Raw genomic sequence first — 57,671 nt, 5'->3', positions numbered from 1 at the left:
TGACAGAGGCTGATCCAAGTGTTGGTGGATATATTCCAACACTCGAATGATGCGAGAAAAAGGCGGACGATCTGTGCCGATAGTGCTTACATTAGACATTTATTTTGAACATACCATTAGCTGTGCCGGCGGGTATTTTGCCACAAAAAAGACCATTAACGATACTTATTATCATTACCATGGTGCATCCTAGCAGATTTAACCGCTGTGGTGCCATTCACGTCACTGCATGGTATATACCCAATCAAAATAGAACGACGGTAATAAAACTTGAAGCTTATAGTTAGTTGTATCAGTATGATTAACTGTTTGAGAATACAAGCAGTTTAACGTTTAGCCGCGGGCTTGAACGCGACTGCTGAACGCTACAATATCGATGGCTAAATGGATGTAACTTCATCAGCTAAAAATGAATTAAAGCATCGGAGTGTGCAATGAGAATCCTATTACCAAGTTTGTTGTTTATGAGTTTAACCGGATGTTCAAGCTTGACACCTAGCCAAGAAAGCACATCCACTCATCCACCAACAGAATGTAAAGGAAGTGTCGCCTTACCAACAAATATCGCCGCCAATTTTGAAGCGATTGAAGATCAAGCTCTGTTAGAGAGTGCATTAGGCGAACCTGAACAAGGCAAGTTGTGCCAAGGTCAGGTTTACGAAAGCCGTCAGACTGCTGAAGTCGTGATATTTAGAGCGTGGAATAGTACCAATCCAAACAGCCAATTTGGCCAATGGTGGGCGTTTGATAAACCCAATGGGAAAGTATCGGCTTATCGCTCAAATTATGAAATATGCTACCAATGGTCGCCATTAGATAAACTCGTTCGTTGCACTCTTAAGCCGGGTACAAAAGTCGTTGTCGGCAACGGACAGAGTGCGAAATGCTCTGAGTATTTGACCTATGATGTTTCAGAGACACAGCAAATTTATATTTCTGATGCTGCTAATTTAGTGACAAACTGCAGCGAATATGACGCTATGCTGAGTTGGCAATAAGTAAGTAAAATACCTTTTTATCGTCCCACTACTCAGACCAATAAGCGTTGGGTAGTGAGACGAAGCCTTACTTACTCACCGGGCGCATCATCAATTTTTTTACGCATGAGCTCTAGTAACTGTCCTGTCATCATTACCACTGACATATGCAGCATGCTACGTTTTTTATCCGCCGCTTCGGTATGTTTATAAGCTAATTTTTGCAGCTCAGATTTCGCTTCTTTAATTTGTTCTTTTATTTGTTTTATTTGCGCTTCTCGAAACTGCTCTTCCCGAGACAAGCCGCTCGTGCTCTCGCTTTCTTGTCCGCGATTAAGCAGTAAATTTTTGGCTTGTTCAAGGGCTTGCTGCTTTTGTTGCTCAAGATGGTCTTTTTGCTGATTGGCGTAGCGCTCTTTCGCTTCATCTGACAGGGTAATTTTGTCACCCTGCGCGACTAAACCACCCGCTAGTTCACGTGTTGGCAGATCAGCTTTTGGCAGCGGCTCTTCCTGCTTAGTCAACGCCGTGCTTGCGCGAGTGTCATAACTCTTACTAGCATTAAGATTTATCGCCATCTCGTGCTATCCCATCTGTTGTGAGCCTATCATAGAGTATCGGCCAACCCGGCTAAAAGTTAAACTAAGTGGCGATAAATTGCCATTTAGCCATATCGTAAACAGCTCATCGAATGCGCTTTAATAAACCTTATTCAGGTCTGAAAGTAAGCTGATTATTGTTTGACTAAACCCAATTTCCTTGCCAATGGTTCAATTGCCCCGCCTTGAATAAAGACCGAGAACAACACGATAAAAAACACCATGTGCATCATTTCTATTGCACCAGGTACGCCTGCGGTTGCAGGGATCAGAGCAAAAACTATCGGAGTAGCCCCCTTTAAACCAATCGCCGAGATAAATATACGCTTTTTCCAACTGGCGTTAACAAAAGGCAAATAGCACAGCTGAACCGCAAGGGGTCTAGCAACAAATATGAGTAAAATTGCAGGTAGAACTGACAGCCAGAATACTTCAACGAGGTTTTGCGGGAATATTTGCAATCCTAATACAACAAACATTAACGACTGCGCCAACCAAGAGAGGCTGTTATAAAAATGTTTACTGATTTCATGGCCCCGCAATAATTCATTACCCACAATGACCCCAGCCACATATACCGCGACTAGCACATTGCCCCCCAACAATTCATTGCTATAAACAACAATAAGAAAGCAGGCCAAGATATAAACAGGGATCAATCCTACTTCGTCTAGTTCTATTTTGTTCAGTACCCAAACGGCTGATTTGCCAAGCGCAAAACCTAATCCCGCCCCGACCAGTACTTGCTGGGTTAACATTAAACCAATACTGGCAAAGCTAGGGCTAACGCCAGTGCTATTCACAATTAAGTCCGTTAATAGGATGACCATTAACAATGCCACGGGGTCGTTAGTTGCCGACTCAAATTCCAACACGGTATCAGTATTTTCTTTTAGCTTTAATTGCTTAGATTGAAGAATTGAAAATACTGCAGCCGCATCAGTTGAAGAAACCACTGCAGCAAATAATAAGCAAGTTAAGAGATCGAAATCGAGCAGATAATACAAGATCACTGCAAAAATTAATGTAGTGAACAACACCCCTAAACTCGACAAAGTGCCCCCCTCACGCCAAGCCACCCTAATACTTTTGGTTGACGTGTTTAGACCACCAACAAATACAATCACATTCAAAGCCATGCCGCCAATCAACGAGCTAAGCACTATGTTGTCATAAGTAAAGTCAAATTCGCCGTTACCAAAAGCTAAGCCCACTACCATAAAAATTAATAGCGAAGGGATCCCTAGGGTTTTGGATGGATGGTGCAATAAAATGCCGATGACCACCAGCAACGCAATTCCAATCATGCTCATTTCAAACGACAAGTGTCCTCCCCGCCATCTCAGCCTAAATAAAGGTCTAATTATCGGTTACTTTTCAATTCTTTTATACACTTCCTTAACGTAACCGTCTTGCTCAGCAAAACCAAGCATACGCAGTGGATAAGGGCCTTGCTGGGTCAGTGTGTCGCCGTCCAAGGAGAGAGAGAAGCTAATGGCTTTGCCCTCATAATTGGGGTAGCTACAAAATTCAACCCACTCGGTGTAGGTTTCGCCCTCTAAAGTAAAGCGTCCTCCACCTGTATCTAAGGTTTTACTCGCTGCTAAGCGCTCTTCATCGGTCACACTTGCGCTAAATGGAACGCGGTCGGCAGTTTTAGAATAAAAGTAAAAATGACCCGATTCCGTAAAATGTTTGATCATCTCACGGTTAGGATCAAAGCTATCCGTCATTTTATCGGCAATGGTCATTTCAGCAGCGATAAGTTGCCAACGGCCAATCAAATTTTCTTTGGTCAACATATTGGTTACTCCTTGATAGTCATGAGCCGTTATCATGTATTTGATTTATCTTTGAGTCGAGAACATTTGTCGCTATCACTGTGCCCTGTCGGTATTTTAGTTATACTCACTACAACATTTATGCCTAACGGTTCGCCTATGCCCGATTCAAAATCACTAACTAACCCTATTCCATTACCTCGGCCTGCTGAAATTATAACGCTACCTAGTTATAAAAATTGCCATGACCACCAATACACACAAGTGGTTATTGGCCTTAAAGGACAAGTAGAATTTGAAGTGGCTGGCCGTGGTAACATCGTTGGTCCAGGGCAAGGTTGTGTCGTAGTGGCATGCTCTGACCACGCATTTGGCGGCATTGCCTGCCAATCGGATATATTGGTTTTAAACTTGCCGACACCACAACGGCACGATCCCTTAATGCTACAAAAAATCAATCAATTAGCTCATTGTGACACTTATTTTCAGCTCGATGCGCAAATCCAAAAATTAATCCAAATGTTAGTGCAAGAAATGCAATCTAACCCTGATGACTTATTGCTCAGCCGCGCTTGTAACGATACCGTTATCGCTTTATTACAACGCCACATCAGTGCATTTCAAACTGGGAAAAAAGAGTCGCGCTTTGACTTAGAAACCCTTGACCGTTACATAAATCAACACCTTAGTCATAAAATTTCCATTGCTCAATTAGCGGGCAGTGTGTTCTTAGGTGAAAGCCAGTTTCATCTCATGTTTAAAGAACAAATGGGGATTACACCTCATCAATACGTATTGAACAAACGTATTAATTTAGCCAAAAAACTCATTAACCAAGGTCACTTAAATTTAAGCCAAATATCCGAACTGGTCGGTTTTTCAAGTCAAAGTTCTTTCACTCATCGCTTTACACGTGCTTTGGGTATCTCTCCTTCGCAGTATAAAAAACAATATAGCCCCAGCTAGCTAACAAATGTCAAAATATAATGTTAATTTTAAATTAGTGACTATGTTTAAATTTTGTTAATCAATGTACTTTCAGACAAATACACCGTAGTTTTTGACAAGTAATACTCTGCCACCCAAAATACACTGACAGCCATTGTAATTTTCTCGGCTTGTTTATTAAACGAGTCGATAGTGAAATCAAAGGAGAAGGCATGTTTACTGCCACGGATGTGTTAAAAGCAGCGTTTCATGAGCAACCTCTTGACCAACTTTGGTCGCTGATTTCGCCATTATATATGGTGGATGAAACCCAATGGCTAACTGAGCTGTTACCCTTAGCAACCCCTTCGGCCGCAGAAAAAGCGCAAATCGCCGATAAAACCAGCCAGCTCATCAAAGCTATTCGCGCCGATAAAAACGCAATCCAAATGATTGATGCTCTGCTACTGGAATACAGCTTAGACACCCAAGAAGGCATTTTACTCATGTGTTTGGCCGAGGCCTTAATGCGTATTCCCGACTCTACCACTGCCGATGCGTTGATTAAAGACAAACTTAGCGTTGCTGATTGGCAATCACATTTGGCCCATTCAGACTCGGTTTTTGTTAACGCTTCAACTTGGGGCTTAATGCTAACAGGCAAAGTCATTGGCCTTGGCAGCCCCGCGCCACAAAGTCCCACTCAAGCACTTAATAAATTGGTTAACAAACTGTCAGAGCCGGTGATCCGACAAGCCATGCATCAGGCCATGAAAGTAATGGGCCATCAATTTGTGCGTGGCCGCAACATTGATGAAGCGCAACAGAAAGGCCGCCCAATGCGCGACAAAGGCTTCACCTACTCATTTGATATGCTTGGAGAGGCAGCGTTAACCAGTGCAGACGCTAAGAAATACTATCAAGATTATTTAACCGCCATTGAAGCCGTTGGCAAAGAGCAATACGGTAGTAACACCAGCCCTGCACCATCGGTGTCCATAAAACTGTCGGCGCTGCATCCACGCTATGAAGTAGCAAATAAAGCTCGGGTATTAACTGAACTTTATAAAACCCTTAGCCAATTACTGCGCCGCGCCGTTGAGTGTGATGTTGCGATCACCATCGATGCCGAAGAAGCCGATCGGTTAGAGCTGTCACTGCAACTATTTGAAAAACTTTATCGCAGTGATGTAGTCAAGGGCTGGGGTAAATTTGGTTTAGTTATCCAAGCCTATTCCAAACGCGCCTTACCAGCTTTAGTTTGGCTTAACGCGTTAGCTAAAGAGCAAGGGGATTTGATCCCGTTGCGGTTAGTCAAAGGAGCATACTGGGACAGTGAAATAAAATGGTCACAACAAGCGGGCTATGCCAACTACCCCGTTTACACTCGCAAAGAAGCAACCGATGTAGCCTATTTAGCCTGTGCTCGATTTTTGTTAAGCGATCCCGTACGCGGTAATATTTTTCCACAATTTGCCAGCCATAACGCGCAAACCGTCAGCGCTATTGCGGTCATGGCCCAGCATAAAGATTTTGAATTTCAGCGTTTACACGGCATGGGCGAAGCACTTTATAACCACGTGATGGCGGCTTATCAGCAATCAGTGCGAATTTATGCTCCTGTTGGTAGCCATAAAGATTTACTGCCTTACTTAGTGCGCCGATTACTCGAAAACGGCGCCAATAGCTCTTTTGTTCACCGTTTAGTGGATGCGCGCTGTCCCATAGAGACGTTAACGCAACATCCGGTAGATATGCTGATGAGCTATGACAGCTTCAATAACACCCAGATCCCGTTACCCGGACAAGTGTTCCCTGAGCGCGTCAATTCACTGGGTATCAATGTCGATATTATCAGTGAAGCTCAGCCATTTGAGTCTCAAGTCCATCACTTACTCAGCAAGCAATGGACGGCAGGGCCAGTCATTAATGGTGTGGCACTGTTTGATGACTTATTCCAAGCCAATGACGTTCATATTGAAACCATTACCGCTCCTTATGATCGTCGCATTCAAGTCGGTAGCGTCGCCTTTGCCAGCCAAGCGCATGTGACCGCCGCCATCACCGGAGCAGAAGCCGCCTTTCCAGCTTGGCAGCAGACGCCAGTGACTGAAAAAGCAGCCATGTTGGAAAAACTGGCAGACTTATTGGAACAACATTTGGCAGAGTTTACTGCTCTGTGCCATCAAGAAGCCGGTAAAACCATTCACGACAGTATCGATGAAGTGCGCGAAGCCGTCGATTTTTGCCGTTACTACGCCAAACAAGCTCAGCAGCTAACACCGCAAACCTTAACAAGTTTTGATGGCGTTACCCGTACCAGCACCCGTCAAGGTCGCGGGGTATTTGTTTGTATTAGCCCATGGAACTTCCCTTTGGCTATCTTCCTTGGTCAAATCAGTGCGGCATTAGTAGCGGGTAATACCGTGGTTGCCAAACCCGCGGAACAAACCAGTTTAATTGCCGCGCGCGCTGTTGACTTAATGGCCGAGGCTGGCTTTCCTGCGGGCGTCATTCAATACCTACCGGGGCGCGGAACAGATATCGGTCATGCCCTTACTAGTCACCCCGCTATTGCTGGCGTGGCATTTACTGGCTCTACTCCAACCGCCCAGCGCATTAATATCACCCTTGCCAGTCGCACCGCGAAGCCAGTGCCATTTATTGCTGAAACGGGTGGCCAAAATGCCATGATCGTCGACAGTACCGCGCTACCAGAGCAAGTGGTACGTGATGTGATCCGCAGTGCATTTGCTTCCGCCGGTCAGCGCTGCTCCGCGCTGCGCGTACTATTTATACAACAAGACATTGCTGAGCGCGTCATTACGCTGATCAAAGGAGCCATGGAAGAGCTCAATGTTGGCCTGCCCTATTTACATCAAACTGACGTTGGTCCAGTAATTGATAGCAACGCCAAGCAAAAACTGCTAACTCACATTGAGCACATGAGCCAAACCCAGCGTAAAGTTGCCCAGCTACCACTAAGTAGGGCCTGCGCTGAAGGCGACTTTGTGCCACCAACGGCCTTTGAAATTGACGATATCAGTTGCTTAACCCAAGAGCATTTCGGTCCGATACTGCACATAGTGCGCTTTAAAGCCAGCGAGCTGGCTCAAGTGGTTGAACGGATCAATCAAACTGGCTTTGGTTTAACCATGGGGATACACAGCCGTAACGAAACCACCTACCGCTGGATTGAGCAACACGCGCGCGTTGGCAACTGCTACATCAACCGCGATCAAGTTGGCGCGGTGGTTGGCGTGCAGCCCTTCGGTGGACAAGGCTTATCAGGCACCGGACCAAAAGCAGGTGGGCCACATTATTTGTACCGCTTCACTGAGCAACACGTCACTGAGCAGGCGGTATCATCAGCCTCATTAACCGAGCAGACCATTAGCGCAACCAAGGCATAAGGAGCAATATCATGATCAATCACGTGACACGTTTTACCGATGCCCAGCAAGCTTGGGAGCAATGGAATTTAGCCCCATTTGACCATAAGTTGTCGCAACTACAGGCTTTTAGTGCAGCTTTACAGCAAGGTAACGCAACCTTGGCTAAGGTTTGTCAATTTCACCTTGAACAAGGTAAAAAATGGTTAGCCCAGCCTCATCGCTTAATCGGCCCAACGGGTGAAACCAATGAGCTATATACCGCTGGGCGCGGTGTTGCCCTGCTCATTTTAGACAATACCGACCATTACCAGCAAGCTCAGCAAAGTATGATGGCGATGCTCAGTGCTACCCTGTTGGCTGGCAATGCTGTACTGCTATGCAGTGACGATATTACATTTAATAACGCTGTTAACAATGCCATGCAGCAAGCTCAATTACCTGCGCATTTACTGCACATTATCGCTTTCGACGCCTATCCGGTTTTACTAGGTTGTGATATTCGCAGTGCGGGTTACATAGGATCATCACAGGTTGAATTAAGCCTCAACTTGCAACTGGCTAAGCGCGACGGTGTTATCGTCGGCTTAGTATCCGAAACGGATCTGCCAGCGATGTCCCTCGCTCACGATCCACTCTTGGCGCTACGCTTTATTACTGAGCGCACGCGCACTATCAACATAACCGCGGTGGGCGGCAATGCAACCTTGCTTGAGCTTGGTAGCGCTGCCCACTAGTTTTCTTGGTTACTCGGGCGTAATTAAACTGCCTGAGTAAATGCCCAAGTATGATTTTTAAAACAGAGGTTTACACCAAGCTGTTTGAAATTGAGTTCTTGGGGCACGGAAAGCAACTAACCATAATGAGGACTATCGAATGATAGAAAATAGTTTTGCAATCACGGCAACCTTTATCGCCTACCTGATAATGATGCTAGCCATAGGTGCAATAGCCTATATGCGCACATCAAACTCAAGTGATTACTTCTTAGGCGGCCGCAGTTTAGGCCCTTGGCCTGCCGCGCTCTCTGCTGGTGCGTCTGACATGAGTGGCTGGCTGTTATTGGGCTTACCCGGTTACGCCTATGCCGCCGGTGTTGAAGCATTTTGGCTAGCAGGTGGTCTGTTACTCGGCACATGGGCTAACTGGCTGGTGAATGCCAAGCGCTTGCGCACTTACAGTATTACGACTGACTCAATCACGTTGCCCGATTTCTTTTCGCGTCGCTTTAATGATACATCGAAGCTGATTCAAACCATTTCTGCTTTTTTCATATTGCTGTTTTTCTTGTTCTACACCAGTTCAGGCTTAGTAGCAGGTGGGAAATTGTTTGAAACCGTTTTCGGTTTAGATTACAGCATTGCCGTCATTATTGGCACGGCTTGCGTGGTGTCCTATACCTTGTTTGGTGGCTTTTTAGCCGTATCTTGGACCGATTTAGTGCAAGGCTTGTTGATGTCAGCAGCACTACTTATTGTCCCCATTGCTGCATTAGATGGGGGCTTTGGCCAACTATCCAATGACTTGTCCGCCATCAATCCAGAATTGCTCACTTTGTGGAATGACGTCAAAGGCGAACCTCTCAGTGCCATTGCTATCATCTCTTTGGCAGCTTGGGGCTTAGGTTATTTTGGTCAACCGCATATTTTGGCGCGTTTCCAAGCCACCCGCACTAACAAAGATCTTGTTGTGGCACGTCGTATTGCGGTGATTTGGACAGCCCTTTCAATGACTGGTGCGATGCTCGTGGGACTAGTGGGCTTGGTGTATGTTAATTCAGGCACCATTGAGCTAGCTGATGGCGAAAAAATATTCATGATACTGGTTAACGCCATGTTCCATCCGGTGATTGCAGGCATTTTACTCGCCGCAATTTTAGCGGCCATCATGAGTACCGCGGATTCACAATTACTGGTTTCTTCTTCTGCATTGGCTGAAGACTTTTACAAACAAGTGGTTAAACAAAATGCGTCTACTGAAGAGATTGTTAAAGTTGGCCGCTTCGCGGTGATCCTTATCTCTTTAATTGCACTGGCTTTAGCCATGTCTCCCGATAGTTCAGTATTAGGTTTAGTCTCTTATGCTTGGGCAGGTTTTGGCGCGGCATTTGGTCCTGCACTGGTGTTAAGTTTGTACTGGCGTCGCATGAACCGTAATGGTGCGTTGGCAGGGATCATCATTGGCGGGGTAACGATCGTGATATGGAAACAACTTACTGGTGGTTGGTTTGACGTATACGAGATTGTTCCTGGGGTTATCTTTTCAACACTGGCCATTATTGGCGTAAGTTTAGCCACTGCTGAGCCTAACGAAGTGGTTAAAGCGCAACATGCCGATTTTGAGAAAAAACTGGTTGAATTTGAATAAAAAACGCATTTAATTTAACCCAAAGCGGCGCCCTGTTGGGCGCTTCTTTATTGCTTTACCTCGCTGTGTCCCACTTCAGTAACGAGAAACAGTTGCTTCTTCTACTGGAATAAAGAGCATGCCATCCATGATCTCCGCAGGTGTAACATATTGCGCAGCCCCACCGTGAAAAGCTAATTTAAACTTGCCAGAAAATATCAGGTTTGAACTGTTCGTTTCATTGAAGTCTATGAACGCATTGGGGATCCCTGCAGAGCCTAGCAAATAGTTGACCGTGTCTTTATCACGACTTATAGCAAATGCATCCTCTGCCCAAGTTTCATATTGCGGAACGTAAGGCGCATACATGCCGCCATTATCTATCACGCCCATTACATAACTAGTCAATTCAGGTTGCTGTTTTACCAGTGCTTGCGGCACCGTGTGCTCAACTTTAGTAATATGAATATTGTGCGACCAGATAGCAGTCTGTCCGCGAGTCTTAAACCAGACATCTCGAAGCCAACGTAAGTTATCTGCAGAGCGAACATCAGCCTTAGCATAATCTAAATCATTGACCTGCATTTGGGCGTGCCCTTGCATACCTTTAACGACTTGCAGCCAAAAACTGGCATATTGGCGAAAATTTCTTGGTGTTGTCGGATCATACTCCGGGATGACTTCCAGTTTAGCTTGTTGTTCAAGTACCTTTTCAAGGGCGACTAGGGCAGACATGAGTTGTTGATGTAAAGCTTGATTATGGTTGTAGGTCACATCCGGGTTGTGCCATGAGCACATCATCACTGGTGCGATAGTATAAATGTCCATGATACTTTCTACTGATAAGTTATTAGCAACTAAATAACGATCAAGCTCCTGTAACATGATACTGGTGGTTTCCCCATCTTTAACTACGCACGCGGGATCACTATTTATCCTCGAATCAAACCCAGCCAAAATCAACGGTGCATTAACTTGGTCAAGATCGTTAATATAATCAATGATTTGCGATACGCCTTTACTGTGACGTTGCATATACATGAAATTTGCATGAGGCCCTGTAATAGCTTCTATTAATGGTTGTTTACCCTTTAAGTATTGCTCCCAAGCCACCAGCCCATCATAAAAACCGGCTTCAAATACAATAAGGTCTAGCTTTCCTTCTTGATGCAGCCCTTTTAAAATGCGACTTTTAATAAAATGCAATACAGAGCCATTGTGAGAAGGCTCACCCAAGCTCACTAAGTCATAATCTTTAACGCGATTAATAATAGGCATTATATCGGCATTGTCTGAACTCATTTGCGTGCTGGTAATTTCGGTGTACATCAGATCGGCACTCGCCGCAGCGATATCCACGTTACTGTTACCGCCACCGCCACCGCCACCGCCACAAGCAGCTAACAATACAGCACAACTTAACAACGTTAGTTTATGTTTCATACCTCATTCCCTTGATAAATAATTTACAAGGCAATCATCGCGCTTTAATCAGAACAAAACCGTGATAAAAATGTGGTTATTGAGATAAAAATATTAAAATCATATACTTAATTTATTCATCACAATGGAGGGGCAAAGCAAACTAACATTCAAATAGAAAGCCTAAGGCGGTTGCCGTAGGCTAGTATTTTTTGGGAGCTTATCACTTTTCAAAACCAGAATACTTAATACCCGACAGTAATGACATGTTACGATCCCAAGTAGCCAGATCATGTTGGTTAAACTTACTAAGCGCATCATGGCCGCATGCACGAGACATCACTTGCATTAGGGCCACTGAGGCATCGAAGAAGTTTTTTAGTTGGCTTGATGCTGTTTCAACATTCAGCCTTTGTCGTAAGTCTGCTTTTTGCGTAGCAATGCCCGCTGGGCAATTATTAGTATTACAAATTCGGGCAGCCACACAGCCAATGGATTGCATGGCACTATTAGCGATGGCCACCCCATCCGCCCCCAATGCCATGGCTTTGACAAAATCCATCGGCACCCGTAAACCACCCGTGATAATGAGCGTCACACGACCGCTCGCGCCTTGCTGGTCTAAATATCGACGCGCCCTCGCTAAAGCCGGGATCGTCGGCACACTAATATGATCGCGAAACATTGCTGGCGCCGCACCCGTGCCGCCACCGCGACCATCTAAAATGATATAGTCGGCACTGGCATCCAATGCAAATTGAATGTCTTCTTCGATATGGTTAGCACTTAACTTAAAGCCAATCGGAATACCGCCCGTTAGTTCACGAACCCGGTTGGCAAATTGCTTAAAATCGGCAGCAGTATGCAGATTTTTGAAGGTTGGCGGCGAGACTGCCGATAAACAGCGCAACAAAATCAAGAGTGTGCTCTGGGAGAATAATCGAGTTCTGCTTCCTATCTCGTCAGACGGTCGTCGTCGACCAACTAAAAGCATCGGGTTGGAGAGTTTGTATTATCTATCGGACTAAATTCACCAAGCCTACCGATCGACTTTCAGATACTTTATATACTCTTCAAGCGGTAATGGTTTGCTGAAGTAAAAACCCTGAATCAGATCGACATTGTTTTCTGTTAAAAAAGTAACTTGTTCCGGTGATTCTGCGCCCTCCGCTACAATAGTGAGGCCTAAATTATTACCGAGACTGATAATGGTTTTAACAATAGCATCCCCATTATCAATACCAATTACTTGGACAAAAGAACGGTCGACTTTGATGGTATGAATTGGAAGTAGGCGGAGGTAACTCAAAGATGAGTAGCCAGTACCGAAATCATCAATGGCTATCTTAACCCCTAACTCACTAATTGCATTCAAAATTGATATTGTTTGAACCGAATTTACCATCATAATGCTTTCAGTGATTTCAAGTTCTAGGCACTCAGGCGCTAATTTAGATTTCTTTAATACATTGCTGATTATGTCTATTAAATCCTTATGCATAAGCTGTCGCATAGACAAATTAATAGCGATAGTGTGCCGCTCGTTAACATACCCTTTGTCTTGCCATTCTTTCAGCATCTTCGTTCCTTGTTCAAGGACCCACGTACCAATAGGATGGATAAGTCCCATCTCTTCCGCTTTTGGAATAAACACATCTGGTGAAAGAAAGCCTTCTGAAGGACTGGCCCATCTTATCAGAGCCTCAGTTCCTAATACTTGGTGAGTCTTGGCGTGGACTTTAGGTTGAAAATACAATTGAAATTCATTTTTTTTGACCGCAATCCTAAGGGCATTTTCCAGTGCTAGTTCACTAGCCACTTCATTTTGCATCTCATCCGTAAAGAACTGATAGGCATTTTTCCCTGCTTGTTTAGCTTTGTACATGGCCATGTCAGCACAACGTAATAATGGATCGGCAGAAATAGCGGACATTGGGCAAACTGCTATCCCAATACTCGCGCTCAGATGAATTTCGTGGCCAAATAGGTGAAAAGGCCGTTTAAGTTCCTCTAGGATTTTATCGGCGATCTGTGCAACACTTATACCACTGCTAATATTCTCGACAATAACAGCAAACTCGTCTCCACCAATACGGCATAAAGTGTCGCCATCGCGCAGACATGCTGATAGTCTTTTGGATGATTCCTTCAATACATGATCACCCGTTTCGTGACCCAACGTGTCATTAATCTGTTTAAATCTATCGAGATCAATAAATAAAAGAGCAATACTTTGTTTCTGTCTGAGACTGTTTGAAATGGTTTTGCTCAGTTGCCGACTGAATGAATATCGATTATATAAACCCGTTAATGTATCAATTTGAGCCAACCTGACTAACTCCTCCTCCGTTTTTTGTCTTGCTGTAATGTCCATAAACGCAATTACGAACCCAAGTACATTGTCAGTGTTTGCGCTCTGGATTGGCGTTGCCAGATACTCGACTGGAAAAGGTATTTTGCTTTTTTTAAAGAAAACCTCGATGTGCGCGTGAAAGCTATTTCCCTGCATACATGACTTGTAAATTTCACTGTCTTCCCATCCAATTAACAGATTATCGGTATTAGAATGGCAGGCAACCTCGACAAAATTTAATTTCTCCAGCTCCGGTTCTGAATACTCCAGCATTACCTGTGCCGCAGGATTAGAAAACGACACTTCTCCAACTTTGTTCAGCCCTATAATGCCTTCACCAACTGATTTCAGAATCAGTTCATTCCGTTTTCTGAGTTGATCAATGACCGATAAATTCTGTTTAATTTTTATCCTTTGTGTCTCTAACTCGACAAAAACGCTGATTTTCCCCGCGAGTTTATTTGGACTAACCGGCTTAAACAGGTAATCTACTGCGCCAGTTTCATACCCCTTCTTTTCGAATTCTTCAGATCTATCCAAGGCCGTTATAAATATGATTGGTGTGGCCATGTTGTCTTCATTTACCCTTATGATTTCGGCCGTTTCATAGCCATCCATATCCGGCATCATGACATCAAGTAGAATTACCGCGAAATGATGCCTCAACGTCAAGGCCACCGCATCTTTGCCGGAACTGGCATTGAATATCTGTGCATTCAGGTGATTTAGTACAGCGCCGAACGCCCGATGATTTTCAGGAATATCATCGACAACAAGTATCTTAGGGGGAACGTTTAACTGTGCGTCATGGTGAGCTGATGAGTGAGTTGCCATAGTAATATCTCATACTTAATTAACAATTAGCGACGATTCGGCTGCTTTACGGAACGCGTTGCTGGAGCTTTCGATACGGTTAAAATACATTTTAGATACTGAATAATCGATATTGTCTGGCTTCCAATATCAGTAACCTTCAGGATCCAAGGTGTCAAAAAACCAAACCTCTTTTACTTTAAGCTTCCTATTAAAATAATTAGAACATTTTTGCTGACAATTAAATCGTTACTGCTTTTAAATCTATTCATAACAAAGCTGCTGTGTAAAAAATACTATCCCGTTATTTTTTACAATGATGTTTATGATAGTCTCAACGTCGTTCAAACTTTGTATATCTAAAATGCCCATGGTTTCCCCTATCGAAAACACCAAAGTTTTAACATTGCCAGCAGATTATGGATTTCTACGGGTTTAGACATGTAATCATTAGCTCCGGCTTCTATGCACTTTTCGCGATCAGCTGCCATCGCTTTCGCAGTAAGTGCAATGATCGGAATATTGTCTGATACCTTAGAACGAATTTCGATCATCGCCTCATAGCCATCCATAACGGGCATCATTATGTCCATAAGTACAACGTCTATATTGTTATCTTCCAATAACTTAACTATAGCCAGTTTACCGTTGTCCGCTAATGATACGTTCATCCCTTGCTTTCTCAGTATTTTACTGATGGCATAAACATTACGAATATCATCATCAACAATTAATATACTTATACCTGCTAGGTCCGTATTGGAAGAGCTAGCAGGGGTCTGATTAGTCGGCTGTTTTTGGGGCTCCTTCGGTACGCTATGGCTGACAAGAAAATTCTCGATTTCTGTTGGTAGATTATCGGGATCGAACTCATAGCTTAACCCGACATACTGACTAAACTCAGACAGTCTGTTGTACTCTGTCTGACTTTCGTCGGAGGTATACAGAATAAGTGGTGGAGAATTTGATATTTTACCACTTGCGATATTATCGAGAACGCTAGCCCCATTTGAAGTGCTTTCTCCAACATTTAAAATGCAGAAATCGGCTGCTGAGTTATTTAAAGCTTCCAATGCATTCGATTCACTTTCAGCTAATACCAGCTCGAAACCGTTCTCCTTTAGTTCCGATTCCAATGCCTCAGTTTTAAAGCCGCTGTCATTGACGATAAGGGCTGTCTTCAACCGTTTTTTAAGAATACTTTGAAATCTGGAAAGAGTCGGGAGTAGAGACTGTGATGCATCTTCGTTTTGAAAGATTTCAATAGCGCATTTCTTAAATGTTTCGGATTTTCCCGGCCCGCTGGAGAAAATATGTATTGGAAGCGAAATCGTTTTTGGCGCGGCTTTTATTGCAACCAGAAATTCTAATCCATCCATTTCCGACACGTTTAAATCAAGCACAACGGCACTGGGCAAATTTTCATTTATCAACGAAATAGCCTGATTTCCAGTTTGTGTGACTTTAGTGTCGAACCCTAATTTTTTGATATCGGTGGAAATCACGTCCGCGAGTGATTGGTCAGACTCAACAATCAACACATACGGATTATCTGGCTGTTTTTCAGTAGCTAGACTCGTAGATAGAACCTCACTGCTTTCACTATAGGGAGAGGTGGAGTTTACTTGTTGACTTTGAGTAGCCTTAGAAATCAGGTTGCTGGATTGAACTTTGCAAGGTAAATGGCACTGGAACTCACTACCTTGACCGACTGAGCTTTTAACGTCTATTGAACCCCCGAGTAACGTTGCCAGTTCCTTAGATATCGCCAGCCCAAGGCCGGTGCCAGAATAGTTTCTGGCAGTCGAGCCATCAATTTGTTGGAAGGTTTGAAATATCAAAGACTGGTTTTTTGGATCAATGCCGATACCAGTATCTTTAACAGAAAATGTGACACAAAATCCGTTTAACGCGTTTAAATACGATCGGTTTACGCTTAACTCGATTTCTCCTTCAACCGTAAATTTGAATGCATTAGAGAGAAAATTCCTCAATATTTGCTCTAGCCGCTTGACGTCAGTATGAATCGTGACATCTCGGAGGTTTCCCATACTAATTTTAAAGGCTAAATTCTTTTCTTTTGCGATTGCTTTAAATTGAGTTTCTAAGCCAGTTATCAAACGCTCCAAATCCACATTTTCCGGAGATATCGTCATTTTACCAGCTTCAATTTTCGATAAATCCAGAATGTCATTAATAAGATTCAAAAGAGACTTACCACCGCTGTGTATAATTTTTAAATCTTCAATTTGCTCTGCGTTTAAATTTTTATGGTAATCCATCATCATCGTTTCAGACAGCAGGAGTAAGCTGTTCAACGGCGTCCTGAGCTCATGCGACATATTGGCAAGAAATTCAGACTTGTACTTACTTGCCGTTGCTAATTGATCTGCCTTCTTCTGTAATTCTTCTGTGGCCAATTCTACTTCTGATCTTTGTTTCTCCAGATCTATTGTTTTTGATTTAAGTTCACTATTCGATGCTTCTAACATGTCTCTTTGTAGGGTAAGTTCCTCTTCAGACTGTTTCAAAGCTTGAGCTTGTTCTTCTAGAGTCTGATTAGCAGACTCTAATTCATCTTGCTGTAATTGCAGTTTCGACGATGTTTGTTGGGCTTCAATAAGCAGCTGATGCATGACCTCCTGATCTTGAGCTGAGTTTATGGAAACCGCTATTGACTCACTTACAATGCCTAAGAAGGAAAGATGACTTTCCTCAAAGCCAGTGAATGAACCCAGTTCAATCACGCCTTTTACTTCGTTTTGGTATACAAGTGGTTGAACGATGATGTTACCCGGCGCAGATTCACCTAAACCACTGTTAATAGAAATATAATCACTGGGAACATCGGTGAGTAAGATTGTCTTTTTTTCTTTCATTGCCTGGCCAACGATACCTTCGCCAGGCTTAAATGTAGTGTTGAGGTTTTTTCGCTTTATGAAAGCGTAGCTGGCCGCTAAGGAAGAAATACCTTTTTCGGTCACATACAGGACCCCAACTTGGGCATTTAGATAGTTGGCAATAAATTCAATGGCATTGTCTGCCATTTGTGAAATCGATAAACCGCCCCTTAGGTTCAGTGACAACTCCGCAATTCCATTTTTCAACCACTTGTCTTTCTGGTTCTCCTCATTAAACTGCTTTAGATTATTGATCATTTGATTAATGGGGGCTTCCAGTACATCGGAATCGTCCTGTTTGGCGTATACAGTACTGAAGTTTCCCTCGGCAGCGGCCCGGATAACCCGCGTTGTTTCGTTTACAATCTGACTTGTAATTTCGCCTTGTTTTCGAATGGTATCCAAGCTTTGTAATGAGTAGACATGCATAACGATATTGCAGTCGAGTTGAATCAATTTGCTGATTGCGTTCAATAAGTCGATGCACTTTGTCAGGTTTTTTGTCGACTTCTGAGCAACCGTAGAGAACCAACAATGGGCGAAATTCATACCGGCTAAATAGGCCGTTACCGGTAAATTTATTCTTGCGTGTACGTTGCCGACCGTGACGCGTTGTTTAACATACTGTTCGTCAACACAACCTTCGAGAAATCGCTTCCAGTAATCACTTTGTAACGTTTTAACAGCACTTGGAACGCCACTCGAAAAGTACTGGTCGTACCAAGACTGGTTTTCCAGCCAAATATAAAAGTCTTTGATGAGTATCGCTACATCAGCTTTCCCTAGGAGACCGAACTCTTTTATTAATGACAGATCTTCTTCGGTAATTTGAAATTGTTTGAGCAACTGTTCTGACGTAATTTCCTCTTCTCGCATACGTTATGCCTTTATGTTTATTCAAATTTTAGTGGCTAAAACACATAGCAAAACATCATAAATTGACTATGAAGAGACCAGTTTTGAGTGTAGTTCATTTTTACAAGGTTACACAATTTGAAGTGTGTCATTTGAATGTATTCAAGGCGTTTGATTCTGAGTAAAATGCACTTGCGACAAACCGGAAGAATCAGGTTACTAAAGGGCACCGCTATAAAGTCCGCCGAGCGCTGCGCGTGATTTGCAGCGCGTAAAACAAGGAACACAGAAGGAAATGACGAGTCCTTTTCAAAGTGCTTAAGGCTGTGTTTCGCGCAGCCCTAGATGAGGAAGCTCAGATTATGTCTGAGCTAGTACATATCAGTCAAACTGATAACTCTCTGGTACCACCACCACGCCTTTTTCTGAAATGTGGAAGCGCTTGGCATCCTCTCCTTTATTAATGCCAATTTGCGTATTAGCCGGGATCACGACATGCTTGTCGATAATACAATTCGCAAGCTGACACCCCTTACCTACTCGCACCCCATCAAATAGAATACTGTCTACTATGGTTGCACCATCATTGATCCTAACGTTAGTTGAAATAACCGAGCGTTGCACTGAGGCGCCTGAATTAATAACGCCATTGGCGATGATCGAGTTAATAAAAATACCTTCATTACCCGTATCAGAAGAAACCGTTCGCGCCGGCGGGAACTGCACTTCATAAGTGCGCACTGGCCAGTCGGATTGATATAAGTTCAATGGCGGCACCGGCTCAAGTAAATCCATATTGGCGTCATAGAATGAATCTATGGTTCCGACATCACGCCAGTAACAATCTTTGGCGACCCTGCCTTTATCATTACCAAATTGATAAGCATAAACACTTTCTCGATCAATCAGTTTTGGAATGATATCTTTGCCAAAATCATGGCTAGAATCATGATTCTCTGCATCTTCAATCAAAGCTTGAGTTAACGTGCTGATGTTAAAAATATAAACTCCCATTGATGCAAGGCTACGATCGGGATCGTTGGGCATGGCCGGTGGATTGCTAGGTTTCTCAACAAATGACACGATGCGCTGCTGGTTATCTATCGCCATCACGCCAAACTCTTTTGCTTCTTCTTTTGCAACCTCCATACAGGCAATGGTCAACTCTGCGTTATTCGCTTTGTGCTCTTCAAGCATCGGCGCGTAATCCATTCGGTAGATATGATCGCCAGAGAGCACCACCACATACTTAGCACCACTGCGTGAAAGCAACCACAAGTTATGATAAATGGCATCGGCTGTGCCTTCGTACCATTTTCCACCTTTACGCATTTGCGGCGGGACCACGGTGATATATTCACCTAACTCAGGGTTAAAAATCGACCAAGCATCGCGTAAGTGTTTTTGCAGTGAATGCGACTTGTATTGCGTCAGCACTAATATTCGGCGCAAACCAGAATGCAGACAGTTAGTCAGAGTAAAATCAATAATCCGGTATTTGCCGCCAAATGGCACAGCGGGTTTTGCACGATCATCGGTCAACGGGCTTAATCTTGACCCCATCCCACCAGCTAAAACCACGGTTAGTGTATCTTGCATCTGTTCTCTCCCAAATATAGTGCAGCTGTATTTATCTATATTGAGGAATAGAGCAAGATTTAAGCCAACGTAATAAGCATTGATTTATATAGGATTATCAATTGCAATAGCCTAGGCTGCACCAGTATAAGGAGCTTACTTTTGTGTTTTGCGCAATTGATGTGCAACGGACACAATTAAGCTTTGTATTGGTATTTAAGCTTAGCAATGATATCACTTGCGAGCACCACTCGCTGCGTGTTGGCAAGGATTGCACCTAGGCTGGCATGCCAGTTTACGCCGCAAATAGCTGCATCAAACGCTGATAAGCCTTGCGCCATTAATGCCCCGATCACCCCTGCCAAACAATCCCCCATACCTGCAGTGGCCATGGCTGGCGTACCCGTATGACAAAATATGAGCCTTTCCCCCTCACACACCAATGTACCGGCGCCTTTAAGTACCACCACGGTTTGAAACTTTACACTTAAAGCCAATGCCGCTGCAGCTCTGTCTTGTTGCACGCAATCAATAGACCAGCCCAATAAATCAGCTGCTTCCCCCTCATGGGGCGTCAACACACAATTGCCAGCATTAAATTGGGGCACTCTAGCGATATATCTGAGTGCGTCAGCATCAAGCACGCCGCGCCACGGTGCTAAATGATGATCGGGACAGATAAATTGTTTCATCACTTGGTCGGCGTGTAAATCACGCCCTAGACCGGGACCGACTACCCAGATTGATTGTCTATCATGAAAGTCGATATGATCGAGCAGCATAATTTCTGGGCTATGCGATACGCTGGCAGCAAAATAACGAGGGTCGCAGTGTAAATACACTCTACCTGCTCCGGCATTCAGAGCTGCTTGAGTCGCGATTAGCGCGGCACCAGCCATGTTCTGATGGCCACCGACGACTCTAACCTCACCATGTTTACTCTTGTGGGTGTTGCCAAAACGATTAGGCAGTGCGACGTCGGTATTTCTGAACCACGACCCGTTAGAGGCTATACCTAAGTTATCGAGGGACAATTGACCAGAATAAGCAGGGCCATCCCCCGTGAGCAAACCGGGTTTCCAAGCAATGAAACTATGAGTGGCGCGGGCATTAACAGCAACAGGCATGGCTTGGCCCGTATCAGCATGTAAACCACTGGGTACATCAACCGAATAAATAGTCGAAAATTGACTATTTATATGCTGTATCAAGGCGATACATTCAGCGCTCAACGGATTTGATAAACCGCTGCCAAACAAGGCGTCAATAACCACCACTTCTGAACCAGATTCTGGAATAGATTGTCGAGTGTGATTTAAGACTGCAGGCAACTCAGATAACACCACTCCGCCAGCTTGGTGAAAACTTTGCGCCGCACGCTCGGCATCAACCCCTATCTTAGGAGCTCCAAGGGGCGCAACAAGACAAACGTTTATGCCTGCGTCTAATAGTAGCTTACCAATATAATAGCCATCACCACCGTTATTACCGCGACCAACCACAATGACCACCTCAAGCAAGGGGTTAGGTCGATCACCTTGGCGCAAGCAGGGGAAAAAGTGACGCACAAAGCTTTCGCTAGCGCGCACCATTAACGGCCAAGTCTGCCCACCATGTTGGTTTGCCCATGCGTGTTCTGCTTGTCTCACCGCAAACGCACTGAGCACTGGGTCATTATTCACCGTCACCTCCCTCTATGTATTGTTGCTTAGTATAGTTACTAAGCAAAGCATCGAGCGAAAAACATCACAAATACACCAATCCCTCATCACAACACCCATTGCTCAAAGCACACTATGCTTTACATGACATCATTTATAAAACGAGGTTCACATGAACAACAAAAATACTCAAAAGCATGGTCTAGCCATTGGGATTGATCGTATCGACCAACAAATATTCATGACTTTAACTGCCACCGGTAAATTAACTCACCAAGATTATGAGTTAATCACTCCGATGCTAGAGGCGGCAATCAAACAAGTTCCCCAAGCCGACGTAAAAGTACTTGCCGATATCAGCCAATTTCAGGGCTGGGAGCTAAGAGCGGCGTGGGACGATTTTAAGCTTGGCCTAAAACATGGTGCGCAATTTAGTAAGATAGCCATTGTTGGCCATAAAGATTGGCAAGACTTGGCTGCTAAGGTTGGAAGCTGGTTTATTTCAGGAGATATTAAAACATTTCATGATGAGCAGGCTGCGTTATTATGGCTGCATGATAAAACAGAGTAATTAAACGGAAACCTAAATGAGAACTTTACCACTGCGTGTTTGGTACTTTTTAATCCTTGGTTTTTGCTGTCTTATTACAGCATGCTCTGATAGCAGCCAAAAAATTAAATTGACACAAGATAGCCTGATTGTTGCTTTCGGTGATAGCTTAACTCAAGGTATCGGCGCCAGTCCCACTGAAAGTTATCCAAGTATACTCAGCCAGCAACTTGGTGTATCCGTCATTAATAAGGGCGTTTCAGGTGAAACCAGCGCGCAGGGGTTAGCGCGTTTAGAAGCCATACTTAATGAGACCGCACCCGATTTAGTGATTCTTTGTTATGGTGGTAACGATTTACTGCGTAAATTGCCCCTGTCCGAATTAGAACGAAACCTAGAACAAATGATCAACCTGATCAAGTCATACCATGCTGAAGTTATCTTGGTTGGCGTACCCAAACCGGCAATCTTTTTATCGTCCGTTCCTTTGTACGAAGAATTAGCCGAGCGCCACCAATTGGTTGCTGAGTTAAATGTGTTAAGTGACTTACTGGACCAAAAAACAATGAAATCCGACGCTGTTCATTTAAATAGCAAGGGCTATCAAGCGTTTGCATCCGCACTGGCAAAGAAAATAGATATTCAGTAATACGTATATTTTTTATCGCCAAAACGTTCGGTTTTGGCTTAATTCATCACCTTCACCAAATTACCACAAAACATTAACTAAACTGACTTATCTAGATAAGCCAATTGTCATATTTCACGCTTAATTTGTAACCAAACCCGAGACGGAATTGAGTTATGAATAAGCAGGTCATCTCAGTACAACAACTGAACAAACATTTTGCTAACAATCATGCATTAAAAAATGTGGGATTGAGTGTTGAACAGGGGGAAATGGTTGCCCTTCTAGGACCGTCAGGCTCTGGTAAATCGACCCTTTTACGCCATCTAAATGGCTTAGTTTGCGGCGACAAGACCGTGAATGACAAACCAAGTAATGGTTATATTGAAGTGCTAGGTGTGCCGGTACAGAAAAACGGTAAGTTTTGTAAAACCGTTCGCGCCAGTCGCTGTCAAACTGGCTACATCTTTCAGCAATTCAACCTCGTTACCCGCCTTAGCGTGCTGCAAAACGTGTTAATTGGCGGCTTAAATAGCACACCACTGTGGCGCAGTTTAACCGGTCGATTCACTTTAGCGCAAAAACAACAAGCCATGAACGCCCTTGAACGCGTTGGCCTCGCTGATTTTGCCACACAACGGGTTTCAAACCTATCCGGTGGCCAGCAGCAACGCGTCGCCATAGCCCGCGCCTTAATGCAACAAGCCAAAATCATTCTCGCTGACGAGCCCATTGCCTCATTAGACCCAGAGTCATCACGCATCGTGATGGACATTCTCAGCGACATCAATAAAAAAGAAGGCATCGCAGTTGTTGTGACCTTACACCAAGTTGACTATGCCGTTCGTTATTGCCCACGCGTAGTGGCGCTAAAGAAAGGCGAAGTATTTTTTGATGGCCCAAGCGAACAACTCGACGAAGGCACACTAGCTGCCCTCTACGGTTCCAAAGTAACACCACCACAAAGCAATAAATCGAAAACCCCTGTACCACAACTCTGGGCTCAAACAGCCTAATTAAAACAAAAAAAGGAAGTGTTAGACATGTTAAAGCTGATCAAAAAAACGGCTATTGCCACCACCTTGATTGCAAGTGCTGCGACAACAACTGGCGCCTATGCAGAAGAGCAAATGGACACCATCAACTTCGGTATTATTTCGACTGAATCACAACAAAACCTAAAAACCTCGTGGCAGCCGTTTTTAGAAGCGATGGAGCAAAAGACCGGTTATAAGGTAAAAGCTTTTTTTGCTCCAGATTATGCAGGCATCATCCAAGGCATGCGCTTTAACAAAGTGGATGTGGCTTGGTATGGCAACAAATCAGCGATGGAAGCGGTAGACCGCGCTGGCGGTGAAATTTTTGCGCAAACAGTTGATGTAACAGGTAACCCTGGTTACTGGAGCGTGCTAGTTACACACAAAGATAGCAAATTAAACAACCTAGCCGACGTGTTAGCAAATCGCCAAGAACTGATTTTTGGTAACGGCGATCCAAACTCAACGTCTGGCTTTTTAGTGCCTTCTTACTATGTTTTCGCAAAAAACAATGTATCGGTTTCAGAATTTAAACGTTCAATGAACTCAAGCCACGAAGCTAACGCACTGGCCGCTGCAGCTAAGCAAGTGGATGTGGCGACAGGCAACACTGAAAACATGGATCGCCTTAAAGAGACGGCTCCAGACAAATTTGCTCAGCTGAAAGTTATCTGGAAATCACCGCTAATCCCTTCAGATCCTATCGTATGGCGCAAAAACCTACCTGAAAACGTCAAAGACAAGGTTTATAACTTCTTCATGAACTACGGCACCACGGGCGATGCGAAAGAGTTAGCCATTCTTAAAGAGCTGCAATGGGCACCTTTCAAAGCCTCTAGCGACCTACAACTGCTGCCTATTCGTCAATTGGTATTATTCAAAAACCGCATCCAAATCTCAAACGATACTGAGATTGATGAAGCGAAAAAAGCCACCCAATTGGCCGTTATCGATGCCGAGTTAGCAGAGCTAACACGTCAACAAAATGCACTAACGGCAATGGCTCAATAGTCCGTCGCCAAACCAAAAGCTGAGCGTAAGCTCGGCTTTTTTAGACTTTAAGTTATCTAGACAAGTAAGGCAGTTATCATGAATGCAGCAGCCGCAGACCCTTTATCACCGCCACGTACGTCTTGGTTTACCTTGATCATGTGGGCACTCGTTATCGCCGTATTATCTTGGTCATGGCAAGGGGCAGAAATTGCGCCAATGAAAATAGTCAAAGACGCCGGCAATATGGCCGAGCTTGCTTCCGACTTTTTTCCACCTGACTTTAAAAACATTTCTTATTATCTCGAAGAAATGCTGATCACCCTGCATATCGCATTATGGGGTACGTTATTTTCTATTATTTTGTCTGTGCCCCTAGGCTTAATGTGCGCTGAAAATATGGTGCCAGCTTGGGTTTATCAGCCTACCCGCCGACTGATGGACGCGGCGCGTGCCATTAACGAAATGGTCTTTGCCATGTTGTTTGTCGTCACTGTGGGACTGGGACCATTTGCCGGTGTAATGGCGTTATTTATTCACACCACCGGGGTACTGGCAAAATTGTACTCCGAAGCCGTTGAAGCCATCGACCCCGGCCAAGTTGAAGGGGTACGAGCAACGGGCGCAAACAAGCTTGAAGAGATTGTTTATGGCGTGATCCCACAAGTGCTACCACTGTGGATTTCGTTTTCACTGTATCGCTTTGAATCCAATGTGCGCTCTGCAACAGTGGTCGGCATGGTCGGAGCTGGCGGGATTGGCGTGATTTTATGGGAAAGTATTCGTGGCTTTATGTTTCCGCAAACGTGCGCCGTGATGCTGATCATTATTGTTACCGTGAGTTTGTTAGATTTTGGCTCGCAACGTATTCGTAAACTCTTTATCTAACACTGATTAATCGAGAATTCAGATGGCACGTTATCAAGAAATCGCACTGAGTTTAGAACAGGAAATAAGCCAAGCTTACCACGCTGGCCAATACCTTCCTGCCGAGCAACGCTTAGCCGAGCGTTATCAGGTTAATCGCCATACCTTGCGCCGCGCAATTGACGAGCTAGTAGGTAAAGGTTGGTTACTGCGCCAGCAAGGTAAAGGGGTAATGGTGCTCAGCAAGCCAGTGCGCTATCCCCTGCACGCTGGCGCTAAGTTTACCGACAACTTACTTAACATTGGCGCGGCGCCGACTAGCCAATTGCTTAACTTATGTCGAATTCATGCCAGTGAACGCATTAGCGAAGCGCTGCAAATACCGGTTGCTAGCCAAGTGGTGCAACTAAAAACATTGCGCTTTATTGACGACACGCCAGTAAGCCTCGTGTTTCACCATTTTAAATTAGGTGAACATGAAATCGCCTTAGGCAGCTATCAAGAAGGTTCGGTGCATCAGTTTTTAAAACAGCATTGTCACATTACTCTTAAGCGTCAGCACACGGTTATTGGCGCGCAATTACCCAGTGCTAACGACAGTGCCTGCTTGCAAGTGCCCAGCAATACCCCGCTACTGCGCTTACAAAGCATCAATGTTGATCAACAACATCAGCCATTTGAATTTTCCGTTTCACACATTAGAGCTGAGCTGGTCGAGCTTAGCTTGGAGCATCCATTATGAGCGTTTCAACCCCAACAGAGACTACCAACATTAGCGCCAGACAGCATTGGCTCGCCGTCATCGCTAATGCACCGTACGAGCAGTTATTACAACATTGGCAACAGCTTGAGTTAGACCCGCCTTGCGAAGTGATCCGCCAACCTGAAATTGGTCTTGCCCGCATTCAAGGCCGCATTGGCGGCGCAGGCGAGCGTTTTAACTTTGCTGATACCACCATTACCCGCGCCGCAGTGCGACTAGAAGATGGCACCACTGGTTACGGCTATTTACAAGGCCGCCATAAACGCCACGCACTGCTTGGCGCCATTGCTGATGCATTATTGCAACAACCTGAATACAACTTACGTTTACAGGCGGGGCTCATTCAACCTCTTGCCGAATTTATTCAACGCCAACAACGTCAAACCAGTGACCAAGCAGCCGCCACTAAGGTGGACTTTTTCACTGTCGTCAGAGGAGAAGACGAATGAGCATTATCGCCCCCGGCTTTAGTCAGCCAGTAGAGCATAGCCAATCGTGCTTTCGCCAAGTGCTTAAAGCCCTTAGTGAGCCTGGTCATATTGTTACCTTAGACAAGCATCTTGGCTTTGCGCCCCTGTGTGCATCCGCGACTCAAATACTGATGAGCTTATGTGACCAACATACGCCGCTGTATTTAAGCCCGCGATTAGAAGAAATAGACGGGGATGCCACCATCAATCAAGCGCAGCGCAACCTCACGTTTCATTGCAATACCAAGCCCAGCGCCTTAGTGAATGCCGATTTTGCCGTGGTCAGTCACAGTGAAGGGGTCAACATGGCAAGACTAAAATGTGGCACCGATACTAGCCCTGAATCAGGCACCACTTTATTAGTACAAAGTAACGGTTTTGATTGTGGCCCAGAATTTAAATTAACAGGCCCCGGTATTGAGCATTCTCGCACCGTGCAACTTGGTAACTTAAGCCAGAGCTTAGTTGAATATCTGGTTAATTCTTGCCACACCTACCCGCTAGGCATTGATATTTTGCTGTGTCACCAGCAGCAATTATTAGCCATTAGCCGTACCACCAAAGTGGAGTTAATCCCATGTATGTAGCAGTAAAAGGCGGTGAGAAAGCCATTGCCGCCGCACACCAATTGCAGGCTAAGCGCCGCCGTGGTGATGTCAATATTACCGAGCTCAGCGTTAAGCAAATAGAGCAGCAACTCAGCCTTGGGGTTGAGCGCGTGATGACCGAAGGCGGCATCTACGACCGTGAACTGGCCGCGCTGGCTATCAAACAAGCCAGTGGCGATCAGGTTGAAGCGATTTTTTTGCTGCGTGCATATCGCACCACCTTACCCATGTTGACAACTTGCCAGCCTCTTGATTGTAAGAAAATGCGCGTGCAAAGACGTATCTCAGCCATTTACAAAGACTTACCCGGCGGACAGCAACTTGGTCCGACTTATGATTACAGCCATCGTTTATTAGACTTTAGCTTGTTAGCAGAAGGCGTGACGAATGATCACGAACCCGCTCAACAAGCAACTAAATCCGCCAGCGCGGAGAACAATGCAGCGCCTTTTAGCAAGGTATTTGATCTATTAGCGCAACAAGGCTTTGCCGAAGCTGAATCGGACAGCGGTGAAATCCCCGCTGACATTACCGAGCAAGCGATCAGTTATCCTTGTTCACGCGCTGCCCGCTTACAGCAGCTTAGCCGTGGCGATGAAGGTTACTTACTGTCATTAGCCTACTCCACCCAGCGCGGTTATGGTCGTAATCACCCGTTTGCGGGTGAAATTCGCAGCGGCGAAGTGCCCATTGAAATTTGCCCCGAAGAGCTCGGTTTCAATATCGAGATAGGCAGCGTATTGCTAACTGAATGTGAAATGGTCAATGGTTTTATCAAACCAGAAGACGCGCCACCGCACTTTACCCGCGGTTACGGCTTATCGTTTGGCTTTAATGAACGCAAAGCCATGGCCGTGGCGCTACTTGATCGCGCCTTACAAGCCAAGCAATACAACGAGCCGGTGGCAGGCCCCGCCCAAGATGAAGAATTTGTTTTAGCCCACGCCGACAACGTTGAAGCCGCAGGTTTTGTGTCGCACCTTAAACTGCCCCACTACGTTGATTTTCAATCGGAGTTAGAGCTACTTAGAAAAATGCAGCAACCGGCCCACGCAGAGGACTCTGCTGACAAACACCACAAGCAAAGCCAGGAGCACAATGATGCAGTCCTTTAATCAAACCTTTAGTGCCACTGAGCCTGAGCAAGACTATAACTTTGGTTATCTAGACGAGCAAACCAAGCGCATGATCCGTCGCGCCATTTTAAAAGGCGTCGCCCTACCCGGCTATCAGGTCGCGTTTGGTGGCCGCGAAATGCCCATGCCCTACGGTTGGGGCACGGGAGGCATCATGTTAAGTGCCTCTATTTTAGGTCAAGATGACGTATTTAAAGTGATTGACCAAGGCGCCGATGACACTACCAATGCAGTATCGATTCGTCAGTTTTTTGCCAAGGTATGCCACTTGGAAACCACCACAGAAACCGCCAAAGCGAGTGTGATCCAAACCCGTCACCGCATTCCTGAGCAACCACTGCGTAACGACCAAATATTAGTGTTTCAGGTACCGATCCCTGAGCCGCTGCGCTTTATCGAGCCAAGAGAAACCGAAACCAAAAAAATGCACTCGCTGGGCGAGTATGGCTCGATGCAAGTGAAGCTTTACGAAGACATCGTCAAATACGGCTACATCGCCACTAGCTATGCCTACCCCGTGATGGTGCATGGCCGCTATTTAATGGATCCCTCACCGATCCCTAAATTTGATAACCCAAAAATGCATCAATCAAATGCATTAATGCTGTTTGGTGCCGGTCGTGAAAAACGCATCTATTGCATTCCACCCTATACCGATGTGGCGAGCCTCGATTTTGAGGACCATCCCTTTAGCATTCAGCAATGGCAAGCACCCTGTAGTTTATGTGGCAGTGAAACGAGCTTTTTAGATGAAGTGCTCATCGACGACCAAGGTCAGCGTATGTTTGTTTGCTCTGACACCGATTATTGCCAAGGGCAACTGGCAAAAAACGCAGCTGAGGAGGCGCTTCATGGATAATTTAGCCCAAGCATTACCCGCGCAATTCAACGACCCAGCCGAGGCGCCATTACTGCGCGCCGAAGGACTAAGTAAACTTTACGCGCCCGGTAAAGGCTTTGAACCCGTGAACCTCAATTTATTTCCCGGTGAAGTATTGGCCATTGTCGGTGAATCTGGCTCAGGCAAAACCACCTTACTTAAAACCTTGTCAGGTCGACTTGAGCCACAGCAAGGCGAAGTCATTTATCAAGGCAATAGCCAAATGCCAGCAGCCAGCTTGTATCAAATATCAGAAGCGGCAAGACGTCAGCTGATGCGCGCGGATTTTGGCATTGTCCACCAGCACCCAATGGATGGCTTACGGCCACGAATTTCCGCTGGCGGTAATATCGGCGAGCGGCTAATGGAAGTGGGCGCGCGTAATTACGCCGACATTCGTCGCCAAGCATTGAACTGGCTAACGGCCGTAGAGATAGGCGCGGATCGCATTGACGACCTGCCCATTACGTTCTCAGGCGGCATGCAACAACGCTTACAAATTGCCCGTAATCTGGTCACTCATCCTAAATTAGTGTTTATGGATGAGCCTACTGGCGGCTTAGATGTGTCGGTACAAGCGAGATTACTGGATTTGATCCGTAACCTTGTGACTGAACTTAATTTAGCCGTCGTCATAGTGACCCATGATCTCGCAGTGGCACGCTTGCTCGCTCACCGCATTATGGTGATGAAGCAAGGTCAAGTCGTTGAAACGGGTCTAACCGACCGCGTGTTAGACGATCCACAACATGCCTACACCCAGTTACTGGTGTCATCGGTGTTGCAACAATAGCCACAAGAGAAGGAGTCACCTCATGGAACCTTTCATGGTTGCAAAAAACATTAACAAAACCTTCGTTTTACATAACCAAGGAGCGGCCAGCTTAGCGGTGCTGCAACAGCAAAATTTAGCCATTTATGCCGGTGAATGTGTGGTTCTCAATGGCAGCTCTGGCTCAGGTAAGTCGAGCTTATTGCGCACCCTATATGGCAACTACCAAGTTGACCAAGGTGAACTATTGATCCGCCAGCCAGCTCATCAGCAAAGTGATCAAACTGAGTCAACCTGGCTTGATATGGCAACAGCCAGTCCGCGCCAAATAATCAAACTGCGCCAACAAACTATCGGCTGGGTGAGTCAGTTTTTACGAGTCATACCCCGACTTTCAGCCCTTGATATCGTGATGCAACCACAACTTGAAAATGGCATACCTCGTGAGCAAGCCAAGGAAAAAGCGCAGCATTTACTGCATACATTAAATGTGCCCGAACATTTATGGCAACTCGCACCGGCAACATTTTCAGGGGGTGAGCAGCAACGGGTCAATATTGCACGTGGCTTTGCCGTTGATTATCCCTTGCTGTTGCTCGATGAGCCTACCGCGTCACTCGACCAACACAACGCTGAGCAAGTCATCATGCTAATCAATCAAGCTAAAGCACGCGGCGCCGCCATTGTTGGCATTTTTCACGACACTTGGGTGCGTGACCAAGTCGCTGACCGCTTACATCACATGTCCAGTGGCACTGACTTAGCTGTATCTCAAAATCAAACTGAATTTCAATCAATTAGCGACCGCGTAGGATAATTTCATGATCATCACAAATGTAAAAATGGTACTGGCCGATCAAATCATCACCGGCTCATTAGAAGTGCGCGACGGTAAAATTTGCACCCTAAGTGATACGCAAAGTAGCCTAAGTTGCGCCATTGATGGACAAGGTGCTTTTCTACTGCCAGGGCTGATTGAACTGCACACCGATAATTTAGAAAAGTTTTTTACCCCGAGACCAAAAGTGAATTGGCCGGGCCATTCCGCCATGGCCAGCCACGATGCCTTAATGGTTGCCAGTGGTATTACCACGGTGCTAGACGCAGTCGCCATTGGCTACATTAACGATCAAGGCACCCGCTTAGCCAACCTTGATCGCATGTTAAGTACCATCGTCAGTACCCAGCAAGCGGGCCATAATCGCGCCGAACATTTACTGCATTTGCGCTGCGAGCTACCCAATGCCGACACCTTTGAAACCTTTGAAACCTTAGTCAATAAATTTACCCCACAATTTACCCAACAAGGCACAGCCAAAAGCCCGATTGCCATGGTGTCGTTAATGGATCACACCCCAGGCCAACGCCAATTTATTGATAGCGAAAAATACCGCACCTACTACATGGGTAAATACGGCTTAAATGTGCAAGAAATGGCCGCCTTTGAAGCCGAACAAACCCAAGCTTCACTGCTATGGTCAGATAAAAACCGCCAAGCCATTGCCGCTTCAGCTCGCCGCCATGGCTTTGCCCTAGCCAGCCACGATGATGCGACCGTTGCACACGCTCAAGAGTCTGCGGATTTGGGCTGTTGTATTGCCGAATTTCCCACCACAGTGGCCGCCGCTAAAGCTTCTCATGCGGCTGGCTTACAGGTAATGATGGGCGCACCGAACATTGTGCGCGGCGGGTCTCACTCTGGTAACGTGGCTGCAGCAACCTTGGCCAGTGAAGGCGTATTGGATATTTTATCGTCGGATTACTATCCTGCCAGCATGCTCGATGCCGCCTATCAAGTGGCACTGGATAGCAATAATCAATACGACCTTTGCCAAGCCATTCAAATGGTGAGCAAAACGCCAGCGAAAGCATTGGCAATGGACGATCGCGGCTGCATCGAAGAAGGTAAGCGGGCAGATTTAGTGCTGGCAATGCCTAATGAGGATCGCCTACGAGTAATGCAAGTATGGCGCACAGGCGAACGGGTGTTTTAATGCACACAACTAGCCTCAGCGCAAACAATAGTGCAAGCGCTAACCACAGTGCCAAACTATTCTATCTGGTCGGCCCCTCTGGGGCTGGCAAAGACAGCTTAATCAATGCGTTGCGCAAGCAACCTTTAAGCTGCTCTTTGTATATTGCGCCCCGGTATATTACCCGGGCCCCAGATAGCACGGCCGAAGATCACATTGCCTTATCGTCAACCGAGTTCAGTGAACAAAAGCAACAAGGGTTATTTGCCATGCAATGGCAAGCCAATGGCTACCAATACGGCGTCGGCAATGAAGTTAACCGTCAACTCAATAATGGCGTTTCGGTATTGTTTAATGGCTCACGTGCACATATTTCATTGGCAAGGCAACTGTTTGGCGATCGCCTGCGGATGATCGCGTTAGAGGTATCTGCTGACGTATTAGCCGAGCGGTTACGCCAGCGCGGGCGTGAGTCTGAAGCCGAGATAATGGCAAGGCTAACCCGCAACCAGCATTACCAAAGCAGCTTACCACTGGACTGTTGGCGCTTAGACAATAATCACAGTCTAACCGAGACCACTGCGCGGTTAATGGCCTATATCCAAAGCCAAACCACTGAGCAAAGTTTATCAAACCAGCAGCAACAGGAGTTCTGTATACGATGAAATTTACCTTATTAGGCACCGGCAGTGTGCAAGGCGCGCCAGTTTATGGCTGTGAGTGTCAGGCTTGTCTCAATGCCCTTACCGAGCCTAATTTGGCGCGTAAGCTGTGCTCCGGTTTACTTGAGGTTGAGGGTAAAACCTTGTTATTGGATGCGAATTATCCACGGCTGATGCAGCGTTTCCCCGCTGGTACCATTAACGCTATCTTGCTAACCCATTATCACATGGATCACGTACAAGCCCTGTTTGAGCTACGTTGGGGCTTAGCGCCCAACATTGCGGTTTATCACCCTAACGACCCGAATGGCTGCGATGATTTATATAAACACCCGGGCCTGCTCGCATTTCAAGCGCCGAATCAACACGGCCAAACCTTTCATGTTGATGGCTTAGACAAGCTCGCCATCACGCCACTGAATATGCAGCATTCAAAACCTTGCCATGGCTATTTATTTGAATACCAAAACCATTGCTTGGCCTATTTAACCGACACGGTGGGCATTCCAGACGAGACTTGGCAAATACTGCTGGATAAGTCCCCCAGCCACATTGTCATCGATTGCAATTACTCGCCTTTGGTTGAAAACAGCAACCATAACAATTTGCGCCAAGTATTAGCCTTAGCCAAGCAGCTACCACACTGCCATTGGCTACTGACTCATATTAGCCATGAGCTAGATTTGTATCTACTAAGCGCGACAGACCCCCTACCCGATAATGTCAGCGTTGGACATGATGACATGGCGTTAACTTTTAACTAAATCCAAGAGTATGATAAAGATGAATAGCAAAGTTGAACCAAGCGTAAAAGTAAATCAAGGGCAATCACTTTCCAATGCGCCAAGTGTCCATGACAGCGCATCAATTCACAATTGCACCCTAGGCGTTTGGACCGAAATTGGCGCTCGTAGCCTTTTAGATAATGTACAATTTGGCGATTACAGCTATGCCCAAAACGACGTTGACTTAGCCCTATGTGAAGTGGGTAAATTTGTCTCTATTGCGTCAAACGTCAGGGTTAACCCCAGCAATCATCCTTGGTGGCGCCCCACCTTACACCACTTCACCTACCGGCCACAAAAATACGCCATGCCAGCCCCGGCAGAAAGCGGCGTTGACCCCGAAATTTTTAATTGGCGCGCTGCAAATAAGGTGCATATTGGCCATGACGTATGGATTGGTCACGGCGCCATTATCATGCCGGGTATCACCATAGGTAACGGCGCCATTGTTGGCGCAGGCAGCATAGTGACTAAAGACGTGCCGGCGTGGCACATTGTGGTTGGCAACCCCGCCAAGGTGCTGCGGCCACGCTTTGAACAAGCAGATATAGGCCCGCGCTTAGATAAACTAGCTTGGTGGGATTGGAGCCATGAAAAAATCAGCTCGGCATTGCCTTTATTTCAGCAAGATTGCTTGGCGTTTTTAGCCCACTATGAATCAATAGATAACCTCAGTTCTGTTTAAGCCTAATACAGCAAAATAAAGTATGTTTTACGGCAAAATTTCGTTTTCAGGGATGAAAACGCAAAGCTTATAGGGACATATTCACAGCGTTTTTGCAGAAAAACATACTATATTCGCTTATCCAAGATTCGGGTTAGATAGATAAGTAGCAAACACGGACCCGCTTTGACACCTTCGTCAAAGCGGTCGCTTTTAATTTTCCGTTAGCGCTTCACTCAACAAATCGATAAAACAACGCACTTTAGGTGACAAGTGTTTGCGGCTGGGATAAACCGCATAGACATTCACTTCCGGTTGAATAAATTCAGGGAACAACGCTTCAATTTGTTCATTAGCAAAGGCGGAATCTAAATAAAAGCCCGGTAAACGACAAATGCCCTGGTCGGCTAGCACCATGTCTAACTCGGCTTGACCATTGTTGCAGCGCATTTTTTCTTTTACATCGACACTAAAATGCTCCCCGGATTGCGAACTGAACTCCCAGCGCGTTGGATTTTTTAAATTGCTATAGCAAATACAATGGTGTTTATTTAATTCTCTAGGGTGATAGGGACGGCCTTGTTTTTCGAGGTAACCTTTCGATGCGATGACGTAAGCCTTAGTTTTAAAAATACGCTTACAAATCAAGCTCGACTCTGCCAATTGTGGTGTGGCGCGGATCGCTAAATCGTAACCATCAGCAATCACATCAATATGCTTATCACTTAAATCCAAATCCAGGCGTACATTGGGGTAAAGGTCCAAAAACTGAGCCAAAATGGGTTGCAGATAATGAGCGCTAAAACCTATCGGGCAACTGACCTTGAGCGTACCTTTAGGGTCAATACTGTTTTGTGTAATGGCGGCGATGGCGGACTCAGCATCCTGCAACAGCTGAGTACAATACTGATAATACGCTTCCCCTTCGGGTGTCAAGGCGATTGAGCGTGTGGTTCTATTTAATAAGCGAACCCCCAAACGCGTTTCCAGCTTAGTAATTTCCTTACTCACGTGGGAGCTGGAATGGCCCAATTGCTCTGCCGCCGCGCTAAAACCTTGGCTCTTTACAACTTGCACAAATATTTCAATGCCTTCAAACAGCTTATTACCAGTCATATGGAAACAGTTCGTCCACTTTTACCGTATTAATCAATGAGAGTAACAGATATAGAATGAGTTTCATCAGTTCAAGACAGTTGACACCATTTTGTGACGCTGCGCAGAACATACAATAACGTCATCACATTTAGGAGCAATATCATGAAAGTATTAGCCTTTGCCGCAAGCAGTTCAAAACAGTCTATCAATAAACAATTGGCTAGTTATGCCGCCTCTTTGGTTAAAGATGCTGAAGTAGAACTGCTAGACATTAACGATTACGAAATGGCGATTTACAGTAGCGACCGTGAAAATGAGACCGGTATTCCATTAGCCGCCCAGCAATTCTTCAAAAAAATCGGCGCGGCAGACGCCATCGTTATTTCATTTGCTGAGCACAACGGCTCCTATACCGCCGCTTATAAGAATTTATTTGATTGGACTTCACGCATTAACATGAAAGTGTTTCAAGGTAAGCCGGTGATCATGCTCGCCACTTCACCAGGCCCAGGCGGCGCGCAGTCAGTGCTTAATGCGGCCACTACATCAGCGCCCTATTTTGCTGCCGATGTTAAAGGGAGCCTATCCATTCCGAGCTTTTACGACAACTTCGACCTTGAAGCACAGCAACTTACTTCTCCTGAATTACTCGATAAACTTGTATCAGTAATGGCGACGTTAAATTAAGTAATCCTCAGCTCCCCCGTTTTCCCGGGGGAGTAAAACCACACTTGCTATCTAAGTGCACTTACCATTTAATAATAACCTGTTATTGATAGTGTTAAGGTTAGTAAGAAAAATGAAAACTAAACTGTTTGTAATACTCATCAGCGTATTTGGCCTCGCTGCGTGCAGTAGCTTTGTTAGTAATAATGTAGGTAAAAATACCATTTCAAGTAGCTTGGTTGACTTTTTATACCCCGACCCCGAAAGCCGCACTCAGCACCAGCCCGAAATCCCCGTGCTCACGTTACCGGTCAAGGTGGGCATCGCCTTTGTGCCACCAACGGGCTATAGCCGTAACCCCATTCATGAAAAAGACCAAATAGCATTGCTCAATACAGTTAAATCATCATTTGCAGGTTATGAATATATTGACCACATTGAAGTGATCCCAAGTACTTATCTGCAAGGTGGCCAAGGCTTTACCACCCTTTCACAAGTGGGACGACTATATGATATCGACGTCATTGCACTGGTCTCTTACGACCAAGTGACGCAATCACTGGAAAACAACGCCGCCCTACTTTATTGGACCATTGTTGGCATGTATATGATCCCCGGCAATCAAAACTCAGTGCAAACCTTTGTCGATACCGCTGTATTTGATATTAACAGCCAAAAAATGCTGTTTCGCGCACCAGGTGTAAGCCAAATAGAGCGTTTAAGTACCGCCATTGGCGTTGACGATACCCTTAATGACAAATCACGTGAAGGCTTTAGCTTAGCCGTTGCAGACATGACTAAAAACCTAGACGCTGAACTCGCGCGCTTTAAAACCCGAGTAAAAGAAGAAAAAGTCGCGAAAATAGAACACAGTGACGGCTACAGCGGCGGCGCCATGGGTTGGCTGATCATGTTTATGTTTTTGGTGGGAATAACCCGAAAAGTTAATAAGTTACATAGTCAATGGTATTTTTTTATATAAAAAAGATACTGGTAATTAGGTTCGAACATTAACCTACCTTATGTCGGAAATATTCAATACCTAGTATTGCGCAAAAAGCTATTGTATAGCTTCACCATCATTAAGGAGAGAAAACAATGGCTTCACGTGCAAATTACATGGGCTTAGCGACCAAAGCGATGCAAATTTTGATGGCGCAAGAAAGCTATCTACGAGAGCAGTTCAGCACCTCAGATACAGTTACACTAGCGGTGTGGGAGTTAGTAAAATTGCGAATATCACAGATTAATCAGTGCGCTTTTTGTATTGACATGCACAGTAAAGACGCAATGGCTCAAGGAGAAACTTCAGAGCGTATTATCGGTTTAAATGCATGGCGTGATATGCCATTGTATACTCATATTGAACTTGTTTCGCTCGAGCTAGCAGAGCATTTAACCTTTGGTAAGCCGGTAGACGATAAGATTTATAGCAATGCGGTTGAGACGTTAGGTGAACAAGGGTTAGTTGATTTAACCATTGCTATCAATGCAATCAATAGTTGGAATAGAATCGTTAAAACGTTCAAGCCAGAGGTAGGCAGCTATAAGCCACAATAACCCCCCCAATGTATCGTTAAATTTTGAGCTGTCTCACCCCACGGGACAGCTATCCGCATTATTACAAGGCATATGGTCAGCCTCTGTCTCTGAATTGCAATCTGAACCAATAACAAAGTCTCTGTATACCGATGCCAGCAGTGGCATACTTTTCCACCTTGCCGGAGACATCAAGATAGGAAGCAAATTGCTGCCACCAGGCGTTATTTTTCAACCTGTCAGCAAGGTCTCCGAGCAAATTAGTCTTTTCCCCGGCACACAACTGGCAGGTTTACGTTTTCATCCTGCCATTGGCTATGGCGTCTTAGGTCAGCATTTCGATCATCCAACACCACTAACTGCGAATATTGACTATTTTGACGACCTTAAAGCGCTTTATTCAGACTTACAGCTTATAAATAATAACCAAAGCCGAATCGACACTCTTTGCTGCTGGGCGAGAGAGCACATGGCGCTTAAGCAAGTCATTCCTGAATCATTGCAACTCGCTTTAAAACATATTGCTCTTGATGCAACATTAGCAGACTTAGATAGTCAGGTTTCCTTGAGCCAAAGACAAATTGAGCGCCTGTTTAAACGTTGGCTGGAAATATCACCGAAACAGTACCAGCGCATTTTACGAGTCCAAAAAACCATTAACTATTTGCGTGAACATAAAGCAGTCACGTTAGTTGATGTTTCGCAGCAATTTGGCTTTAGTGATCAAGCTCATATGACAAGAGAATTTCGTTCAATCGCCAGTATTACCCCAAGTAAATTGTAGGTAGGGTTGATGCTCTATACCTAAGCAACCTAGAGATGCTTGATTTCAGCAAGATTTTACACGCACTTTGGCAAGACATTGAATTGATTGCAGGTAATACCTTGCCCTTATCAAAAATCACGTAGCATAAACGCATGTAACTGCACTTTGAGGGCTTCGCCCTTTTCCACTACGCTGTTACGCTCATTTAAAGGTGTCTACATTCCTGCATTAGCGTCCTAGTATTGAAAATACGGCGGAGCTCTGAAACATGCACCTTCAAGTTGATTGGGTATAGACTATTAGCTTATCCATCATTCGAGTTGCGTTATATACCAACAATAAGGGGGTTTGATGAATAATCAACATTTTGGTTCATGTCTTTGCGGTAGCACTAAATATACGCTTTCAGGTGACTTTCAGTCATTTTTCTTATGTCATTGCACTCGATGTCAAAAAGGTACGGGCTCTGCACATGCCGCTAATTTGTTTGCAACCGACAGCTCGTTAACTTGGTTGCAGGGAGAGTCTAATGTCAAGATCTATCAATATCCTAACTCATTACATAGAAAAAGCTTTTGTCAAAATTGTGGATCTGCATTACCCACATATATAAAAAACATAAATTGCGTGGTTGTACCCGCTGGCAGCTTGGATAGTCCGGTTCCCATTTCGCCAACCGCGAAAATATTTGTATCTAACAGTGCAAGTTGGCTTAAAAACACAGGCTATGTACCTTGCTTTGATGGGTTACCAACGTAATCAGCGGAAGCTCTGGGCGCATCTAATGCACAATTGGGGGTAGGAAGGCCATATTTACTGAATAATGTTGCCAGTACACCAGACCGATATAACTTGGCTAATAGTTGGTCAAGTTTGTCACTATCAATTGGTGAGTTTTGAAATAACAGGTAACGTCTCTGGTTATGGCGATCTACTCGCTCTGAAATAAGCAGCTTGTTATAGGCTTGAGGATTGGTCACAGCTAAATAGGCTAAACTTGCGCTAGAGGTGATGCCAATATCCCCTCTTCCTCTTAAAATACCTTGTATTACAACATACTGGTTGCTTGAAAAGGCGATATCAAACTGCCCTTTTAGCCACTCCTCATCATTAATGTTATTGGCAAAATTGTAGTGGAATCCCGCCACTGCTAGGATTTTTTTAGTTGTAATGCTATCAAAGTAGGTTTGATCTTTGGCTTTAGTTTTTAAGGCAATAAAGCGCTCTTTAGATTCATACAGTACACAGGCACTTGATCGTAAAGACAAGCCTGGGAACCAAATCTCATCTTGAAGAGCGACGATATGCAGGCTTTTTCCTTGAACTTTACTGTGCAGTCTTTTTATTGGGTAAAGCTTACTCACAAACAAATAATCTTGCTGAATGTCATTAAGCGCATGAGTGATATCTAACGCTAGCCCTTGAGAAGCATCAATGAAAAATGGCGGTTGCTGAGTATCAGGTAAGCCAACTTCAACCATCACCCTACTGTAAATAGGTAGGCTTACCAGCAGTAAAAATGATGCTAAATACTTGTTCATTAATTTACTCACCTACAGGCTCTTACTGTTTAGTCTAGTCAGTTTAAATCTGATGACGCTTTTTTTACCATCTCAGTAATTACCAAGATCAAAGCTCAGTTCTTAACATTTGACTGAAAGAACGAGACAGGCGCTTTTAGCTTAGATAACAAACAAAACTGTTGACTTGTAGCTATTACTCACTCTAACTTCATAACATTTCATTTACATCTAATCTCAAAAGCTTATAATTTTCCGATGCGTAAATTGTTAACAATATTTCTCATCATACTGCTCCCCCATACCGCTTTTGCATCAGAAAAGCTGCTCGTTGGACAGTTTTTTGGTTGGAATGGCCAAATTAATGAGTTGGAAATTGAGCCCCTTACTCATTTGGTTTATAACCATCTCAACCTTACTGAAACCGCAAGTATTGATGTACTGCTACCAAAGCAAGAACTCAAACACTTAACTGCATTACGTACACTTAAACAGCGTAAGCCAAGCTTGACATTACTAGCAAGTATTGGTGGTTGGGCATTATCGCAAAACTATCCTCTTATTACGTCAAATGAAAAGCTATCTCAACAGTTTATTGACAACATAGGAGCCTTGTTAGCGGAAGGGATCTTCGATGGTATTACTATTGATTGGCGCTACCCCGGTGTCAGCCGTGAAAAAACAGTGGGTAATCGTGATTCTGATGGAGACAATTTATTAAACTTGATTATGCGGATCAGGCAAACCTACCCTAACATGCCTTTATTTATGACGGTTTCTGTTTTAACGGACGACCTCATTTATCTCCCCATCAAACAAATAAGCCAATATGTTGATGTTATTGAGATTCTATCGTTAGATCTAGCTGGGCACTGGCAAAATAAAAGCGGGCATTCGTCGCCTTTGTTCACGCCAAAAGACAACCCTGCCATTTTTACCGGCAGTCTTGATGAAGCGGTTCAACACCTATTAAACCAACAGGTACCCAGTGATAAACTCATTGTCAGCATTCCTGCTTTTGGTCATGGCTGGCTTGGCGTTAAAAACAACAATCAAGGGCTTTTCCAGCCATCAGAGTCGATCCCTAAAGGTGACTATACGCCAAAGGGGCAGCCTAATACTGGCTTATACAGCCAGCAAAGTATTCAAGATCTTTATTTTGCTGAAAATTATCAGTCTTACTGGGATGATCAAGCCAAAGCATCATACCTTTTCAATATGCAGACAGGACATTTTATTAGTTTTGAAAGCACTCGCTCGCTGAAAGAAAAAGTTGCTTACATTAACCACTATCAGCTTGCTGGCATGAGCATTCAAGACTTAGGTGCAGATGTTAGCTTAGTTACACAAGCGGCTAATTTGCTTAACACCAATAAACTGCCTGCTATCGATACCCACCAGATAAATTTAAAGTTAATTTCACTCACTTTGCTATTGCTATTAAGTGCCGGTTTTTTGGGGTTTTACTGGTATCGACGCGCGATTAATCACAACCAGCAACAGCAAGAGATGGCCAAAGAGTTATTGCATTTACAACTACAACAAGCATCCTTACCGACGATCTCCAACGAAGACATTACTGAACTAAAGAAAGAATTAGAACAGCAACAACAAAAATACAATTTAACCTTAGAAGACCAGTCCATTACCGCTCAGCTGCAACAAATGATGGATCACTTAAGCTCTCACCTCCAACAAGTGACCAATGATCCTACATTACTTTCCGAACTGCATAAAATCAGCAGTAACAAAAATAGATTACTTTATATCCAAGCTGAAAAAGGATACACCGGCTTATATCTCCATAATCAAGATAAACCAGAGTACATTTATACACGATTGAAGCAGCTTAAACGCTACTATGACGATGAATTTTTAGTCCAAATTCATCGTTCATACCTCGTCAGTGCGCAAAAAGTAGAAGGTGTTTTTGAGAATAATGAAGGCAAGCTGATGATTCAAATTGGCAATAAAACGTTACCCATTGGCGGCAGCTATATTGCAAAGCTACAACAAAATTTCAACCATTGGTTCAACTAATTCACCTAGCTTAATCATAAAAACCAGATCACGAGGGTACATTAAATTATTAAGGTGCCCTCTTGCTTATCCCTACACTTTACCTCCCTTGTTCTTCAGCAAAGCTTTGCGACTTAGGTCGTTAATAACGCACATAAATACGACTGCTTTTTGTCTATACAAAAATGCCTCAAAACGCTCACTCAGATATTAAATCTGACTACTAATGACCAAAAAACAAGCTTAACAATTCACAAAAAATAAATACTTATATATTTAATTCAAAGCCTTACAAGCATTCATCTTTCAATAATTTTTCACGAAATTCAATTTTTCAACAATGCAGAAAATCAAGCTGCAACCCTTGTAAATACTCAATGCTATTTAAATTCATGAAAAAACCGAGCCTCCACTCTAGCCAGAAAGCCTTAAATCCATCCATCATGATGGCGGACCTAAACAAATGAAAAGGAAATCAAATGAAATGTTTTAAGGTAAAACCTCTCGCATTAGCATTCACTAGCATTGCTACTTTGGTATTTAGTCATGCCAGCTTTGCTGAAAATACAGAGGGTGAGAAATACAAGACCATAAAGGTAAACTGCCAAAAATCTCCCCTAGCCCTGCAAAAAGCACTGGCTAAAAAACACCATAAATCGCTCAAATTAGTTATCGCAGGAACATGCTCTGGGCCTATTGAAATAAACCGAACGGCTAAAACAATACTTCAAAGTTCGAGCCGAGAAAAAGCAGTGATCACTATGGCAGATGATTTAAATTCTCAATATGCCATCACGGTGAACAGTAGCAATGTTACTTTAGCTAATCTCCATTTTAACTTGCCTAACCATAACCGTATGCTCTCGATTAATCACAATGGCGTAGTTTACGCAGAAAGACTCACAAGTGGTTTTCACCAAGGCGATACCCAACAAAAACCCCATATCCATCTACTTGGTAATAGCAGCCTGATCGCCGAATATTTGCAAGGTGTGGACATTCGGGTTAGAGGTAACTCTTATGCTCAATTTGATAAAGGCAACCAACTCTTATCACTGATTATTAGTGACACATCTGCAACCTTGGCGAAAAATGCCAGTGAATTTGAACAAATACAGGTGTGGGGTAATGGCCATTTAGAAAGTAATGACGGAGTATCGATATCTAACCTTGCCTTGTATGGCCAATCCAGCGCAGAAGTGCTCAACAGCCAAGTTGACACTCTTACCTTAGGCGGCAGAACCATGTTTGCGGCTTACGAAAACTCCACAGTTACAGGCCCGTATAGCTTTTACACTAACAACTATATTTTCGAGATAGTCAGTTCAAGTTTAAATAACTGGACCAGCCAATCTCACCCTAATGCACTTATCTCTGGGTTCAATGCAACGGTCAATGGCACGACTTACCCTGACTGGAGTTGGTCAGGCGCAGATGGAGCGTTGGGCAATCAATAATAGCTATGTTTAAACTAATGCGGGGGCTGGATCCGTGTAATAAGCAGAGCCAGTCTAATCCAATAAACCCGAATTTTGGATAAGCGAAATTGTATGCTTTCCTGCAAAAACGCGGTGAATATATCCCTATACGCTTTGCGTTTTCATCCCTGAAAACGCAATTTTGCCGTAAAGCATACTTTATCTGGCCGCGATAGACTTAAGTAAAACTGAGGTTAGTAAAATAAAGCTGTGTAAATTAGCTATGGTTAGCTAAAGTAGAGCAAGAGAGTGATCCGGATAAAGACCTATAGCGTAAGTCCCCCCTAACCTCTTAACTTAAAAGGCTAAAAGTGGACATATTTAACGATTACGAGTCAGAAGTACGTGGCTACATTCGATCTTTTCCAACTGTGTTTGATAAAGCAGTTGGGGCAGAAATATTCGGCGAGGATGGCACTCGATACATAGATTTTTTCGCCGGTGCCGGTACCCTTAATTATGGGCACAATCCAGAAGTTGCCGTAGAGGCACAAATTAAATACTTGCAAGACCGTCGCATTGCCCATGGCTTAGATAAAGCAACCGTTGCAAAGCAAGCATTCATGGAAACATTTGTAGAAAAAATACTCAAGCCTCGTGGCTTAGACTACAAGATGCAGTTTACCGGCCCAACAGGAACCAACTGCACCGAAGCGGCAATGAAATTAGCTCGCCAAGCAAAAAACCGCCCCGGCATTATAGCCTTCACCAATGCATACCATGGACATACCATGGGGGCTTTAGCGGCAACGGGCAATGAGTCCTATCGTGATGATTCATATGGTAGTCGCGGCGCTGTTTCATTTATGCCCTTTGATGGTTTCTTAGGCCCTGATATAGACAGCTTGCATGTGTTCCGCCGCTACTTAGAAGATAAGGGTTCTGGTTTGGAGAAGCCTGCCGCGGTGATTATTGAAACCGTTCAAGGCGAAGGGGGGATTAATGTTGCCTCTACCGAGTTTTTGCAAGGTCTGTCAACACTTTGTAAAGACAACGATATACTCTTAATCGTCGATGACATCCAAGTTGGCAATGGGCGTACAGGTAAATTTTTTAGCTTCGAAGAAGCTGGTATTAAACCTGACATGGTCTGTTTATCCAAGTCTATTGGCGGTGGAAACCCGATGGCTGTATTACTAATGGATCCAAAAGTCGATGTTTGGTCTCCGGGTGAACACACGGGGACATTTCGTGGTAATTCACTGGCTTTTGTTGCAGCTAAAGAGCTTATTGATGCGTTTTGGTCAGACGATCAACTTACTCACGATGTTTTCCGCAAGTCTAAAATTATGCGTACTGCACTTGAGGAGTTGCGCGACGAGTTTCCCAGTTTAAACTGCAATGTTCGTGGCCGAGGTTTAGTGATGGGCATTGAAACTAAACGTGAAGGTTTTGCTGATGCCGTATCAGCAAAAGCATTTGAGAGAAGACTCATTTGCGAGACCTGCGGTGCAGAAAGCACGATTAATAAATTATTTGTCGCACTAAACATCGATGACGAGATCTTCAACGAAGGTCTTACAGTATTTAAAGATGCTTTTCGTGAAGTGGCTATAAAGCATCTATAATGAGCCTTCTTGCTTGGCGGTTGCCTTAAACGATGAGTCTGACAGGTAATTTTAATCGCATTTTTATGGAACCCATACCAGCAAATTAGAAAGGATATTCTCCGCTTAAGATGAGTTAAACTGCCGCTTGTTTTATATCTTTTTAAACAAGTGACAGTTTAACCTATTTATTGCTAATGTGGCTCCGAAAAAAGAACCGATTCATAAGATATAAAAACCGCCTAAGTCGGCTTATATATTGGGAGCTTTTCAATATAGCCATAGAATAGCAACTCACTTTCAACTTAACCCCTGATAAATCATCACTAACCATGCTCCAATTGACTCCGCAAATGCTCACTCATTAACTCAATAAAACAGCGTACCTTGGCTGATGCCATACGCCCTTCACGGTGAATGATGTGCACGGGCATGGCAGGAGGCTCAAATGTCGTCATTAAAGTAACTAATTCCCCTGTTGCTAGCTCATTGGCCACTTGGTAAGACAGCACGCGCGTAATGCCAAAGCCTTGCTTGACAGCATTTATTGCGCCTTGATGGGTGGTGACATTGAGCCTGCTGTTTACCCTTACAAACACCTTCTTATTTTGCTTATCATTAAATTGCCAGTCATGACTCATGCTGCCAGCATTGACGTGAATTAACTGGTGCTGATCGAGTTCACCCGGTGCATTGGGTTTGCCTTGCTCAGCTAAATAACTGGGCGAGGCCACCAGCAAACTGCGCACCGAGCCTACTTGTTTCGCGTGCATGTTAGAGTCCGGTAAATGGCCAATGCGAATGCCTAAATCAAAGCCCTCTTCGAGCAAATTCACTACCCGGTCTAAAAACACGGCATGCACTTGGGTGTGTGGATATTCACTTAAAAAAGCCACAATGCCAGGCATCACGTATTGCTGACCAAACAACACAGGCGCTGTCACACTTAAGCGCCCTTTTGGCTCACTGTTTAACCCTATCGCCGCTTCATTGGCACGATCGACTTGTTCAAGAATACGCCGCGCATCCTCTAAATATCGCGCGCCCGCTTCAGTGGTGCGCACATTACGCGTGGTGCGTATCAACAGCTTAACGCCAAGGGATTGCTCTAACGCTGCCACCGCACGGGTGACCGCTGGGGGTGACATATTCAACAGCCTTGCCCCTGCGGCAAAGCCTTGGCAGTCAGCCACAGCGACATACACCCGCATTAAATGTAATTGATCCATCTGGCTGCTCGATTATTTCATTTAGTGGAACAATGAATTGTCTTTTACGGTGATTCTTTAATCAAGTGAAAAAATGCAAACTAGCTTCATTGGTTGAGCAGCACTCATCAATACTTAAACATTTTCTTCATACTTTTTGAAACAGGACGATTAACATGAGCCGTATTAACTTAGTAACAGATGCACAAGCAAACGAAGAGCAACAAGCACTATTCACTGCCATTCAAGGCCAATTGGGTATGGTGCCAAACTTTTTAAAAGTGTTCGCGAACTCACCTGCCGCCCTACGCGCATTTTTAGGCTTACATGGCATTGCTGGCGAAGGTAGCCTAGACCCACTTACCCGAGAGCGTATTGCGCTAGGCCTTGCTGAACAAAATGCCTGTGAATACTGCGTATCTGCGCACACTGCTATTGGCCGTAAAGTCGGTTTATCAGCTGAAGAAATTGCCGCTAACCGCGAGGGTAGCAGTCAAGATGAAAAAGCGGCTGTTGCGGTTAAATTTGCCCGCGCTTTAGCTGAGCATAACGGTGAAGTCAGCACTAGCGAGCTATTAGCGGTGCGTAACGCAGGTTACAATGACGCTGAAATAGTTGAGATTATTACTCATGTTGGCATGAACGTGTTAACCAACATTTTGGGTAAAGCCAGCCGTGTTGAGATAGATTTTCCTAAAGTGTCACTTAACTCAGCCGCTTAATTTACACCCGCTAAAGCGTCTGGAAGGGTTGGCTTCCTGCGCTTTAGTATTTGCCGCCACTGACATTAGGATATCAACATGGCCCATAAATATGTGCAAATCGCTTTCACCGAAACGGTGCGTGCGGTGCAAACCGAACTGAACAGCCGTCAAGGTTATGCCGGGATGGACCAAGGTGAAGATTACAATTATCTGCTAAGCCAAAACGAAGCGGATTTTATTGCCGAACGTGATAGTTTTTATATGGCCAGTGTCAGTGAAACATTATGGCCATATTTACAGCATCGCGGTGGTCCAAAAGGCTTTATGCGGGTTCTCGACCAATCAACTCTTGGCTTTGCCGACTTTAGTGGTAATCGGCAATACGTCAGCACCGGTAACTTTCGCAATAACGATCGTGTAGCGCTGTTTTTTATGGATTACCCCAACCGCCGCCGACTCAAGATGATGGGCCGCATTGAGCTGGTTGCAGACAACAACTGGGAGTTATTGGCCAAATTAGAAGTCACCCACTATCGTGCCCGCGTTGAGCGCGGTTTTTTAATTCACATTGAAGGCTTTGACTGGAATTGTCCGCAGCACATTACGCCGCGCTACACCGAGCTGGAATATGAGTCAGTACTGGCACCATTGCTAGAAGAAAATCAGCGACTAAAACAGCAAGTTTTACAATCATCAACCCACGCTAGCCCTAACGGTGAACTCAGCAGCGACCAAGGCAACGTCACCGGCACTGGCGAGCTTCCGCTTGTGATCACAGGTATTCGCCAGCTCACGCCGCGGGTGCGCGCTTATGAGTTTCGCCACCGAGATGATGAGCCACTGCCGAGCATTAACGCTGGCGCCCATTTGCAACTACTGGTCACTCTTAAAAATGGTGCGCTATTACTGCGTCATTACTCTATTTGCTCTAATCCGAAACGCCGTGACATTTATGAAATTGCGGTATTAAACGAGCCCGATGGCCAAGGCGGCTCACGCACTATTCACAACGTGCTACATTTAGGCCAACAGCTCAACTGCGCTGCGCCAGAAAATTACTTTCCACTGCATAGTGACGCACGCCCAACAGTACTGATTGCTGGCGGCATCGGCATTACGCCAATCAAAGCCATGGCGCAAACTTTACAATCACGCGGTACTCAGTTTCATTTACACTACGCTGGGCGCAGCCTGACTGAAATGCCATTTCAAGAGCGCTTAGCCCGACAATGGCCTGAGCAACTCAGTCGCTATCCATCGGATCAAGGCAAACGCCTAAATATCAAAGAGGTGTTACAAGGCGCGATCAAAGACGCAATATTTTATGTGTGTGGCCCCAATCGCTTGATTGATGAAGTGGCGGCCACTGCAAAAGCATTAGGCATTAGCGACGAGCAAGTTAAATTTGAGCGATTTACTGCGCCATCGACAAATCAAACAACGCCCTACACGTTAACGCTCAGCAAAAGCCAGCAGCAAATTCAAGTAAACCCAGAGCAGAGTATGTTAGATGCCATTTTGTCAGCCGGAATTGAACATCCCCATAGCTGTAAAACCGGGCAATGCAAAAGCTGTGTAGTGAAAGTGATATCAGGGCAAGTGACCCATCAAGATGATTGCTTAACGCCCGCAGAGCGAGCGCAGCAAAACCTGATGTGCCCATGTGTCTCGCACAGCAAAAGTGAGACCTTAGTTCTTGATTTGTAAACGTTGCCAGTTAAAAGCGCCTACAACCAACAAGGCGCTTAAAGTGCATTAGATAAAATGAAATACCACTGCAGCGAAAATGCCTACAACAGCGGCCAGCCAAAAGTACTTATCGGTTAACATAAAATTATTCCTAAAAAAATCACGGCGATTAAGGGTGCTTATCTGTTATACAGCCTAGCTAGAAATATCCAACTCATGCAATGAGCGGCTCCCGAAGGGCGAGTTGTGTTGGTTGTCATGCTTTAATTGCTGATTTTCAACGTAGGATGACTATATTTTAAATCAGCGCCTTGCCTAACGGGAAACAAACTCTCGCTGAACAAGCATCTTGAAGTTGCTTGGGTATAGACTAAGCCACTTGTGATAAGTAAAATAAAATTGGATTCACAAAATAATTGACCAGCGCCGTTATCACAAGCACCAATCCACTTTTAATAGGATATGCAATGAAGACTTTTTGCTTGTTATAGGCCATCAATATAGGTACAAAAAACATTCCGATAAATATTCCCCAAATAATCCCGACTTCAGTCGCTTCTGCACTGGTTGCAATATAAGGCGCTAAACGAGCACGATAAAACGGGCCCAATAAACCGGCTACCGAAGTTGATACAGACACGAACAACGTTAATAAAATGATGAACAATTTGTTTAAATAATGCTTTTGCATTGGCTTTCCTTTAATTTACAGCGCAGCAGCACACAGGGTGAACGCATGAGTGATTGATTATTATACGAATCGCCGTGAAATCATCCCTGATGGCTTAGTTGCTACATCCATGCCGCAAATATTCGTCTAATAAGTAATCACAAATTTTTTGATATACATTCATGATCTTGCCCTGCAGCAGCACATCTTTGATTTCATTACCGGTTATCCGATTTATTGCTAAAACGTTGGCGAAACTCGCTGGGGCTTAACCCCATCACGCGAATAAATATTTTTCGACAAGCGCCAGCATCTTCATAACCTACTTGCTGGGCAATCCATTCAAATGACTGCGTTGAGCTTTCCAGCCACTCACAGGTTTTTTGTATTCTTACGCGCTGAATATACTCAGTCGGATTCAACGTGGTGGCTTTGTTAAATCGGCGGATCAAGGTACGCTGGGTTAAGGCTGCTAAATCAGCTAACAGAGTTAACGAAAGGGGTTGACCTATGTGTTTTTGGATATGGCGCTGTAGCAACACAATTAGCTCATCACCGTGGTCGAGCCTTGGCGTAAACTGGGCATAATAGCGCTGCTCTCTGCTTCCCGTATCTACCACCAATAACTTGCCAAGCTGGCGCACCACACTCAATTGGGTTTGTGTTGCCACTATTTCAAACGCGAGGTCTAACCACGCCATCATGCCACCTGCTGAAATGATATCACCATGATTAATAATTATTTTTTCGGCTTGAACTGGCGTGTGTGGGTGGTAATGAGCAAACAAATCAGCTAAGCCCCAGTGCGTGGTAATCGGTCGATGATCGGTGATCCCAGCACAGGCTAACATAAATGCCCCGGCACAAGCACAAGCCATAATGCTGCCTTGTTGATATTGCCGCTGTAACCACAATAAAGTATCCGCAGCTGGCGCTAAATAATACTGGCTGTCGATGCTAGGCGGGATGATCACAACTTGATACTGTTCTATTTCACTATCAGCTTGTAAAACAGCGGCTAGCGCAGATTCTTTAATAGGAGTCGATGTAAACTCAATAGCCATTCCCTGCTCACGTAACACTCTATTAGCGAGGGTAAAAACTTCCGTTAAACCAAACACCGCCGATGTTAGGCAACCTTGATAATCTAGCACCGCTACCGAAATGGGTTTTACATTCATAATGGCTGTACCCAAGCTGTCAGTTTTGACCCTGATTATGTCATTTATGCCACTCAATAACGAATACTATGCAAGGCATACTTGTTAAACATTAAACAATTCAGAGGTCAGTTATGTTGAAACAAGCCCTTATCGTGATAGATATACAAAACGATTATTTCCCCAATGGTAAATACCCATTGGCCAATACCGAGCAAACCTTAAGCAATATTATCGCCGCGATCAAGCTGGCTAAACAAAACAACGCAGCCGTCATCTTTGTGCAGCACCTTGCTGATGCAGAGCAAGCGCCTTTTTTTAATAAAGGCAGCGAAGGTGCCGCTATCCACCCCAAGCTAATGGCCGCTTCGCCAACTAGCCCTGTGGTGATTAAAACCCATGCTGACAGCTTTGATCAAACTGAGTTAGCGCATCAACTAACCGCATTAGGTGTCGAGCAAATCTTACTGTGCGGCATGATGACGCAAAATTGCATTACCCATACCGCACTATCGAAAGCGGCAGAAAAATATCAGCCAATCGTTTTATCCGATTGCTGCGCCAGTGTTGACGAAATGGTTCACCAGATAGCACTTAAAGCTATTGCCAGGCGTGTTACCTTGATGACTGCAGAACAAGCATTGTCGACACGGCCCTGCTCAATCGGCACGGCTTAATAGCAAACGCGCGCGCAGGCCGGGTTGGTTGTCTGATAGCACAATCCGGCCACCGTGTAATTGCGCTACTGTGTTGACAAATGCTAACCCTAGGCCAAACCCTGAACTGCTGCGGCTGGGATCTAAACGCACCAGTTGATCGAGCACACGCGTTTTGTCTTTATCATCAATGCCTGGGCCATTATCAGCCACCAGCACACCAAAACAGTCTGAGGCAATTTCAATTTGGCCGCCACTAGGTGTGTACTTAATGGCGTTGTCGATCAAATTACACAAAGCACGAAACAACAAATTGCGATTGCCCGACACTAAACATGCTACATCGCAACGGTAGCTCAGCAACTGACTTTTCTCTTTCGCGCAAGGCTCCATAAAATCCAACACATCTAAAATAATCGGTTTAAGATCAATCGGTTCTAGCGCAATGTTAGCTCGGCTCTGGCTTAGGTTATATAACTCCATCATGCCGCTAAAGGTATCTAATAACTGATTAAAATCTTGTTGCACAAAGCTCAACTCATCAGCCACTTGAGGGGCTAAATTCACTTGCTCTAATAAAGTATCAATACGCAACTTTAATCGCGCCATTGGTGTTCGCAAGTCATGGGCAATGTCGACGGTGAGTGAGCGCAACCTTGATTCATTTTGTTCCATTTGCGCTAACATGGTGTTTAAGTGAATGGCTAATAAATCAAATTCATCGGTGGCAGCACTCACCTTTAATCGTACGCCGCGCTCACCGCACATCACCTGATTCATACTCTGATTCACTTTGTTTAAGCGGGTTAAAATATTGAGCGCAAACCAAACTGCCGCAGCAAACACGCCCATAAAAGGAACAAAGGTAGCCCACAAAAATCTAACATTTAAATTGTTTTGAAACTGTTGATAAACACTGTCGTTGATCCCTATAACCAGCGGGGTGCCGTCTTTTAACAACACCTTGGTCGCACGCATTCCTTGGCTCTGGCCTGTCGACTTTACATTAGCAATGGCAGGGTAATCTGGAATCGGCGTTGCAACATAATGGGGTGAAGCTTGATAGAGTTGATAATAATACAAACTGCTTTGTTTACGGGTATCGATACTTTTTATAATGGAATCGGTGTCAGCAACCGCTGCTAACTGACTGAATAATTGGCTTTCTTGTCGCAATAAATCATCCAAACTTTGCTGATAGGTTTGCAATGAATTTTGATACAGCTGTTGCATCAGCAAACTCATCACTAAAAATAAACCGCCGCCAAACCAAAGCAGCAATTTCAAAATACTAGAGCGGTACAACACATCACTGCTGATGGAGGCCATTAGACGCTCCAATACACTGGAAATCTGTCAACATTAGCGAATAACATATCCCGCCCCGCGTACCGTTTCGATCATATCATTTGCCCCCGCGGCTTCGAGTTTTTTACGTAAATTGGCGATGTGTACATCTATCACATTGGTTTTGGGGTCAAAGTGATAATCCCATACCGCTTCAAATAAACGCATTCGCGACACCACCTCACCAGCATGGTCCATTAAATAGTGCAGCAAAATAAATTCTTTGTTTTGCAGCTTTAATGACTCTCCATCTACGTCTACTTTATGGCTGCGCAGGTTGAGCCGCAACGGCCCAATGATAAGTTCATGTTGCTGTGGTGAGTTTGCTTTATGGCGACGCAATATACTGTTCACTCTGGCTAACAATTCAGCCAAGGCGAAGGGTTTTGTTAAGTAGTCATCACTGCCTGCACTGAGCCCAGCCACCTTATCTTCAATGCTGTCCATGGCACTGAGAATAATTACAGGCGTGGTAATAGTGGCTGCGCGCAATGCCGCTAATATTTGCATACCGTTAAGCTCTGGCAACATGCGGTCAAGAATAATCAGCTGATATTCACAGCTAGTCGCCATCATTAACCCCTCGCGCCCCTGCCCCGTGTCATCCACCACAAACCCTTCTTGGCGCAAAGCGGTAGTGACAAAATTGCGGGTGGTTACATCATCTTCAATAACGAGTATTTTCATTTTTAACAACCTGCAGCTAAACCTTTGCTTAATATATCATTTTAAACAAAAAAAGGTGGCCAATTTTGGCCACCAAAGGAAAGGAGCAACGCTTGGTTACCGCTACTCTCACCGCTCATCCCCCTCAACTAAAACGAAGGCAATGAGCCATGATTTAGCCATTAATGGCGTTCATTTCTCCGGCAATAATTTCTGCCATTGGGCCAAGGATCACTTGTAAGTTTTTCTCGCCAACATGCACCACAGCCTTAGCGCCCAAGGCCTTTAACTGCGTTTCGTCCACTATCGCTTTATCCGCTACGCTTAAACGCAAGCGGGTAATACAAGCATCTATTTGCGTTAAATTGCTTTTGCCGCCTAACGCTTTGATATAGTTATGCGCCAATTCAGAGCTATCCACTTCTTTATCAGCCACCGCCATCGGCTCTTCTTCACGGCCCGGGGTTTGAATGTTAAAAATGCGGATTGCTAGCATGAACAAGCTGTAATAAGCCAACGAGAAAGCCAAACCTAACGGCACTAACATCCAAGCATTTTTCGCCGCAGGCGCATTGAAAAACAATACGTAATCAATCAATCCCGCCGAGAAGCCAAAAGACATATGAATATCTAATGCAGCCGCAACGGCCAACGACACGCCCGTTAAAATGGCATGAATAAAGTACAACACCGGCGCTAAGAACATAAAGGTATATTCAATGGGCTCAGTGATGCCGGTTAAAAACGCGGTAAAGGCAATACTTAACAACATGCCACCGACCGCTGGGCGATTCTCTTTGCGCGCACTGTGGTAAATAGCCAAACACGATGCTGGCAACGCAAACATTAAGATAGGATAAAAGCCCGATAGCATTAAACCCGCATCAGGGTCGCCTGCAGCAAAACGCAGCATTTCACCGGTTACGCCGTTGTATTCTCCCATCACGGTCCAAACGATGCTATTCAGGATATGGTGCAAGCCAATAGGGATCAGCAAGCGGTTGATAAAGCCGTAGCCAAACTTACCGCCAACTTCGCTACCAAGCATCCAATAACTAAACGCATCGATACCCGCGCTGACTGGCGGCCAAATATAGCTCATCAGCACCGCAAGCAGCAGTGCGCATAACCCGGTAATAATAGGCACAAAGCGCTTGCCGCCAAAAAATCCTAAGAATTCCGGTAAGCGAATATTATGGTATTTATTGTATAACTCGCCCGCGAGGATCCCTATCATCACCCCGCCAAACACCCCTAAGTTCAATGAGGGGTCTAGCACTTTTAGTGCCTCGGTCAAAATAAAATAGCCCACCATGCCAGCAATCGCGGCAGCTGCGTCATTGTTTTTACTTAAGCCAGCCGCAATTGCAGCGGCAAATAATATCGCCATCTGCGAGAAAATGGCATTGCCTGCGGCCTCAACAAATGGCATGGCAAAAACATCTGGCTGACCTAATCTAAGTAGCAAACCTGCTACCGGTAACGTAGCAATCGGCAGCATTAATGCTTTGCCAAGCCGTTGTAAATAACCCAATATATTCATCAATTCACTCCTTTATGCTAATTCGAGCTTTAGCATAAAAAAGTCTGAATTAAGTCATCCCTTGGCAAAGGTTAACTCTACTTAATGTTGGCTGTTAAATATACTTAATGTGATTTGAGTCGCTTAAATCATGACCTTAAAGCTTGTTTAAGAAACCTTAACTCCTTTGGCACGCAATGCCGCTATGATCTTTGGCTGCAGTCCAGAATGTTCACTAATCCGTTTCAAATTAGGCAAAACCAATAGCGGAGTTTGATCATGAACATTATCAAACGCCACAAATTCAATGGTCTCAAGTTGCGTCAGCAATTCCAGCCCCAATAAACTTTCAGGGCTAAAATCGTCACCCTCCCCATCCCAAGCAGGCATCATATTAAAATGAACTTCACAGCATTCAGCCGACAAACTGCGCACCTTAGAATATAAATCATCAGCAATCGTCACTTGATCGTATTGCTGCGCAATCTCTGGGATCAAGTCGTAGTAATCATATCTTGAATTGTCTTGGTGATATTCTCGATGATATTGCTTAAGCGCGATAGCGTTTAACTGCGGTTGCATGGCCGACTTAGCAGACAAGGCTTCAATGACTAAATATTTTAGCTTTTTGTCTAGTTTAATTGTTGACATGTTAATTCCTTCTTTTTTTCATCGTCGTCAATATCATGGAATAAACCCGAAAGCGCTGGCAAAGGGTTGAGTACGAGAAAATCATCGTCTGGTTATTAGCCAGCCTTGGTCATCTTTTCTTGCAGGAACGCCACCATTGCTCTTGCCGACGGTGATAGAAGTGGCATAGCTTCATAAACCAAATATATCTCCAGATTGCTAGGCTCACAGAGACCTGCAATTGTTTGTAAGTCACCTTGGTCTAGGTGGTGAGATATCATGGGTGCTGGTAAATATGCAGCATGATAACTTGCTAAGCAAAGCCTTAATGTCGTCAGTAAATCATTTGAACTGATTTGTGATTGCCGCGGTTTAGCGTTGCCAATAGGCTTATAACAACCAAGAGGATCCATTATTGGATCATCTACAGCCCTAGATTGCCGACTATCTGGCGTTGCGACTAAATACATGGGTACAGATTGCCAAAGACGACAAACAAGCTTATCCGAGGTGACCTTTCTTCCCCTAATAGCAATATCAATATTATCAAAGGCCAAATCACTCACACTATCGGAAGCAATAATTTCAATACTAACCCTGGGGTTATCGGAGGAAAACTCTTGTATCCAACTAGACATTATATTATTGGGCATAAGAGCCGGTACAGATAGGCGAATAGCTCCGGTAAGCGCCTTTTTCTGCTGAATGTCATCAATGGCGCCATGAAGTATTACCAGCGATGCTTTGGCTGCCTTATACAAAATTTCCCCCTCATGCGACAGCTCTATCTTGCGAGTCGTCCGCTTAAACAGCCGCACACCTACTGCGACCTCCAGTTGCGACACCCTCTGGCTAACCGTTGCTCGAGGCAGATTTAAATGGCGAGCAGAAGCCGAAAAACTATTAAGCTCAGCGGCTAAACAAAATGTTCGAAGCGTTTCTAGATGAGTCATATTGTCAATAAATTCCAAACAACTAGTTACTTTTGAACACTCTAGTTTAACAATTGAGATTTGTTAGTCTAGCCCTTGTTCCACCAACAGGAGTTAGAAATGAAGAAAACAGTTAAATTGGCACTTGCCAGTACATTACTAATGGGCGCTATATCAGCCAACGCCGACACATTAAATATCCAGTGGCTAGGTGCTTCTACGCTCATATTTGAATTCGGCGACATTCAAATTATTACCGATCCTGCTTTAGGTGTCGGCGAAAAAGCCTATCGCATGGCCGACCCTAACGAAAATTTTGATCCTAGTCTTGGACCAATGGTTAAGGACCATAGAAGAGTGCAATCATTACCAGCCATAACACCGAAAGAATGGGACTTCGTTATATTAAGTCACAGCCACGAGGATCATTTTGATCAAGTCGCACGCCGTGACCTAGATAAAGAACTGCCAATTATTGCACCAAGTGCAGACAAAGAATTACTGACAGAGCTAGGGTTTAGCAAGCAAACATTGCTCGATTGGGGCGATACATGGCAAGTGAGTGAAAGCGGCTTTAAAGTTACCATAACAACCCTGCCTGCATTCCACAGTGAAAACCCAGAAATATTACCATTGCTCGGTGCTGGCAACGGCTATTGGCTTGAGTTTGTAAAAGGCGACTATCGAAAAACTGTTTACTGGAGCGGGGATTCTTTTATTACCGATTCAGTTCTAGAGGCCTTAACACCCTTAGGGAAAATTGATTTGTTTATTCCTCATATTGGTGGTGTAGGTGTTACCGGGCCTCTAGGGAAGATTGCCATGGATGCCAACGATACCATGCAGGCAATTGAGCAGCTGCAACCTGAGCGAACCCTGCCCATCCATCATTCAACTTACGACCTGTTTCTTGAACCCGTCTCAGTACTCATGGATAAAGCTGTAGCAGCTGATGTGTACGTTGATGTAACTGCGCCAGGCGCTTGGCTGATGATTCGCTAACGTCTTACCGCAATAAGCACGCGAGGCTGGTTGTTTCTATCCAATCTTATGCCAGCTTCGCGTCTGCACGTTGCGAGTAAACACTCAATAGCAACAACTGAGATTGTTAGGGGCCTGAGTAACAACTTTTTGTTGGAACACCTTTTAGAGCTGAGCCAACAAATCATTTTCACGAGCAAACTCCGCAAGCTTTTCCTCTACCGCAGAGTGTAGGTTTTCCTCTTTTTCGTAAAGTTCAGCTAAAACATCTTCCTGCTCTTCAGACCAATCCAAGCAATCCTCAAATTCATCTTCGCTAGTTGGAATGCCATTAGGGAATGCGACTTTAATTGCTTCGCTCTGAGGAATCCCCTGATGATTTCATTAAAAATCATAAATTTAAGTAGAATGGCATCTTTCCGTATGATCTAATGAATTCGCCAAAACACAAAAAACCAAACAGAAAGATGCGCGAACTTAAGAT

53 protein-coding genes and 1 pseudogene (1 of these 54 running past the window's edge) are annotated in these 57,671 nt (G+C 44.6%); 33 read left to right on the top strand and 21 right to left on the bottom strand.

Annotated elements, in window-relative coordinates:
- Positions 1–99: the start of an AraC family transcriptional regulator gene (locus tag K6Y31_RS17910; protein ID WP_233054290.1), read on the bottom strand. Its footprint begins 867 nt before the window's first position; the window shows 99 of its 966 coding nt (coding positions 1–99); it begins with the start codon at positions 97–99; the stop codon falls past the left edge of the window.
- A 335-nt stretch (positions 100–434) separates the two neighbouring features.
- Here K6Y31_RS17910 and K6Y31_RS17905 point away from each other — a divergent pair, with 335 nt between their 5' ends.
- Complete coding sequence (locus K6Y31_RS17905; protein WP_233054289.1) at positions 435–998, top strand: hypothetical protein; 564 nt, start codon at positions 435–437, stop codon at positions 996–998.
- Between the two features lie 71 nt (positions 999–1,069).
- Here K6Y31_RS17905 and K6Y31_RS17900 read toward each other — a convergent pair whose 3' ends face one another.
- The 3 genes from K6Y31_RS17900 to K6Y31_RS17890 form a co-directional block, all read right to left on the bottom strand.
- Positions 1,070–1,555: a hypothetical protein gene (locus tag K6Y31_RS17900; protein WP_233054288.1), complete on the bottom strand. Its 486-nt coding sequence runs from the start codon at positions 1,553–1,555 to the stop codon at positions 1,070–1,072.
- Between the two features lie 155 nt (positions 1,556–1,710).
- Positions 1,711–2,901, bottom strand: a complete 1,191-nt coding sequence (locus K6Y31_RS17895; RefSeq protein WP_232801340.1) for a potassium/proton antiporter — start codon at positions 2,899–2,901, stop codon at positions 1,711–1,713.
- Between the two features lie 45 nt (positions 2,902–2,946).
- A complete protein-coding gene (locus K6Y31_RS17890) occupies positions 2,947–3,378 on the bottom strand; it encodes a lipocalin-like domain-containing protein (RefSeq protein WP_232801341.1) in 432 nt (143 codons plus the stop codon).
- A gap of 138 nt (positions 3,379–3,516) precedes the next feature.
- Here K6Y31_RS17890 and K6Y31_RS17885 point away from each other — a divergent pair, with 138 nt between their 5' ends.
- From K6Y31_RS17885 to putP, 4 genes are all read left to right on the top strand, one after another.
- The gene (locus K6Y31_RS17885) at positions 3,517–4,323 is read left to right on the top strand and encodes an AraC family transcriptional regulator (RefSeq protein WP_233054287.1); all 807 of its coding nucleotides are present in this window, start codon (positions 3,517–3,519) and stop codon (positions 4,321–4,323) included.
- 194 nt (positions 4,324–4,517) lie between these two features.
- Positions 4,518–7,697 (top strand): bifunctional proline dehydrogenase/L-glutamate gamma-semialdehyde dehydrogenase PutA, encoded by a 3,180-nt coding sequence (gene putA, locus K6Y31_RS17880; RefSeq protein WP_233054286.1) that lies wholly within the window; start codon positions 4,518–4,520, stop codon positions 7,695–7,697.
- Positions 7,698–7,708: 11 nt separating this feature from the next.
- The gene (locus K6Y31_RS17875; protein ID WP_233054285.1) at positions 7,709–8,413 is read left to right on the top strand and encodes a hypothetical protein; all 705 of its coding nucleotides are present in this window, start codon (positions 7,709–7,711) and stop codon (positions 8,411–8,413) included.
- Positions 8,414–8,552: 139 nt separating this feature from the next.
- Positions 8,553–10,043: a sodium/proline symporter PutP gene (gene putP / locus K6Y31_RS17870; RefSeq protein ID WP_233054284.1), complete on the top strand. Its 1,491-nt coding sequence runs from the start codon at positions 8,553–8,555 to the stop codon at positions 10,041–10,043.
- A gap of 75 nt (positions 10,044–10,118) precedes the next feature.
- Here the strand turns inward: putP and K6Y31_RS17865 are convergent, their stop codons facing one another.
- The 6 genes and pseudogenes from K6Y31_RS17865 to K6Y31_RS22460 form a co-directional block, all read right to left on the bottom strand.
- Positions 10,119–11,465 carry an erythromycin esterase family protein gene (locus K6Y31_RS17865; protein ID WP_233054283.1) on the bottom strand — a complete coding sequence of 449 codons (1,347 nt, stop codon included), beginning with the start codon at positions 11,463–11,465 and terminating at the stop codon, positions 10,119–10,121.
- Between the two features lie 202 nt (positions 11,466–11,667).
- Positions 11,668–12,339 (bottom strand): annotated as a pseudogene (locus K6Y31_RS17860) (FMN-binding glutamate synthase family protein); the annotation flags it as partial.
- Between the two features lie 144 nt (positions 12,340–12,483).
- Positions 12,484–14,631, bottom strand: a complete 2,148-nt coding sequence (locus K6Y31_RS17855) for an EAL domain-containing protein (RefSeq protein ID WP_233054282.1) — start codon at positions 14,629–14,631, stop codon at positions 12,484–12,486.
- A 359-nt stretch (positions 14,632–14,990) separates the two neighbouring features.
- Positions 14,991–18,386 (bottom strand): response regulator, encoded by a 3,396-nt coding sequence (locus tag K6Y31_RS17850; RefSeq protein ID WP_233054281.1) that lies wholly within the window; start codon positions 18,384–18,386, stop codon positions 14,991–14,993.
- Between the two features lie 360 nt (positions 18,387–18,746).
- Entirely contained in the window at positions 18,747–19,964 is a 1,218-nt protein-coding gene (gene glgC / locus K6Y31_RS17845) for a glucose-1-phosphate adenylyltransferase (RefSeq protein WP_233054280.1), read from the bottom strand.
- A 176-nt stretch (positions 19,965–20,140) separates the two neighbouring features.
- The gene (locus K6Y31_RS22460; RefSeq protein ID WP_233054279.1) at positions 20,141–21,625 is read right to left on the bottom strand and encodes an NAD(P)H-hydrate dehydratase; all 1,485 of its coding nucleotides are present in this window, start codon (positions 21,623–21,625) and stop codon (positions 20,141–20,143) included.
- Between the two features lie 151 nt (positions 21,626–21,776).
- On the opposite strand from K6Y31_RS22460, the gene K6Y31_RS17835 reads away from it, so the two are divergent.
- From K6Y31_RS17835 to K6Y31_RS17760, 16 genes are all read left to right on the top strand, one after another.
- A complete protein-coding gene (locus tag K6Y31_RS17835) occupies positions 21,777–22,175 on the top strand; it encodes a SpoIIAA family protein (RefSeq protein ID WP_233054278.1) in 399 nt (132 codons plus the stop codon).
- A gap of 16 nt (positions 22,176–22,191) precedes the next feature.
- Entirely contained in the window at positions 22,192–22,803 is a 612-nt protein-coding gene (locus K6Y31_RS17830; RefSeq protein WP_233054277.1) for an arylesterase, read from the top strand.
- A 155-nt stretch (positions 22,804–22,958) separates the two neighbouring features.
- Positions 22,959–23,798: a phosphonate ABC transporter ATP-binding protein gene (phnC, locus tag K6Y31_RS17825; RefSeq protein ID WP_233054276.1), complete on the top strand. Its 840-nt coding sequence runs from the start codon at positions 22,959–22,961 to the stop codon at positions 23,796–23,798.
- A 27-nt stretch (positions 23,799–23,825) separates the two neighbouring features.
- Positions 23,826–24,830: a phosphonate ABC transporter substrate-binding protein gene (gene phnD, locus K6Y31_RS17820; protein WP_233054275.1), complete on the top strand. Its 1,005-nt coding sequence runs from the start codon at positions 23,826–23,828 to the stop codon at positions 24,828–24,830.
- Between the two features lie 78 nt (positions 24,831–24,908).
- Positions 24,909–25,697 carry a phosphonate ABC transporter, permease protein PhnE gene (gene phnE, locus K6Y31_RS17815; protein ID WP_233054274.1) on the top strand — a complete coding sequence of 263 codons (789 nt, stop codon included), beginning with the start codon at positions 24,909–24,911 and terminating at the stop codon, positions 25,695–25,697.
- A 22-nt stretch (positions 25,698–25,719) separates the two neighbouring features.
- A complete protein-coding gene (gene phnF / locus K6Y31_RS17810; protein WP_233054273.1) occupies positions 25,720–26,418 on the top strand; it encodes a phosphonate metabolism transcriptional regulator PhnF in 699 nt (232 codons plus the stop codon).
- The gene (gene phnG, locus K6Y31_RS17805) at positions 26,415–26,888 is read left to right on the top strand and encodes a phosphonate C-P lyase system protein PhnG (RefSeq protein WP_233054272.1); all 474 of its coding nucleotides are present in this window, start codon (positions 26,415–26,417) and stop codon (positions 26,886–26,888) included. Before phnF ends, phnG begins: the two co-directional genes overlap by 4 nt.
- Positions 26,885–27,496: a phosphonate C-P lyase system protein PhnH gene (phnH, locus tag K6Y31_RS17800; RefSeq protein WP_233054271.1), complete on the top strand. Its 612-nt coding sequence runs from the start codon at positions 26,885–26,887 to the stop codon at positions 27,494–27,496. The genes phnG and phnH overlap by 4 nt, the downstream gene beginning before the upstream one ends.
- On the top strand, positions 27,487–28,632 hold the full coding sequence (locus tag K6Y31_RS17795; protein ID WP_233054270.1) for a carbon-phosphorus lyase complex subunit: 1,146 nt from the start codon (positions 27,487–27,489) through the stop codon (positions 28,630–28,632). Before phnH ends, K6Y31_RS17795 begins: the two co-directional genes overlap by 10 nt.
- Positions 28,616–29,512, top strand: a complete 897-nt coding sequence (locus K6Y31_RS17790) for an alpha-D-ribose 1-methylphosphonate 5-phosphate C-P-lyase PhnJ (protein ID WP_282560203.1) — start codon at positions 28,616–28,618, stop codon at positions 29,510–29,512. The genes K6Y31_RS17795 and K6Y31_RS17790 overlap by 17 nt, the downstream gene beginning before the upstream one ends.
- Positions 29,505–30,326, top strand: coding sequence for a phosphonate C-P lyase system protein PhnK (gene phnK, locus K6Y31_RS17785; RefSeq protein WP_232801358.1), 822 nt, complete (start codon positions 29,505–29,507; stop codon positions 30,324–30,326). Before K6Y31_RS17790 ends, phnK begins: the two co-directional genes overlap by 8 nt.
- Before the next feature lie 22 nt (positions 30,327–30,348).
- Entirely contained in the window at positions 30,349–31,122 is a 774-nt protein-coding gene (gene phnL, locus K6Y31_RS17780) for a phosphonate C-P lyase system protein PhnL (RefSeq protein WP_233054269.1), read from the top strand.
- A 4-nt stretch (positions 31,123–31,126) separates the two neighbouring features.
- Complete coding sequence (phnM, locus tag K6Y31_RS17775) at positions 31,127–32,299, top strand: alpha-D-ribose 1-methylphosphonate 5-triphosphate diphosphatase (protein ID WP_233054268.1); 1,173 nt, start codon at positions 31,127–31,129, stop codon at positions 32,297–32,299.
- The gene (gene phnN / locus K6Y31_RS17770) at positions 32,299–32,943 is read left to right on the top strand and encodes a ribose 1,5-bisphosphokinase (RefSeq protein WP_233054267.1); all 645 of its coding nucleotides are present in this window, start codon (positions 32,299–32,301) and stop codon (positions 32,941–32,943) included. Before phnM ends, phnN begins: the two co-directional genes overlap by 1 nt.
- Entirely contained in the window at positions 32,940–33,704 is a 765-nt protein-coding gene (gene phnP, locus K6Y31_RS17765; protein ID WP_233054266.1) for a phosphonate metabolism protein PhnP, read from the top strand. Before phnN ends, phnP begins: the two co-directional genes overlap by 4 nt.
- A 19-nt stretch (positions 33,705–33,723) precedes the next feature.
- Positions 33,724–34,410 (top strand): DapH/DapD/GlmU-related protein, encoded by a 687-nt coding sequence (locus tag K6Y31_RS17760; protein ID WP_233054265.1) that lies wholly within the window; start codon positions 33,724–33,726, stop codon positions 34,408–34,410.
- Positions 34,411–34,602: 192 nt separating this feature from the next.
- Here the strand turns inward: K6Y31_RS17760 and K6Y31_RS17755 are convergent, their stop codons facing one another.
- Positions 34,603–35,505, bottom strand: a complete 903-nt coding sequence (locus tag K6Y31_RS17755) for a LysR family transcriptional regulator (RefSeq protein ID WP_233054264.1) — start codon at positions 35,503–35,505, stop codon at positions 34,603–34,605.
- Positions 35,506–35,649: 144 nt separating this feature from the next.
- On the opposite strand from K6Y31_RS17755, the gene K6Y31_RS17750 reads away from it, so the two are divergent.
- The 5 genes from K6Y31_RS17750 (at position 35,650) to K6Y31_RS17730 (ending at position 39,217) form a co-directional block, all read left to right on the top strand.
- On the top strand, positions 35,650–36,174 hold the full coding sequence (locus tag K6Y31_RS17750) for an NADPH-dependent FMN reductase (protein ID WP_233054263.1): 525 nt from the start codon (positions 35,650–35,652) through the stop codon (positions 36,172–36,174).
- 112 nt (positions 36,175–36,286) lie between these two features.
- A complete protein-coding gene (gene rhlP, locus K6Y31_RS17745; RefSeq protein WP_233054262.1) occupies positions 36,287–37,135 on the top strand; it encodes a rhombotarget lipoprotein in 849 nt (282 codons plus the stop codon).
- 116 nt (positions 37,136–37,251) lie between these two features.
- Positions 37,252–37,713 carry a carboxymuconolactone decarboxylase family protein gene (locus tag K6Y31_RS17740; RefSeq protein WP_233054261.1) on the top strand — a complete coding sequence of 154 codons (462 nt, stop codon included), beginning with the start codon at positions 37,252–37,254 and terminating at the stop codon, positions 37,711–37,713.
- A gap of 187 nt (positions 37,714–37,900) precedes the next feature.
- Positions 37,901–38,476, top strand: a complete 576-nt coding sequence (locus K6Y31_RS17735) for a helix-turn-helix domain-containing protein (RefSeq protein ID WP_233054260.1) — start codon at positions 37,901–37,903, stop codon at positions 38,474–38,476.
- 333 nt (positions 38,477–38,809) lie between these two features.
- Positions 38,810–39,217 carry a GFA family protein gene (locus tag K6Y31_RS17730; protein ID WP_232804132.1) on the top strand — a complete coding sequence of 136 codons (408 nt, stop codon included), beginning with the start codon at positions 38,810–38,812 and terminating at the stop codon, positions 39,215–39,217.
- Here the strand turns inward: K6Y31_RS17730 and K6Y31_RS17725 are convergent.
- Positions 39,184–39,999 carry a hypothetical protein gene (locus K6Y31_RS17725; RefSeq protein WP_233054259.1) on the bottom strand — a complete coding sequence of 272 codons (816 nt, stop codon included), beginning with the start codon at positions 39,997–39,999 and terminating at the stop codon, positions 39,184–39,186. The two genes, K6Y31_RS17730 and K6Y31_RS17725, sit on opposite strands and share 34 nt — an antisense overlap.
- Positions 40,000–40,236: 237 nt before the next feature.
- On the opposite strand from K6Y31_RS17725, the gene K6Y31_RS17720 reads away from it, so the two are divergent.
- From K6Y31_RS17720 to ectB, 3 genes are all read left to right on the top strand, one after another.
- Positions 40,237–42,018, top strand: coding sequence for a glycosyl hydrolase family 18 protein (locus K6Y31_RS17720; protein ID WP_233054258.1), 1,782 nt, complete (start codon positions 40,237–40,239; stop codon positions 42,016–42,018).
- 458 nt (positions 42,019–42,476) lie between these two features.
- The gene (locus K6Y31_RS17715) at positions 42,477–43,454 is read left to right on the top strand and encodes a hypothetical protein (RefSeq protein ID WP_233054257.1); all 978 of its coding nucleotides are present in this window, start codon (positions 42,477–42,479) and stop codon (positions 43,452–43,454) included.
- 332 nt (positions 43,455–43,786) lie between these two features.
- Positions 43,787–45,043: a diaminobutyrate--2-oxoglutarate transaminase gene (gene ectB, locus K6Y31_RS17710; RefSeq protein WP_233054256.1), complete on the top strand. Its 1,257-nt coding sequence runs from the start codon at positions 43,787–43,789 to the stop codon at positions 45,041–45,043.
- Between the two features lie 305 nt (positions 45,044–45,348).
- Here the strand turns inward: ectB and K6Y31_RS17705 are convergent, their stop codons facing one another.
- Positions 45,349–46,251, bottom strand: a complete 903-nt coding sequence (locus K6Y31_RS17705; protein ID WP_233054255.1) for a LysR family transcriptional regulator — start codon at positions 46,249–46,251, stop codon at positions 45,349–45,351.
- Between the two features lie 155 nt (positions 46,252–46,406).
- On the opposite strand from K6Y31_RS17705, the gene K6Y31_RS17700 reads away from it, so the two are divergent.
- Together K6Y31_RS17700 and K6Y31_RS17695 are read left to right on the top strand one after the other, a co-directional pair.
- Positions 46,407–46,952, top strand: a complete 546-nt coding sequence (locus tag K6Y31_RS17700) for a carboxymuconolactone decarboxylase family protein (RefSeq protein ID WP_233054254.1) — start codon at positions 46,407–46,409, stop codon at positions 46,950–46,952.
- A 78-nt stretch (positions 46,953–47,030) separates the two neighbouring features.
- Complete coding sequence (locus K6Y31_RS17695; RefSeq protein WP_233054253.1) at positions 47,031–48,641, top strand: 2Fe-2S iron-sulfur cluster-binding protein; 1,611 nt, start codon at positions 47,031–47,033, stop codon at positions 48,639–48,641.
- Between the two features lie 352 nt (positions 48,642–48,993).
- On the opposite strand, the gene K6Y31_RS17690 is transcribed toward K6Y31_RS17695, so the two are convergent.
- Positions 48,994–49,314, bottom strand: a complete 321-nt coding sequence (locus K6Y31_RS17690) for a hypothetical protein (protein ID WP_233054252.1) — start codon at positions 49,312–49,314, stop codon at positions 48,994–48,996.
- 197 nt (positions 49,315–49,511) lie between these two features.
- On the bottom strand, positions 49,512–50,474 hold the full coding sequence (locus K6Y31_RS17685) for a GlxA family transcriptional regulator (RefSeq protein ID WP_233054251.1): 963 nt from the start codon (positions 50,472–50,474) through the stop codon (positions 49,512–49,514).
- A gap of 113 nt (positions 50,475–50,587) precedes the next feature.
- On the opposite strand from K6Y31_RS17685, the gene K6Y31_RS17680 reads away from it, so the two are divergent.
- Positions 50,588–51,130 carry a cysteine hydrolase family protein gene (locus tag K6Y31_RS17680; protein WP_233054250.1) on the top strand — a complete coding sequence of 181 codons (543 nt, stop codon included), beginning with the start codon at positions 50,588–50,590 and terminating at the stop codon, positions 51,128–51,130.
- On the opposite strand, the gene K6Y31_RS17675 is transcribed toward K6Y31_RS17680, so the two are convergent.
- From K6Y31_RS17675 to K6Y31_RS17655, 5 genes are all read right to left on the bottom strand, one after another.
- Entirely contained in the window at positions 51,113–52,438 is a 1,326-nt protein-coding gene (locus K6Y31_RS17675; RefSeq protein ID WP_232804185.1) for a HAMP domain-containing sensor histidine kinase, read from the bottom strand. The two genes, K6Y31_RS17680 and K6Y31_RS17675, sit on opposite strands and share 18 nt — an antisense overlap.
- Before the next feature lie 33 nt (positions 52,439–52,471).
- On the bottom strand, positions 52,472–53,143 hold the full coding sequence (locus tag K6Y31_RS17670) for a response regulator transcription factor (protein ID WP_233054249.1): 672 nt from the start codon (positions 53,141–53,143) through the stop codon (positions 52,472–52,474).
- A 154-nt stretch (positions 53,144–53,297) separates the two neighbouring features.
- A complete protein-coding gene (gene nagE, locus K6Y31_RS17665; RefSeq protein WP_233054248.1) occupies positions 53,298–54,665 on the bottom strand; it encodes an N-acetylglucosamine-specific PTS transporter subunit IIBC in 1,368 nt (455 codons plus the stop codon).
- A 147-nt stretch (positions 54,666–54,812) separates the two neighbouring features.
- A complete protein-coding gene (locus tag K6Y31_RS17660) occupies positions 54,813–55,295 on the bottom strand; it encodes a DUF6892 domain-containing protein (protein WP_233054247.1) in 483 nt (160 codons plus the stop codon).
- 95 nt (positions 55,296–55,390) lie between these two features.
- Positions 55,391–56,245, bottom strand: coding sequence for a LysR family transcriptional regulator (locus tag K6Y31_RS17655; RefSeq protein ID WP_233054246.1), 855 nt, complete (start codon positions 56,243–56,245; stop codon positions 55,391–55,393).
- 81 nt (positions 56,246–56,326) lie between these two features.
- On the opposite strand from K6Y31_RS17655, the gene K6Y31_RS17650 reads away from it, so the two are divergent.
- Positions 56,327–57,208, top strand: a complete 882-nt coding sequence (locus K6Y31_RS17650; RefSeq protein WP_233054245.1) for an MBL fold metallo-hydrolase — start codon at positions 56,327–56,329, stop codon at positions 57,206–57,208.
- A gap of 144 nt (positions 57,209–57,352) precedes the next feature.
- Here K6Y31_RS17650 and K6Y31_RS22375 read toward each other — a convergent pair whose 3' ends face one another.
- A complete protein-coding gene (locus tag K6Y31_RS22375; RefSeq protein WP_282560202.1) occupies positions 57,353–57,481 on the bottom strand; it encodes a hypothetical protein in 129 nt (42 codons plus the stop codon).
- Between the last annotated feature and the right edge of the window lie 190 nt (positions 57,482–57,671).

Source organism: Motilimonas cestriensis, from assembly GCF_021295315.1.
GTDB lineage: Bacteria > Pseudomonadota > Gammaproteobacteria > Enterobacterales > CBDFNC01 > Motilimonas > Motilimonas cestriensis.
The sequence above is the reverse complement of the archived record's forward strand: the minus strand, read 5'-3'. Positions and strand labels throughout refer to the sequence as shown.

Coding starts and splice junctions, on each gene's coding strand:
- K6Y31_RS17795 (WP_233054270.1), top strand. CDS start 27,487: ATGTATGTAGCAGTAAAAGGCGGTGAGAAAGCCATTGCCGCCGCACAC.
- K6Y31_RS17675 (WP_232804185.1), bottom strand. CDS start 52,438: ATGGCCTCCATCAGCAGTGATGTGTTGTACCGCTCTAGTATTTTGAAA.
- phnK (WP_232801358.1), top strand. CDS start 29,505: ATGGATAATTTAGCCCAAGCATTACCCGCGCAATTCAACGACCCAGCC.
- glgC (WP_233054280.1), bottom strand. CDS start 19,964: ATGCAAGATACACTAACCGTGGTTTTAGCTGGTGGGATGGGGTCAAGA.
- K6Y31_RS17890 (WP_232801341.1), bottom strand. CDS start 3,378: ATGTTGACCAAAGAAAATTTGATTGGCCGTTGGCAACTTATCGCTGCT.
- K6Y31_RS17730 (WP_232804132.1), top strand. CDS start 38,810: ATGAATAATCAACATTTTGGTTCATGTCTTTGCGGTAGCACTAAATAT.
- phnN (WP_233054267.1), top strand. CDS start 32,299: ATGCACACAACTAGCCTCAGCGCAAACAATAGTGCAAGCGCTAACCAC.
- putP (WP_233054284.1), top strand. CDS start 8,553: ATGATAGAAAATAGTTTTGCAATCACGGCAACCTTTATCGCCTACCTG.
- K6Y31_RS17750 (WP_233054263.1), top strand. CDS start 35,650: ATGAAAGTATTAGCCTTTGCCGCAAGCAGTTCAAAACAGTCTATCAAT.
- K6Y31_RS17850 (WP_233054281.1), bottom strand. CDS start 18,386: ATGCGAGAAGAGGAAATTACGTCAGAACAGTTGCTCAAACAATTTCAA.
- K6Y31_RS17700 (WP_233054254.1), top strand. CDS start 46,407: ATGAGCCGTATTAACTTAGTAACAGATGCACAAGCAAACGAAGAGCAA.
- K6Y31_RS17830 (WP_233054277.1), top strand. CDS start 22,192: ATGAGAACTTTACCACTGCGTGTTTGGTACTTTTTAATCCTTGGTTTT.
- K6Y31_RS17720 (WP_233054258.1), top strand. CDS start 40,237: ATGCGTAAATTGTTAACAATATTTCTCATCATACTGCTCCCCCATACC.
- K6Y31_RS17865 (WP_233054283.1), bottom strand. CDS start 11,465: ATGAAACATAAACTAACGTTGTTAAGTTGTGCTGTATTGTTAGCTGCT.
- phnL (WP_233054269.1), top strand. CDS start 30,349: ATGGAACCTTTCATGGTTGCAAAAAACATTAACAAAACCTTCGTTTTA.
- K6Y31_RS17900 (WP_233054288.1), bottom strand. CDS start 1,555: ATGGCGATAAATCTTAATGCTAGTAAGAGTTATGACACTCGCGCAAGC.
- putA (WP_233054286.1), top strand. CDS start 4,518: ATGTTTACTGCCACGGATGTGTTAAAAGCAGCGTTTCATGAGCAACCT.
- K6Y31_RS17855 (WP_233054282.1), bottom strand. CDS start 14,631: ATGGCAACTCACTCATCAGCTCACCATGACGCACAGTTAAACGTTCCC.
- K6Y31_RS17685 (WP_233054251.1), bottom strand. CDS start 50,474: ATGAATGTAAAACCCATTTCGGTAGCGGTGCTAGATTATCAAGGTTGC.
- K6Y31_RS17670 (WP_233054249.1), bottom strand. CDS start 53,143: ATGAAAATACTCGTTATTGAAGATGATGTAACCACCCGCAATTTTGTC.
- K6Y31_RS17755 (WP_233054264.1), bottom strand. CDS start 35,505: ATGACTGGTAATAAGCTGTTTGAAGGCATTGAAATATTTGTGCAAGTT.
- K6Y31_RS17715 (WP_233054257.1), top strand. CDS start 42,477: ATGAAATGTTTTAAGGTAAAACCTCTCGCATTAGCATTCACTAGCATT.
- K6Y31_RS17885 (WP_233054287.1), top strand. CDS start 3,517: ATGCCCGATTCAAAATCACTAACTAACCCTATTCCATTACCTCGGCCT.
- phnP (WP_233054266.1), top strand. CDS start 32,940: ATGAAATTTACCTTATTAGGCACCGGCAGTGTGCAAGGCGCGCCAGTT.
- K6Y31_RS17835 (WP_233054278.1), top strand. CDS start 21,777: ATGAACAACAAAAATACTCAAAAGCATGGTCTAGCCATTGGGATTGAT.
- K6Y31_RS17875 (WP_233054285.1), top strand. CDS start 7,709: ATGATCAATCACGTGACACGTTTTACCGATGCCCAGCAAGCTTGGGAG.
- K6Y31_RS17790 (WP_282560203.1), top strand. CDS start 28,616: ATGATGCAGTCCTTTAATCAAACCTTTAGTGCCACTGAGCCTGAGCAA.
- phnH (WP_233054271.1), top strand. CDS start 26,885: ATGAGCATTATCGCCCCCGGCTTTAGTCAGCCAGTAGAGCATAGCCAA.
- K6Y31_RS17740 (WP_233054261.1), top strand. CDS start 37,252: ATGGCTTCACGTGCAAATTACATGGGCTTAGCGACCAAAGCGATGCAA.
- K6Y31_RS17650 (WP_233054245.1), top strand. CDS start 56,327: ATGAAGAAAACAGTTAAATTGGCACTTGCCAGTACATTACTAATGGGC.
- K6Y31_RS17660 (WP_233054247.1), bottom strand. CDS start 55,295: ATGTCAACAATTAAACTAGACAAAAAGCTAAAATATTTAGTCATTGAA.
- phnF (WP_233054273.1), top strand. CDS start 25,720: ATGGCACGTTATCAAGAAATCGCACTGAGTTTAGAACAGGAAATAAGC.
- K6Y31_RS17725 (WP_233054259.1), bottom strand. CDS start 39,999: ATGAACAAGTATTTAGCATCATTTTTACTGCTGGTAAGCCTACCTATT.
- phnD (WP_233054275.1), top strand. CDS start 23,826: ATGTTAAAGCTGATCAAAAAAACGGCTATTGCCACCACCTTGATTGCA.
- phnM (WP_233054268.1), top strand. CDS start 31,127: ATGATCATCACAAATGTAAAAATGGTACTGGCCGATCAAATCATCACC.
- K6Y31_RS17690 (WP_233054252.1), bottom strand. CDS start 49,314: ATGCAAAAGCATTATTTAAACAAATTGTTCATCATTTTATTAACGTTG.
- K6Y31_RS17760 (WP_233054265.1), top strand. CDS start 33,724: ATGAATAGCAAAGTTGAACCAAGCGTAAAAGTAAATCAAGGGCAATCA.
- K6Y31_RS17680 (WP_233054250.1), top strand. CDS start 50,588: ATGTTGAAACAAGCCCTTATCGTGATAGATATACAAAACGATTATTTC.
- rhlP (WP_233054262.1), top strand. CDS start 36,287: ATGAAAACTAAACTGTTTGTAATACTCATCAGCGTATTTGGCCTCGCT.
- K6Y31_RS17705 (WP_233054255.1), bottom strand. CDS start 46,251: ATGGATCAATTACATTTAATGCGGGTGTATGTCGCTGTGGCTGACTGC.
- K6Y31_RS17905 (WP_233054289.1), top strand. CDS start 435: ATGAGAATCCTATTACCAAGTTTGTTGTTTATGAGTTTAACCGGATGT.
- phnG (WP_233054272.1), top strand. CDS start 26,415: ATGAGCGTTTCAACCCCAACAGAGACTACCAACATTAGCGCCAGACAG.
- nagE (WP_233054248.1), bottom strand. CDS start 54,665: ATGAATATATTGGGTTATTTACAACGGCTTGGCAAAGCATTAATGCTG.
- phnE (WP_233054274.1), top strand. CDS start 24,909: ATGAATGCAGCAGCCGCAGACCCTTTATCACCGCCACGTACGTCTTGG.
- phnC (WP_233054276.1), top strand. CDS start 22,959: ATGAATAAGCAGGTCATCTCAGTACAACAACTGAACAAACATTTTGCT.
- K6Y31_RS17695 (WP_233054253.1), top strand. CDS start 47,031: ATGGCCCATAAATATGTGCAAATCGCTTTCACCGAAACGGTGCGTGCG.